Annotated in this window: 50 protein-coding genes and 4 pseudogenes (1 of these 54 running past the window's edge); 32 read left to right on the forward strand and 22 right to left on the reverse strand. The window is 69.1% G+C overall.

From position 1 onward, the window contains the following. Window positions 1-413 precede the first annotated feature (413 nt). Window positions 414-1,343, forward strand: coding sequence for a hypothetical protein (locus tag AB0B35_RS36145; protein WP_361054622.1), 930 nt, complete (start codon window positions 414-416; stop codon window positions 1,341-1,343). 1,195 nt (window positions 1,344-2,538) lie between these two features. Then, complete coding sequence (locus AB0B35_RS36150; RefSeq protein ID WP_361054625.1) at window positions 2,539-3,675, forward strand: site-specific integrase; 1,137 nt, start codon at window positions 2,539-2,541, stop codon at window positions 3,673-3,675. Window positions 3,676-3,716: 41 nt separating this feature from the next. On the opposite strand, the gene AB0B35_RS36155 is transcribed toward AB0B35_RS36150, so the two are convergent. Then, the gene (locus tag AB0B35_RS36155; RefSeq protein ID WP_361054627.1) at window positions 3,717-4,889 is read right to left on the reverse strand and encodes a Wadjet anti-phage system protein JetD domain-containing protein; all 1,173 of its coding nucleotides are present in this window, start codon (window positions 4,887-4,889) and stop codon (window positions 3,717-3,719) included. A gap of 14 nt (window positions 4,890-4,903) precedes the next feature. On the opposite strand from AB0B35_RS36155, the gene AB0B35_RS36160 reads away from it, so the two are divergent. The 5 genes from AB0B35_RS36160 to AB0B35_RS36180 all read left to right on the forward strand — a co-directional run bounded on the left by AB0B35_RS36160 (window position 4,904) and on the right by AB0B35_RS36180 (window position 8,957). Then, the gene (locus tag AB0B35_RS36160; protein WP_361054630.1) at window positions 4,904-5,269 is read left to right on the forward strand and encodes a hypothetical protein; all 366 of its coding nucleotides are present in this window, start codon (window positions 4,904-4,906) and stop codon (window positions 5,267-5,269) included. Between the two features lie 244 nt (window positions 5,270-5,513). After that, on the forward strand, window positions 5,514-5,732 hold the full coding sequence (locus AB0B35_RS36165; protein WP_361054633.1) for a ferredoxin: 219 nt from the start codon (window positions 5,514-5,516) through the stop codon (window positions 5,730-5,732). Window positions 5,733-5,788: 56 nt separating this feature from the next. Next, complete coding sequence (locus AB0B35_RS36170; protein WP_361054636.1) at window positions 5,789-7,129, forward strand: FAD-dependent oxidoreductase; 1,341 nt, start codon at window positions 5,789-5,791, stop codon at window positions 7,127-7,129. Between the two features lie 53 nt (window positions 7,130-7,182). Continuing rightward, window positions 7,183-8,457, forward strand: coding sequence for a cytochrome P450 (locus AB0B35_RS36175; RefSeq protein WP_361054639.1), 1,275 nt, complete (start codon window positions 7,183-7,185; stop codon window positions 8,455-8,457). A gap of 122 nt (window positions 8,458-8,579) precedes the next feature. Then, window positions 8,580-8,957 (forward strand): zinc-binding dehydrogenase, encoded by a 378-nt coding sequence (locus AB0B35_RS36180; RefSeq protein ID WP_361054643.1) that lies wholly within the window; start codon window positions 8,580-8,582, stop codon window positions 8,955-8,957. Window positions 8,958-9,012: 55 nt separating this feature from the next. Here AB0B35_RS36180 and AB0B35_RS36185 read toward each other — a convergent pair whose 3' ends face one another. From AB0B35_RS36185 to AB0B35_RS36210, 6 genes are read right to left on the reverse strand one after another with little or no spacing between them, the layout of a single operon-like run. Beyond that, window positions 9,013-9,552 carry a hypothetical protein gene (locus AB0B35_RS36185; RefSeq protein WP_361054645.1) on the reverse strand — a complete coding sequence of 180 codons (540 nt, stop codon included), beginning with the start codon at window positions 9,550-9,552 and terminating at the stop codon, window positions 9,013-9,015. A gap of 46 nt (window positions 9,553-9,598) precedes the next feature. Continuing rightward, on the reverse strand, window positions 9,599-11,146 hold the full coding sequence (locus AB0B35_RS36190) for a bifunctional 3-(3-hydroxy-phenyl)propionate/3-hydroxycinnamic acid hydroxylase (RefSeq protein WP_361054648.1): 1,548 nt from the start codon (window positions 11,144-11,146) through the stop codon (window positions 9,599-9,601). 5 nt (window positions 11,147-11,151) lie between these two features. Beyond that, complete coding sequence (locus AB0B35_RS36195; protein ID WP_361054651.1) at window positions 11,152-11,502, reverse strand: DoxX family protein; 351 nt, start codon at window positions 11,500-11,502, stop codon at window positions 11,152-11,154. Continuing rightward, a complete protein-coding gene (locus tag AB0B35_RS36200; RefSeq protein ID WP_361054654.1) occupies window positions 11,499-13,388 on the reverse strand; it encodes an acyl-CoA synthetase in 1,890 nt (629 codons plus the stop codon). The genes AB0B35_RS36195 and AB0B35_RS36200 overlap by 4 nt, the downstream gene beginning before the upstream one ends. Continuing rightward, entirely contained in the window at window positions 13,385-14,323 is a 939-nt protein-coding gene (locus AB0B35_RS36205) for a fumarylacetoacetate hydrolase family protein (protein ID WP_361054656.1), read from the reverse strand. Before AB0B35_RS36205 ends, AB0B35_RS36200 begins: the two co-directional genes overlap by 4 nt. Continuing rightward, window positions 14,320-15,357 (reverse strand): VOC family protein, encoded by a 1,038-nt coding sequence (locus AB0B35_RS36210; protein ID WP_361054658.1) that lies wholly within the window; start codon window positions 15,355-15,357, stop codon window positions 14,320-14,322. Before AB0B35_RS36210 ends, AB0B35_RS36205 begins: the two co-directional genes overlap by 4 nt. A gap of 222 nt (window positions 15,358-15,579) precedes the next feature. Here AB0B35_RS36210 and AB0B35_RS36215 point away from each other — a divergent pair, with 222 nt between their 5' ends. The 3 genes from AB0B35_RS36215 (at window position 15,580) to AB0B35_RS36225 (ending at window position 19,443) form a co-directional block, all read left to right on the forward strand. After that, on the forward strand, window positions 15,580-16,245 hold the full coding sequence (locus tag AB0B35_RS36215) for a TetR/AcrR family transcriptional regulator (protein ID WP_361054660.1): 666 nt from the start codon (window positions 15,580-15,582) through the stop codon (window positions 16,243-16,245). A gap of 1,034 nt (window positions 16,246-17,279) precedes the next feature. Continuing rightward, the gene (locus AB0B35_RS36220; RefSeq protein WP_361054662.1) at window positions 17,280-17,927 is read left to right on the forward strand and encodes an HD domain-containing phosphohydrolase; all 648 of its coding nucleotides are present in this window, start codon (window positions 17,280-17,282) and stop codon (window positions 17,925-17,927) included. A gap of 61 nt (window positions 17,928-17,988) precedes the next feature. After that, window positions 17,989-19,443 (forward strand): GGDEF domain-containing protein, encoded by a 1,455-nt coding sequence (locus tag AB0B35_RS36225; RefSeq protein ID WP_361054665.1) that lies wholly within the window; start codon window positions 17,989-17,991, stop codon window positions 19,441-19,443. Window positions 19,444-19,634: 191 nt separating this feature from the next. Here AB0B35_RS36225 and AB0B35_RS36230 read toward each other — a convergent pair whose 3' ends face one another. Then, complete coding sequence (locus AB0B35_RS36230; RefSeq protein WP_361054789.1) at window positions 19,635-20,306, reverse strand: TetR/AcrR family transcriptional regulator; 672 nt, start codon at window positions 20,304-20,306, stop codon at window positions 19,635-19,637. A gap of 299 nt (window positions 20,307-20,605) precedes the next feature. Here AB0B35_RS36230 and AB0B35_RS36235 point away from each other — a divergent pair, with 299 nt between their 5' ends. Together AB0B35_RS36235 and AB0B35_RS36240 are read left to right on the forward strand one after the other, a co-directional pair. Beyond that, entirely contained in the window at window positions 20,606-23,824 is a 3,219-nt protein-coding gene (locus AB0B35_RS36235; RefSeq protein ID WP_361054668.1) for a cytochrome P450, read from the forward strand. Between the two features lie 78 nt (window positions 23,825-23,902). Beyond that, a complete protein-coding gene (locus tag AB0B35_RS36240) occupies window positions 23,903-24,949 on the forward strand; it encodes a zinc-binding dehydrogenase (protein ID WP_361054671.1) in 1,047 nt (348 codons plus the stop codon). Between the two features lie 138 nt (window positions 24,950-25,087). On the opposite strand, the gene AB0B35_RS36245 is transcribed toward AB0B35_RS36240, so the two are convergent. The 7 genes and pseudogenes from AB0B35_RS36245 to AB0B35_RS36275 all read right to left on the reverse strand — a co-directional run bounded on the left by AB0B35_RS36245 (window position 25,088) and on the right by AB0B35_RS36275 (window position 29,491). Beyond that, window positions 25,088-25,336 carry a hypothetical protein gene (locus AB0B35_RS36245; RefSeq protein ID WP_361054674.1) on the reverse strand — a complete coding sequence of 83 codons (249 nt, stop codon included), beginning with the start codon at window positions 25,334-25,336 and terminating at the stop codon, window positions 25,088-25,090. A gap of 143 nt (window positions 25,337-25,479) precedes the next feature. After that, window positions 25,480-25,680, reverse strand: a pseudogene (locus AB0B35_RS36250) (flavodoxin family protein); the annotation flags it as partial. A 6-nt stretch (window positions 25,681-25,686) separates the two neighbouring features. Beyond that, on the reverse strand, window positions 25,687-25,839 hold the full coding sequence (locus tag AB0B35_RS36255) for a hypothetical protein (protein ID WP_361054677.1): 153 nt from the start codon (window positions 25,837-25,839) through the stop codon (window positions 25,687-25,689). A gap of 232 nt (window positions 25,840-26,071) precedes the next feature. Continuing rightward, window positions 26,072-27,100 (reverse strand): 4-hydroxy-2-oxovalerate aldolase, encoded by a 1,029-nt coding sequence (gene dmpG / locus AB0B35_RS36260; RefSeq protein WP_361054680.1) that lies wholly within the window; start codon window positions 27,098-27,100, stop codon window positions 26,072-26,074. After that, a complete protein-coding gene (locus tag AB0B35_RS36265; protein ID WP_361054683.1) occupies window positions 27,097-28,035 on the reverse strand; it encodes an acetaldehyde dehydrogenase (acetylating) in 939 nt (312 codons plus the stop codon). The genes dmpG and AB0B35_RS36265 overlap by 4 nt, the downstream gene beginning before the upstream one ends. Next, window positions 28,035-28,850, reverse strand: a complete 816-nt coding sequence (locus tag AB0B35_RS36270) for a fumarylacetoacetate hydrolase family protein (protein WP_361054686.1) — start codon at window positions 28,848-28,850, stop codon at window positions 28,035-28,037. The genes AB0B35_RS36265 and AB0B35_RS36270 overlap by 1 nt, the downstream gene beginning before the upstream one ends. Continuing rightward, the gene (locus AB0B35_RS36275; protein ID WP_361054689.1) at window positions 28,847-29,491 is read right to left on the reverse strand and encodes a TetR/AcrR family transcriptional regulator; all 645 of its coding nucleotides are present in this window, start codon (window positions 29,489-29,491) and stop codon (window positions 28,847-28,849) included. The genes AB0B35_RS36270 and AB0B35_RS36275 overlap by 4 nt, the downstream gene beginning before the upstream one ends. 117 nt (window positions 29,492-29,608) lie before the next feature. On the opposite strand from AB0B35_RS36275, the gene AB0B35_RS36280 reads away from it, so the two are divergent. The 5 genes from AB0B35_RS36280 to AB0B35_RS36300 all read left to right on the forward strand — a co-directional run bounded on the left by AB0B35_RS36280 (window position 29,609) and on the right by AB0B35_RS36300 (window position 36,636). Continuing rightward, window positions 29,609-30,466, forward strand: coding sequence for an alpha/beta fold hydrolase (locus AB0B35_RS36280; protein WP_361054692.1), 858 nt, complete (start codon window positions 29,609-29,611; stop codon window positions 30,464-30,466). Beyond that, window positions 30,463-31,449, forward strand: a complete 987-nt coding sequence (locus AB0B35_RS36285) for a VOC family protein (protein ID WP_361054695.1) — start codon at window positions 30,463-30,465, stop codon at window positions 31,447-31,449. The genes AB0B35_RS36280 and AB0B35_RS36285 overlap by 4 nt, the downstream gene beginning before the upstream one ends. Further along, window positions 31,446-33,053 carry a bifunctional 3-(3-hydroxy-phenyl)propionate/3-hydroxycinnamic acid hydroxylase gene (locus AB0B35_RS36290; RefSeq protein ID WP_361054698.1) on the forward strand — a complete coding sequence of 536 codons (1,608 nt, stop codon included), beginning with the start codon at window positions 31,446-31,448 and terminating at the stop codon, window positions 33,051-33,053. The genes AB0B35_RS36285 and AB0B35_RS36290 overlap by 4 nt, the downstream gene beginning before the upstream one ends. A 210-nt stretch (window positions 33,054-33,263) precedes the next feature. Then, window positions 33,264-34,814, forward strand: coding sequence for a long-chain fatty acid--CoA ligase (locus tag AB0B35_RS36295; protein WP_361054701.1), 1,551 nt, complete (start codon window positions 33,264-33,266; stop codon window positions 34,812-34,814). Between the two features lie 292 nt (window positions 34,815-35,106). Beyond that, a complete protein-coding gene (locus AB0B35_RS36300; RefSeq protein ID WP_361054704.1) occupies window positions 35,107-36,636 on the forward strand; it encodes a GGDEF domain-containing protein in 1,530 nt (509 codons plus the stop codon). An 860-nt stretch (window positions 36,637-37,496) separates the two neighbouring features. Here the strand turns inward: AB0B35_RS36300 and AB0B35_RS36305 are convergent. The 3 genes from AB0B35_RS36305 to AB0B35_RS36315 form a co-directional block, all read right to left on the reverse strand. Beyond that, window positions 37,497-37,808, reverse strand: a complete 312-nt coding sequence (locus AB0B35_RS36305) for a hypothetical protein (RefSeq protein WP_361054707.1) — start codon at window positions 37,806-37,808, stop codon at window positions 37,497-37,499. 153 nt (window positions 37,809-37,961) lie between these two features. Then, entirely contained in the window at window positions 37,962-38,240 is a 279-nt protein-coding gene (locus tag AB0B35_RS36310; protein WP_361054709.1) for a DUF202 domain-containing protein, read from the reverse strand. Further along, window positions 38,237-38,563 carry a DUF202 domain-containing protein gene (locus tag AB0B35_RS36315; protein WP_361054712.1) on the reverse strand — a complete coding sequence of 109 codons (327 nt, stop codon included), beginning with the start codon at window positions 38,561-38,563 and terminating at the stop codon, window positions 38,237-38,239. Before AB0B35_RS36315 ends, AB0B35_RS36310 begins: the two co-directional genes overlap by 4 nt. 176 nt (window positions 38,564-38,739) lie before the next feature. Here AB0B35_RS36315 and AB0B35_RS36320 point away from each other — a divergent pair, with 176 nt between their 5' ends. The 13 genes and pseudogenes from AB0B35_RS36320 to AB0B35_RS36380 form a co-directional block, all read left to right on the forward strand. After that, entirely contained in the window at window positions 38,740-40,287 is a 1,548-nt protein-coding gene (locus tag AB0B35_RS36320; protein WP_361054715.1) for an ABC transporter substrate-binding protein, read from the forward strand. A gap of 1 nt (window position 40,288) precedes the next feature. Continuing rightward, window positions 40,289-41,239: an ABC transporter permease gene (locus AB0B35_RS36325; RefSeq protein WP_361054718.1), complete on the forward strand. Its 951-nt coding sequence runs from the start codon at window positions 40,289-40,291 to the stop codon at window positions 41,237-41,239. Beyond that, window positions 41,236-42,072, forward strand: a complete 837-nt coding sequence (locus AB0B35_RS36330; RefSeq protein WP_361054721.1) for an ABC transporter permease — start codon at window positions 41,236-41,238, stop codon at window positions 42,070-42,072. Before AB0B35_RS36325 ends, AB0B35_RS36330 begins: the two co-directional genes overlap by 4 nt. Beyond that, complete coding sequence (locus AB0B35_RS36335) at window positions 42,069-44,036, forward strand: ABC transporter ATP-binding protein (RefSeq protein WP_361054724.1); 1,968 nt, start codon at window positions 42,069-42,071, stop codon at window positions 44,034-44,036. Before AB0B35_RS36330 ends, AB0B35_RS36335 begins: the two co-directional genes overlap by 4 nt. Continuing rightward, window positions 44,033-45,040, forward strand: a complete 1,008-nt coding sequence (locus tag AB0B35_RS36340) for a hypothetical protein (protein ID WP_361054727.1) — start codon at window positions 44,033-44,035, stop codon at window positions 45,038-45,040. The genes AB0B35_RS36335 and AB0B35_RS36340 overlap by 4 nt, the downstream gene beginning before the upstream one ends. Then, window positions 45,037-45,921 carry a MurR/RpiR family transcriptional regulator gene (locus tag AB0B35_RS36345; protein WP_361054730.1) on the forward strand — a complete coding sequence of 295 codons (885 nt, stop codon included), beginning with the start codon at window positions 45,037-45,039 and terminating at the stop codon, window positions 45,919-45,921. The genes AB0B35_RS36340 and AB0B35_RS36345 overlap by 4 nt, the downstream gene beginning before the upstream one ends. After that, window positions 45,918-46,829, forward strand: coding sequence for an N-acetylmuramic acid 6-phosphate etherase (gene murQ / locus AB0B35_RS36350; protein WP_361054733.1), 912 nt, complete (start codon window positions 45,918-45,920; stop codon window positions 46,827-46,829). The genes AB0B35_RS36345 and murQ overlap by 4 nt, the downstream gene beginning before the upstream one ends. Then, window positions 46,826-47,815, forward strand: coding sequence for a BadF/BadG/BcrA/BcrD ATPase family protein (locus AB0B35_RS36355; protein ID WP_361054736.1), 990 nt, complete (start codon window positions 46,826-46,828; stop codon window positions 47,813-47,815). The genes murQ and AB0B35_RS36355 overlap by 4 nt, the downstream gene beginning before the upstream one ends. A gap of 36 nt (window positions 47,816-47,851) precedes the next feature. Beyond that, window positions 47,852-48,280 (forward strand): annotated as a pseudogene (locus tag AB0B35_RS36360) (glycoside hydrolase family 20 zincin-like fold domain-containing protein); the annotation flags it as partial. 103 nt (window positions 48,281-48,383) lie between these two features. After that, window positions 48,384-49,409 carry a hypothetical protein gene (locus AB0B35_RS36365; protein WP_361054739.1) on the forward strand — a complete coding sequence of 342 codons (1,026 nt, stop codon included), beginning with the start codon at window positions 48,384-48,386 and terminating at the stop codon, window positions 49,407-49,409. A gap of 29 nt (window positions 49,410-49,438) precedes the next feature. Then, window positions 49,439-49,903 (forward strand): DUF1877 family protein, encoded by a 465-nt coding sequence (locus tag AB0B35_RS36370; RefSeq protein WP_361054741.1) that lies wholly within the window; start codon window positions 49,439-49,441, stop codon window positions 49,901-49,903. Between the two features lie 344 nt (window positions 49,904-50,247). Next, window positions 50,248-50,373 (forward strand): hypothetical protein, encoded by a 126-nt coding sequence (locus AB0B35_RS36375; RefSeq protein WP_361054744.1) that lies wholly within the window; start codon window positions 50,248-50,250, stop codon window positions 50,371-50,373. A 487-nt stretch (window positions 50,374-50,860) separates the two neighbouring features. After that, window positions 50,861-51,070 (forward strand): annotated as a pseudogene (locus tag AB0B35_RS36380) (ATP-binding protein); the annotation flags it as partial. A 9-nt stretch (window positions 51,071-51,079) separates the two neighbouring features. On the opposite strand, the gene AB0B35_RS36385 reads toward AB0B35_RS36380, so the two are convergent. Next, window positions 51,080-51,670 (reverse strand): hypothetical protein, encoded by a 591-nt coding sequence (locus AB0B35_RS36385; protein WP_361054747.1) that lies wholly within the window; start codon window positions 51,668-51,670, stop codon window positions 51,080-51,082. 136 nt (window positions 51,671-51,806) lie between these two features. Between AB0B35_RS36385 and AB0B35_RS36390 the strand changes: the two genes are divergently transcribed. Together AB0B35_RS36390 and AB0B35_RS36395 are read left to right on the forward strand one after the other, a co-directional pair. Further along, window positions 51,807-52,319, forward strand: coding sequence for a hypothetical protein (locus AB0B35_RS36390; protein WP_360496402.1), 513 nt, complete (start codon window positions 51,807-51,809; stop codon window positions 52,317-52,319). 816 nt (window positions 52,320-53,135) lie between these two features. Beyond that, on the forward strand, window positions 53,136-53,792 hold the full coding sequence (locus tag AB0B35_RS36395) for a hypothetical protein (RefSeq protein WP_361054750.1): 657 nt from the start codon (window positions 53,136-53,138) through the stop codon (window positions 53,790-53,792). 112 nt (window positions 53,793-53,904) lie between these two features. Here AB0B35_RS36395 and AB0B35_RS36400 read toward each other — a convergent pair. The 3 genes and pseudogenes from AB0B35_RS36400 to AB0B35_RS36410 all read right to left on the reverse strand — a co-directional run. Continuing rightward, window positions 53,905-54,774, reverse strand: a pseudogene (locus AB0B35_RS36400) (IS5 family transposase); the annotation flags it as partial. A 98-nt stretch (window positions 54,775-54,872) separates the two neighbouring features. Further along, window positions 54,873-56,900, reverse strand: coding sequence for a right-handed parallel beta-helix repeat-containing protein (locus tag AB0B35_RS36405; protein ID WP_361054753.1), 2,028 nt, complete (start codon window positions 56,898-56,900; stop codon window positions 54,873-54,875). Between the two features lie 175 nt (window positions 56,901-57,075). Continuing rightward, on the reverse strand, window positions 57,076-57,671 hold the 3' end of the coding sequence (locus tag AB0B35_RS36410; protein ID WP_361054756.1) for a glycoside hydrolase family 36 protein. 1,495 nt of this gene lie beyond the right edge of the window; 596 of the gene's 2,091 nt are visible here — the last part of the coding sequence; its start codon lies beyond the right edge, outside the window; the stop codon is at window positions 57,076-57,078.

Genomic DNA, 57,671 nt, shown 5'->3' on the forward strand with positions numbered 1-57,671 from the left:
CCATGCACGATGCATCACGTGCGTGACGTGCACAGACGTCTAGTCACCCGTCCTGGGGGTCAAGGGGTCGTCGGTTCGAATCCGGCCAGCCCGACAGGGTAAATATGCAGGTCAGAAGGCTGGTCCCGATCATGGGATCGGCCTTCTTTTGCTCCCGGGGACCAGTTGGTCAAGTGGGCTTGGCTGGAAGCGCATCTTGACCGTTGGTCAAGTAGTGCGGCACGCTTCACGGCTCAGTCAGAGCACCGGCAGTTCGACGACGCGTCGCGAAGTTGGACGGGTCTACGCCCGTCAGGTGACCGACTGCTAAATGGCAGCGTGATCTCCGCCTGTAACGGCACGCGACGCTGGCACGGTTCATGTTCCGTAGACTCCGTTGCCCAGGTGCGGTGATCGGAAACGAGGAGGTAGCGGTGTCGGCAACGTTCAAGATGCAGACTGAATTCGAGCCGGTCGCGGACGATCTGGCAGCGGGACGCCCGTTGTGGTGGACCGTTGGGCCCTCGGGGGAGCTAGCCGTTCTCTTTGTCGATCGACGCCACCTCGAGCATGTTCCCTACATCAAAGGTTGGGTTGGCTGGATTCCCGAGGTCCCGTTCGCCGGCGTACTCGTGATTCGTCATGCTGACGGGTCGGTGCAGCGCCGGACTATCGAAGCCGTGTCCATGCGAACGAGCCACATCGCGCTGCTGCCGGATACCAGCCTCCTGGTCGTGGGAGGTCGCGCCCGACGGGACGAAACGGGTGTGTGGACGCCGAACGCTTTGGTGCTCTCCCCGGAGGGAGAACGGCAGTCTGCTTTTTGCGTCGGCGATGCCATCGACGTGCTTGTGACCGATCGGGGCGGAGCGATCTGGACCGCCTACGGAGATGAGGGTATCTACGGGGATCATCCGCAGTCCGCTGCTGGTCTTGCTGGCTGGAGTGAGCAGGGCCAGGTCCTCTGGACGCCGAGCGGTCGACTGCCCGAGTGGCCGCTGGCAGGCTGCGCCGCTGCCACGGAGGACGATGGGGTGTGGTTGGCGTGGTACTCCAGCGCACGAAGCGAGGGCACCTTCTTGACGCGGATCGAGTCGACGACTGGTGAAGTGACCAGTTGGCGCAGTCCGGTGCCGTCTCCCGACGGTCTAGCGATACGAGGTAACCGGGCGATCTTGACCCGACGGAACCACAACGAGCCATCGACCGAAGTGTTCCGCGCCGAACTGGTCGACGATTCGTGGACCGTTACAGACAGCCAGAGGGTGGCCATGCCGGGTCGCGTCGTGGTGCGGTGTGGCCAAGGCCGTGACGGTCTCCTATGGCTTCGGGCTGGGGATGTGTGGCTTCGCATTGAGGCATAAGCGCCAATGCTCCGCGGCTTCACGGCCTGGTTGTCTAGGGCAGCTGTGGGGTCCAAGCAGCTGGCCAAGATGTACATCCGTGAGCCGATGGTCCTGCCTATGCTCCGACTGGGGACCAGGCGGGGACCACACGTCATGCGTCTCAGTCGAAGACCCGCGCTGAAGCCGCGTCGAATCACGGCATGTATCGCGAGTGACGTGCGTAGGCGGTTGGTCACCCGTCCCTGGGGGTCAAGGGGTCGTCGGTTCGAATCCGGCCAGCCCGACAGTGTGTAACGCCTGGTAGAGGCCCGTTTCCGAGGTTCCGGGAACGGGCTTCGATGTTCTTCGAGACACGGTTTTTTACACGTACGAGCGTACGGTTTTGACGAACCCCGCCCGCGAAACTTGGTGTGTCTCACCTGGCGAAGGCCTCTTTGATCTTGGTTATGGCGTGACGCGTCCTGGGCGGCATTCTCAGATGCGCTGACGGGCAGCGGGAATGCCACGGAAGTCTTCATGATCATGCCTTCGGGACGTGCCGGCGGCCCAGTCCGGGCGTGATCAGAATGAGGGTCGTCTGTAGACAGTGGGGACACGCTCGGGACACATGCCCACGCCGTAACCGCAGGTCTTCGGTGCCGCACAGGCTCGGATGAGATGTGTCGCCGGCCTGGACCGAGGTTCCTAGGATGCGTAGGCGGTGTGGTCTGGGCCTCTGGTGAGACAGCTCGGTCCCCGTGGCAGTCACGCCTCGGGAACCCGTGCTGTGCGCAGGACCGCCGGCCGCGGTCGAGCACACCGCTCATGGACAACTTGACCCATCGGCCCCAGGGCGCCGAAGACGCCGCGCGACTCAGACGGCGGCATAGCCGACCACAGTGACGATCTGCACGATCGGCCTGTAATGGTCTGGCCGGGGGACCGCGCACAGGAACCGAAGGCCGGTTACCCAGCGGTAGGGGGTCACCGGCAGTGCGCATGAGCGGAGTGATGACAGCCGCGCCTCAATAGGACAAGCCCAGCCTGAACGCGGTTCAGGCCAGTGCGCCAAGGACGTGGATGCGCGGGATGGCCAGATCACGCTGAAAGTGGGCGGACGCTACCGGCGGGCACGGCAGATCACTGCTCGGTGACCGACGCGTCATGGCCTGTGCTGTCCAGGGCTCTGGAACCGCCCTGGCCGAGCGCGAACAGCGGAGGTGGAGGTGTTCTGATGGGCAACGAAGTTGACGCGATCGTGCGGGATCCGAAGACGGGTATGTTCGGCTTCCGGCTGGAGATGGGCCGTGGCCGGGACGGGTCGCGGGTGCAGGCACGGCGGTCGGGGTTCGCGACCTTCCATGCCGCGCTGGCCGAGTACCGGCGACTGTGCGCCCAGCGCGACGCCGGCCAGCCGAAGACGCGCATGACTGGTACGGTTCGGGCGCTGTGCGACGCCTGGTTGCAGGCCCGGGAACAGGAACTGGAGCCGAACACGCTTCACAACTACCGGTGGCTGCTCGGGTTGACGTACCCGCACGTGGGCCGGTTGCGGGCATCGCGGCTGAGCGCGCCGACAGTCGAACGGATGTATCGGGCCCTGGAAGTCGAGGGCTACTCGCGGACGACCCTGCGCACTCTGGACCTGGTGTTGTCGAAGGCGTTCTACGAGGAGACCGGGCTCAGCTTGGGCACGCGCAAGCCGCGCCTGTCCGACAAGCTGCGGCCGGTCTGGACCCTCGATGAGGCCCGGACGTTCCTGCGGCATGTCCAGGGCGACCGGCTCTACCCGCTGTGGCGGCTGCTACTGGTGTCAGGGCTACGCCGCGGCGAGCTGTGCGGCCTGAAATGGACCGACCTCAACACCGACCTGGCAACGCTGAAGGTGCGACGGCAGCGAGTGGTCGAAGGCTCGGGCAGCGTGGTGCGGGAGAAGCGACCCAAGTCCGACAACGGCATCCGCACCGTCATGCTGGACAGCATCACGCTCAAGACGCTGACGCACGAGCACAAGAACGCCCGTAGCCCGTACATGTTCACCGGACGCACGAACCGGCCATTGCGGCCGGACAACGTCACCGACCGGTTCAACAAGCTCGCCGCGGCGGCAGGTGTCCGCGCGATCGGGCCGCACCAGATCCGGCACATGCTCGCCTCAAACTTGCTGGACTCCGGCTACGGCATCCATGAAGTGGCCGAACGGCTCGGGCATGATGCGGCCACGCTGATGCGGTATTACACACGGGTCAATGCCGCGCGCCGCGCGCAAGCTGCAGGGGACGCCGCCGCGCTGGTAACCGCAACGTCGTGGGAGAGCGATGCGCTTTGGCAGATCCCGCAGCAGGTTCGGCTGATGAGACAATGCCGCTGAGCCCACGCCGATGGCGGCGTCAACACGGACTGGCAACGACGTCAGGCACGGTCGACTGCAGCCCGCAGAGCCGAGATTCGCACCCGTTCCTGTTCCAGGCGTATGGACCTGCCGAGCGTGTCCTCGACGAGGTCGTCGTAAAGGCGTCGTTCGGCGGTGGTCAGCAGCGGTAGGGGTTGGGTGGTGGGGACGTCCTCCATGGCCCAGTGTTCCCGATGGTCGAGCAGGGTCTCGTGGTCCATGAGCATTGACCGGATGTGCGGGAGGCTTTCGCGGATGAGGCGGAGTATCCGCAGGCCGTGGGTGTCGATGTCGCCCCAGTAGAGCACCTCGCGGTCGCGGAGCCAGACGAGGTGACGCAGCAGGGACACCGCGTATCCGCCGCCGAGGATGACCACCGCCTCGTCGACGTGGGGAAAAGCGAGGTAGGTGGTCTCGTTCTCGACGACGAACACGCGGCGATAGGGCGGCGGTTGGGAGGCCAGTTCGTCGACTCGGACGGTGATCTCGGAGAACGGTCCACCGTGAGAGGGGTCCAGGTAGCGCAGCCGCGCGTAGCTGGGTTTGCGCCGGAGCCGGTAGCGGCCGACGAAGTCGCTCGGCGGCCGAGTGCGGTCGATGCGGTCGTCGGGCAGGTACGCATCCAGTAGATCGCACAACACCGTGCGGTTGGCTTCGAAGAACTTCGTGTCGACGCCGGGGACGTCGACCTGCCGCAGGTAGAGGTCCGGGGAGCCGTGGGCGGCCAGCCAGGTGACGGTGTTGATCAGCTGCGGCCACCGGTGTTCGTTGTCCAGCACCCGGTGCGGGTGCGCCGACATCCGTGCCACGAGCGGGGCAGCCGTCTGGACAGTGAAGTCGAGCAGTTCCCGGAAACGCTGCACCTGAGCTGCGACGCCGAGTAGCGCCCAGGCTTGTTCTGGGGTGTCGATCCAGGCCTTTTCGGGGAGCTGGTTGGTGCCGATGCTGCGTCCGCCGACGGTCTTGTACTGGATCCGGAGCCGGCGGGGGTCGGCCTTGGCCCACTTCGTCACCCAGTCCTGCGCTCTGCCGAAGTCCGAACCGATTTCACTCAGAGACGGTCCGCGTACCGGTATGCCGACCGGCTCCCAGACGGCGCCGTCGGCGACCTGGCGCAGCAGCTCGCCTCGGGTCCAGCGTCGGCGCAGCGCGGCGACGATGTCGGCTTCGGTCGTCCAGTCGCGGCTGCTCACGCGACCTGCTCGACGTGCTGGGCCCGCTGGTGGGCGACGCGTCGGGCGTGGTACTCCTCGATGGTCAGGCTCTGCAGGCGGGAGCTGGCGCCGTCGTGGTTGTCGACGAACCGGATCTTCTGCGGCGGTGTGACGATGAGCTGCTGCAGACCGAGTCGTGCGAACAGCTTGAGAGCGAATCGTGCGGATTCCTCCGAGCCGCGCCCGAATGCTTCGTCGATGACGACGAACCGGAAGGTGTCGTCACCTGCCGGGCCGGTGTCGAGGCGGTACTGGTCCTGGGCCCATTCGGCAGATCAAGGTACAGCTACGTCATCGTGATGGTCGGCCCGGTCGACAAAGCGGAGCGCTTCGCAGAGCTACCTTCACCGGTTGTCTGATGACGCAAACTGAGCTTCCCCGGCCCTGTCAGAGTCGGCTTGATCATCGCAAAGCTGCTTCTGCGACCGGATCTGGTGACACACTTTAAGGAGGCCAGCTGTATGCCGGCGGCCCCCTTCGTGTCGAGCGGTCGACACAGGCGCGTAGGCCGCCGCTTCGAGGTTCCTGCGTTCCCGGACCTGCGGAACCTGCCGCCGAGGTCGGTAGCCGGTTTCTCCGGTGGCGGGATGGAGGTGTGCCGTCATGCGGATCGTCGTGGATTTGAATCGATGCCAGGGATACGCCCAATGCGTTTTCCTGGCCCCCGAAGTCTTCCGATTGAACGGCGAGGAGGCGCTTGCCTACGAGCCGAACCCCGATGACGGGCGGCGTCTGCAGGTCGAGCGTGCCGCTGCCGCGTGCCCGGTCCAGGCGATCGTCGTCGAGCGACTGGCTGCTGCCGAGCGGAGTGTGGCCTCATGACCTTGACGGCAACGCTCGCAGAGCTGGTGCGGGATTTCAGAGCCAACGGTCGGATCGTGATCGTCGGTGCCTCCCTGGCGGGGCTGAGGGGCGCTGAAGCGCTGCGCGCCGAGGGCTTCACCGGGCCTCTGACCATCATCGGGGACGAGCCGTATGAGCCCTACGACCGCCCTCCGCTGTCCAAGCAGGTCCTCAAGGGCTGGGTGCCGGCCGACCACACCGCGCTGCCCCGCCTGCGGGCACTGGACGCGCAGTGGCGGCTTGGGGTGGCCGCCACCGGCCTGGACCGGGCCACCAAGCACGTGCTGCTGGCCGACGGCGAGCAGGTCCCGTACGACCGGTTGCTGATCGCTACGGGCACCCGCGCGCGACCGTGGCCCAACCCGGCCGAGGCTGCGTTGGAGGCCGTGTACACGCTGCGCTCGCGTGACGACGCCGCGGGGCTGCAGCAGGCGCTGGCGGCGCGGCCCTCGCGGGTCCTGGTCATCGGCGCCGGGTTCATCGGCTCGGAAGCGGCCTCCGTCTGCCGGGACCTCGACATCCCGGTGACCGTCGCCGAGCGGGGCTCCGCGCCCCTGGTCGGCGCGCTCGGCGGGGTGATCGGTGAGATCGCCGCGCAGATGCAGCGCGATCATGGCGTGGACCTGCGCTGCGGGGTGGGCGTGTCGTCGCTGGAGGGCGACGCGGGCGGCCACGTGCGCCGTGCTCACCTGTCGGACGGGACTACCGTCGAAGCTGACGTGGTACTGGCCTCGCTCGGGTCGATCCGCAACGTGGAATGGCTGGAGGGCTCCGGGCTGGCGGCTGGCTTCTGGGGCGTGGGCTGCGACGCCGGCGGTCGCGCCTTCGACATCAACGGCGTCGCGACCGACAGCGTCTACGTGGCAGGGGACGTGGCGAGAGCGCCTCACGTGCTGTACGAGTACCAGTTTCTCGCGATGGAGCACTGGGACAACGCCGTCCTCGGCGCGCAGGCGGCGGCACACAACATGGTGAACCTCGAGCCCCACTACCGCCCGAATCTGCTCCTGCCGGGCTTCTGGTCCGGCCAGTTCGGCGTCAACATCAAGTCCGTCGGCGTGCCGCCGTTCGGCGACGAGATCGTCTTCACGCAGGGGTCGGTCAAGGACCGCCGCTTCGCTGCCGCCTACGGCCGTCGGGGCCGCATCGTCGCCGCCGTCACCTTCAACCACGGCAGGTGGCTTGAGTATTACGGGAGGCTGATCCAGGAGTCGGCTCCGTTCCCGCCACCGCCTCCCGGTTGGGACCGGCCCGACGACATGCAGCCGATGCCGGCCGACTTTCCGGAACCGGGCGTCCCGACGGCGGTACCCGACGTCGTGCTGACCGGCCACGACCCCAACGAGCGCAGGGCCGAGTTCCGGCCCCGGCGCTGACTGCCTGCCGGGGCCGAGCGTGTAACCGGACAGGGCAAGGAAGAAGGAACATCATGGCCGAGGAAACGCCCTGGCAGCAGGCCCTGCGCCATGCCAACCGAGCCAATCCGTATCCGTTCTACGCCGAGCTGCGTAAGACGCCGGTGGCGCGGCAGCCGGACGGCACGTACGTCGTCAGCACCTACCGGGAGATCGTCCAGCTGCTTCACGACAACAGGGTCAGTTCTGATCCCAGGAACCTGCCTGTCCCGGTCGCGGCCCCGGCCGAGGGTCCGGTGGAGTCGGGGGCCGAGCCGATCACGGAGGCGGTCATCTCCTTGGAGCCGAACATCATCACCTGCGATCCCCCCGAGCATGATCGAGACCGCCGGATGATGACGCCGCACTTCTTCGGCCCGCCCCATGCGCCCCACCTGATCGTGGACCTGGAGCCCGAGATCCGTCGCATCGTCGACGGGCTTCTGGACAACATGAAGGGCAAGACCCGGATCGACGCCGTCGACGACTTCGCCTACCCCCTGCCGGTGACCGTTATCTGCAAGGTCCTCGGCGTGCCGTTGGAAGACGAGCCGCGCTTCCACGGCTGGATCGAGACGGCCCTGGACGCCTTGGACTTCGGCCCGGAGGCCGGCTCTGAGCAGATGGTCAGCCGGCTGGAAGGGGCTCGCCAGGCCGTGAAGGACTTCGAGCAGTTCGCAGCCGAGCTGCTTGACCGGTACGCCAAGCAGCCCGGCCCCGGGATGCTGTCGGCGATGGTGAACGACGACGGCGCCGAGGGGCGGATGTCCAAGGGCGTGCTGGCAAGCAATGCCCTGCTCCTGATCTTCGCCGGGCATGAGACCACGGTCAACCTCATCGCCCACAGCGTGCTGACCCTGCTGCGCCACCCCGACGCGCTGGAGAAGCTGCGCCGCCGGCCTGAGCTGATCGTGCCCGGTGTCGAGGAGCTGCTGCGCTTCGAGTCGTCGGTCCAGTTCTGGCACACCCGCTCCGCCCTCGAAGACATCGAGATCGCGGGCACCACCATCCCCAAGGGCGCGCCGATCTTCCTGGCGTACGGCTCGGCCAACCGCGACCCGCAGCGGTTCGCCAACCCCGACCAGCTCGACCTCGAACGCCCGGACAACGAGCACCTCGGCTTCAGCCAGGGCATCCACTACTGCTTCGGTGCTCCGCTGGCGCGGCTGGAGGTCCAGGTGGCGGTCAGCGAGTTCGTCCGCCGCGTGCAGAATCCGCGTCTGGTCGCCGACCCGCCGCCGTACCGCCACAACCAGATCTTCCGTGGACCTCGCCACCTCCTGGTCGACATCGACGGGATCCGGGACTGACCGCGCAAGCGGGTGAGAACCGTGCAGGCCTTCCGGCTGGTGGAACCGCAGAAACCGGCGCAGCTGCGCGAGGTGCCGCTGCCCGAGCCGGGGGCCGGGCAGGTCCTGATCAAGAGGCGCTGATGTCGGGCGACGAGGCGGTCACGCGTGTCAAGGACATGACCGGCGGGCAAGGCGCCCAGCTCGTGCTGGACATGGTCGGCGTGGATGCGACGCTGCGGATGGCTGCCGAGATGGCGCGGGTGCTCGGGCACCTGACGATCGTCGGTCTGGGCGGGGGAGCGCTGCCGGTCGGCTTCCTCAGCCCGCCACACGAGTGTTCGGTCTCCTCGCCCTACTGGGGCTACATCACCGAGCTGATGGAAGTGGTGAGCCTGGCAGGGGCAGGGAAGATCCGGACGCTGGTCGAGTACTTTCCCCTGGAGCGGGCCGACGAGGCGTACCGGCTCCTCCACGAGGGCAAGATCCAGGGACGTGCGGTCATCACGCCCCATACGTGAGCGCCGCAGCGCAGCGACCGGGAACTGCTCCGTGGTGTCGGCGGTGCGCTGTCGGCTACACCCGGCGTTGCCAGAGCGTGAGCCAGGCTGTGGCGTTGAGCGTGAGGAGCACCGTGCCCAGGCCCCACGCCGTCCAGTCGAGCGGCGTCTGCAGGTACGGCCACGCCACGTAGAGACAACCCAGCGAGATGCCGGGAAAGACCAGACCGGTGACCACACTGGGCAGCAGTCTGCGCAGCACTCCCCGGTCCTGCAGCAGATGGGCCTCGTACTGGAACAGGCGCCGGTCGCCGACGTACTGGGCCACGAGCGGGGCCAGTTGATCGCGGATGTAGCGCGCGATGGTGGTCACGTCACGTGCGGCGTCATATGCGAGCAGGCCCAGCGCGCCCGAGATCATCGGCAGCAACAGCAGCAGCCGTATGTCCGCTTTCTGGGCGATGACGATACCGGCGATACCGGCGATCGCGGTCAGGTTGAGATTGATGATGGTGCTCTGCGCCCCGAGTTTGTGCAACAGTTCGGCTCGTAGCGCTGAGTACTCCGCCAGGACCGAGTCCGCAGCCTTGCCGACGTTCATGTCGGGTGCGTCCACGCGTTCTCCCTCGGCGCCGCCCCCGGCGCGATAGCGGCAAACGACATCATTTTATGGCGAAGGTGCCCTTAACCCCGGGAGTTGCGTGCTTGCCCGCGTGCTTCGCTTTCACGAGCAGGCGCAGGTGCGCCACGAGCGCCGAAAGGCTGCGTCCTGCGCTCAGCACCGTGCCGTCGGGCCGTACCAGCACTGCCTGCGCCCGCCCGCGGACGAGCCAGCGGTGCAGCTGGCTGCCCGGTCGTGCGTGAACGATGACCGCTCCGGTGTCCGCGACGTCGGCCTGCTGGGCGGCGGACGGTTCGGCGGACGTGATGAGGGCGAACCGTCCTGCGGCCACGTCGTCGTAGCGCCTGCCGTCGTCGAGCAGTGCGTTGGGGCACAGCCGTCCCGGCAGTCCGCGGCGTAGCTGCGCACGCACGACCAGCGCCGAGCGCGACAGCGCAGGAGTCTGGCTGTCGGCGATCAGGCTTGTGACTACCGGCAGTATCCGCAGCCACGGCAGGGCGGCGCGGCGGACGAGCCGGTGCAGCGCGCCGCCGGTCATCAAGACACCGATCAGCTTCGCCAGCTTGATCATCGAACGGACATGCGGGGCGCGTTCGACCTGGTAGGTGTGGAGCACCACGTCGGGCAGGGATCCCTCGAGCACGCCGGCGAGTTTCCAGGCGAGGTTCATCGCGTCGCGCAGTCCTGCCGCCATGCCCTGGCCGACGAACGGCGGGGTGAGGTGGGCCGCGTCGCCGAGCAGGAAGATGCGCCCGTCACGCCACCTGTCGGCGACCTGCGCACGGAACGTGTACTCGGCGGCGCGGAGAATCTGCAGCCGCTCGACCGGCAGTTCGCCGGTCCATCGGGCTATCAGCGGGTGCAGGGCGGTGATGTGCCGGTAGTCGTCGGCGGTCTCGCCGGGTGCCAGCTGGAACTCCCAGCGGTGGCGGTTGGTCGCGACGCGCATGTAGGTCGCGGCCCGCTTCGGGTCGCAGACCTGGTGGACTCCGTCCCAGTCGCCGAGGTCGGCGTCGGTGGCCACGTCGACGACGAGCCACCGTTGCGTGAACTTGAGGTCGGTCATGGTGGCGCCGATGGCGGTGCGCGTCTGGCTGTTGGCACCGTCGCAGCCCAGGACGTATCGGGCGCGCACCGTGTGGTGTTGGCCGGTGGCCAGGTCGGTGAAGTCGACCAGCACGCCGTCCCGGTCCGGTGTGATTCCGGTGACTTCGGCGTCGCCGCGAACGGTGACGGTGCGGTGCCGCGAGAGGTTGTCGCGCAGTAGGGCCTCCAGTTCCGGCTGGTCGAACATGCTGCCCTCGGGGAAGCCGTGCCTGCCCTGGGGATGGCGCCGGAACTCGGCCAGAACCCGCAGGTTGCGGTCGAGCAGCCGCAGCCCGCGGTGTGGGCGGGAGGCGGCTGCGAACTGCTCGCGCAGCCCGAGGCGGGCGATGATGCGGTGGACCTCGTCGTCGACGGCGACGGCGCGCGGCTGCGGATAGACGCAGTTCCATCGTTCGAGAAGCAGGCACTCCACGCCGTACTGGGCGAGCAGTGTGGCGGCGGTCAGCCCGGTGGGGCCGGCCCCGACTATCACTACGGGCACGGTCGTCATGCTGATCCCAGAAGTACGAGGTAGACGGCGACGAGGGCGGCGCAGACCAGGGCCGGGGCGTACTTGCGGGGCCCGTCGCCTTTGCGCACGTGCACGACGACGGCTCCGCCGAGCAGGAGCAGCAGACCGACGCCGGCGGACGCGCCGATCAGCGGCTGGAGCAGGCCGAGCAGCAGCCCGAGGGCTGCGGCGACCTCGAGCAGCCCGATGCGGCGGTAGGCGGCGGTGGAGAAACCGGCCTCGGCGGCCAGTTCACGCATTGCCGGCACGGCCTTGATCTTCGCGCCGCCCAGTGCGGCGAAGATCAAGGCGAGCAGTACCGCGAGGACGATGGTGGCCAGTGTCATGGGTTTACCTCCGTGCGCCAGGCGATGGCGTAGCGGTCCAGGACCGCTTTGACGGCCGCCTGGTGAGCCGTCGTCTGGACGGTGATGGTCGCGACGAGGCCGCTGCCCTCGACCGCGATGTCGATGTGCTGTACGCCGGCGATGTCGCGCAGCGCGGCGTCGAGTTCGGCGCGGGCGGCGTCCACGCGCAGCGCGGGCCGGTAGAGCTTGCCCACCGCCGTGACGGGCAGCTCGTCGAGGACGGTGACCGTCTTCGGCGCGGCGGCAGGGTCGGGCACGCGATCGCGGGCCCAGTCGCGCAGCTGCTGGCCGGTCACCGTGGCACCGGCAGCAAGGGTGACGTAGGCGACGGGCACCTCACCGGCATGCAGATCCGGGCGCCCCACCGCGCTCGCGGCGGTGACCTGTGGATGGGCCAGCAGCGTGGCCTCGATGATCGCCGGGTCGATGTTGTGCCCGCCGCGGATGATGAGGTCTTTGGCCCGCCCGGCGAGGTGGACGTGGCCGTCGGCGTCGACGTGCCCGAGGTCGCCGGTGTCCAGCCAGCCGTCGACGAGCTTGCCGAGCCCGTCGAGGACGTGGCCGTCGGGGCCGCGGCCGGTGACGTAGCCCGCGAAGACGGTCGGGCCGCTGATCGCAAGCACGCCGGTGGTCCCGGCCGGCAGGTCCCGCCACGTCCCGTCGGCGGCCACGGCGATCGCCTTGATCTGCTGGTAGGGCAGGCGCTGCCCGACCGAGCCGGGACGTGGCGTCTCGGGGAAGGTCCGCGCGCTGGCGCAGGTCGCCTCGGTCAGCCCGTAGCCCTCGACCAGCGCGCTGCCGGTGTGCCTCTTGAATTCTTCGCGGATGGCTGTAGGCAGCGGCGACGCGCCGACCAGGGGGTGGCGCAGGCTGGTGATGACGGCGTCGACCGGGTACTTGGTCAACGTCGCGTACACCGTGGGGACCGCGCTCATGGCGGCGATGCGGTAATGCTCGACCATCCTCCAGAACACCTGGTAGAGGTCGGGGTCGCGGTAGCCCAGCGGGCCGGCCCACACCACATGCTGTCCCTTGAACAGCGGCGTCAGCAGCGTGACCACGAGTGCGTTGACGTGGAACAGCGGAAGGCCGGCGAAGACCACGGTCTGCTCGTCGAACATGGAGCCGGCGGCCAGCATCCACGCGTCGGCGACCTCGTTGGTGTGGGTGTGCGCGGCCAACTTCGGCGCGCCCGTCGTGCCGCCGGTGTGGAAGATAGCGGCCAGATCACCGGGGGAGGGCAGGTCGCCGACGAAAACCGACGGGTCGGCGGCGGCGGCCAGTTCGGCGAGGTACCCGACGCGCACGCCGTCGAGCTGCGGCAGCGGCTGCAACTCGCCCGCCGGGGCGGTCGGCGCCAGCACGAGCACGGTGTCGACCAGGCCGTCGCGGGCCAGGGCCTGCGCGGTTTCCCAGGTCCCCGGCGCGAGGTCAGGCCCCGCCGTGACGAGCACCCGCGCGCCGCAGCGCCGCAGCAGCTCGCCGAGATGCTGCCGCGACAGGCCGGCACCCAGCGGCGTGGCGATCCCCGCGAGCTGCGCGGCCAGCGTCACGGTGATCAGCTCGGCGCAGTTGGGTGACATCAGCGCCACCGCGTCACCGCGCCGTACCCCGAGCTCGTGCAGCAGGTTGGCGTACTGGTGGACGTCGGCCAGCAGCTGGGCGAAGGTCCGCTGCCGCGGCTCGCGCCACCGCGCACCGGAGGGCAGCACGCTGAGCGCGGTACGGTCGGGCCAGCGCTGGGCCGCTCGTGACAGCAGCGCGTAGGTCGACTCCGGCAGGCCGCGACTCTCCAGGGGCACGGCCTCGATCGCGGCGAGGTCGGCAGGGGTGGCGTAGCGCGGCCACAGCGCCTGTTCGGTCATGACGCGTCCCGCACGATGGTGCGCTGGGCCCCGAGGTCGATCGTGCCGTCGTCGGTGGCGATCGCGGCCTCGACGACGTCGCCGTCCTTGAGGTACCTGGGGTTGCGGGCCTGCCCCTGGAAGAACAGCTTCCATCGCGTCGCCGGGGGCAGCAGCGAGGCGATGAACTGGACGGGCTTGGGCGGGGCGCTCAGCGCCGTGCCGACGGGTGTGCCGGTCAGCACCAGGTCGCCGGGCTCGAGCCGCTGGAACCGGGTCAGCGCCTGCAGTGCCCGGACCGGCTGGTAGATCATGTCGGCGGCGGTCATGTCCTGCCGGAGCTCGCCGTTGACCCGCAGCCGGAGCCGCAGGTCGGTGAAGCGCTTGAGCTCGTCGGCGTCGAGCAGCACTAGGGCCGGGCCGACCGGGGTGAAGGTGGGGTAGGACTTGGCCTCGTAGAACTGGGTCTGCGGCAGCTGGACGTCACGCGCGGAGACGTCGTTGGTGACGACCAGCCCGGCGACATAGTCGGCGAGGTTGTCGTCGGTGATGCTCGTGCCGACCGGCATCGGACGGCCGATGACCAGGCCGATCTCGACCTCGTAGTCCAGCAGCCGCACGTGGGCGGGCCGGACCACGTCGTCGTACGGGCCGCTGATCGACCCGGACGCCTTGCGGAAGAACGTCAGCGGGACGGTGCCGGGGTCGCCCCCGGTGTCGGTCACGTGCGAGGCGTAGTTGGTCATCTGCGCCACGACCCGGCACGGCGCCGTCACCGGCGACACGAGGGTGAGCGTGTCGACCGGGACGGTGTCGGTGCTGGCGGACGCCGCGGCGATGGCCAGGCCGTCGGCCAGCAGCTCGCCGGTGGTGGTCGCGTCGGTGGCGACCTTGGCCGCACCGGTGGGCGTGACGGCCCACCAGGCGTCGGCGGTACGCAGGATGCTGATGCTCATGTGTTTGCCACTTTCAAGAGGCCGCGAAGGCGTTGCAGGTCGAACTCGTTGTCCTCGGCCAGTGCGGCGGCGACCGCGCGCAGCTCCCGAAGTGCTTGCCAGCCTGGTGTGATGCCGAGGAAATCGCTGGTGGCGGGCGGACCCCACTGGGCCAGACCGGAGGCGGTCATCGGCGCCCACCCGGGCTCCAGGGTGCAGTCGAACAGGTCGCCGTCGCTGAAGTGCTCGACCAGGAAGCCGTCAGGGTCGCGCCAGTAGTCGAACAGCTGGCTGCCCTGGATATGCCGGCCGATCCCCCAGGAGCGCCGGTAGCCGCGCTCGCGCAGGTACTCACCACCCGCGGCCAGCGCGTCGAGGTCGGCGACCTGGTAGGCCGAGTGCACGTATCTGTCGGCCGGGCCCAGGGCCAGCGCGAGAGTGTGGTGGTCGGTGGGCATGGCGCCGCGGTCGCAGCGGATGAAGCTCATCACCGGCCCGCGCTGGCGCTGCCCGTGGTAGTAGAGGAAGTCGCTGACGATCAGGCCGAGGTGCTCCAGGTACCAGTCGAGCGTCTGCACGTATTTCGTCGACTGCAGCACGACGTGGCCGAGCCGCTGCACCCTGGCCGGTTCCCGCGGTGGCCGCTGCGTGGCATTGAGCCGCACCGGGTCGTGCCCGACGTTCATTGGAAGCGGCCGCTGAGCGGGCAGCGCCGGCAGCTCGTGTGTGTCCGTTACGACCTGGACCCGTATACCGTTCGGGTCGGCCAGGTCCACGCTCACGCCGCCAAGGCTTTCCGGCAGCGCGGCGACGGTGGCGCCGGTGGCGTCGGCAAGGCGCAGCACGTCGCGAGGGTCGGCCGCCTGGAAGGCCGGGCCGATGAACCGGGAGCGGGCGCCGCGGCGGATCAGCACGCATGGCGCGCCCGGATCCGTGCCGCGCAGATGCAGCTCCTGCTGCGTGCGCAGCGACGTCGTGAAGCCGAACGCATGGGCGAAGAGCTCAGCCCGCTCCAGATCCGGCTTGTGGAACTCGAGCCATGCCAGGTCGTGCACCTTGACGATCGGCTGACGCGCCCGGCCCGGGTGCTCGTCGGGCAGTGCGCCGTGCTCGCTGTGCACACCCGCATGCGGTTCATGCATTGTCGACGCCCTCCTCGATTCTCTTGATGAAATCATCATCCACGAGGATACTGTCAGTCAAGAGGAACTGAGGGTTTCATCATCGCTGACTTGTGCCGCTAACATTGATGACCTACGACCGTGAGGTGAGTAGTCATGGCTCAACGCAGCACGGACGCCCCGAGCCGGCAGGAAAGGCGCAAGGCCCGCACGCGGGCGGCGCTGATGCAGGCCGCCCAGTCCGTCATCGCAGCCGGCCGGTTGAACGCGCCCATTCTCGAGATCACGCAGGCGGCCGATGTGGGGATGGGGTCCTTCTACAACCACTTCGACAGCAGAGAGCAGCTTTTCCAGGCAGCGCTTGAGGATGCCCTGGAGCGCCACGCAATCAGGTTCGACGAGCTGAGTGCCGGCCTGGACGACCCGGCCCACGCCTTCGCGCAGAGCTTCCGGCTGACCGGGCGCATCCACCGCCGAGAACCCGCGCTTAGCCAGCTCATGCTCACCTACGGGCTGGCCATGGCCGCCGTGGACAAAGGCCTTGCACGCCGTGCCCGCCGCGACATCGATCACGCCGTGCGTGCCGGCCGCTTCAGCGTGCGTGACACTGATCTGGCCATGGTCATGGTCGTCGGCGCGGGTCTGTGCCTCGGCCGCCTGCTACGCGACCAGCCCGAACGCGACAGCGATGCATCAACCGACCACGTCGCACAGGTTGTGCTGCGCATGTTGGGAATGCCAGACAACGACGCGAGTGAAATATGCCAGTATCCGCTACCTTGTCTCGTTGATCGCACACCGCACCCTGAAGGCCATTCATGACGCCGCCGGGCGTCCCGGACCAGGCTCGACTGAGGTAGTGGCCGCCTGGGCTGCCCTAGCGACATGGCCGTCCTGATCTTCACGTGCTCAGCCGGGGCGCCATCGTCACGGCAGTGGATGCCGACGCCGAAACTGGTGACGCCCCTGCGCTCACGACCCCACCGGGCCCCTTCTTCACGCAAGACTAGGCGGTCGCACGCATCAAGGACTGACGCCGCACATGGGCGCGGCTGGTGCTCGATATGTGTCGCGGCTGTCGCCTGAGTGATCCGCCTCATGCGGGAGTCGCTGCCGCCCAGGGCCCGGGTGGGTTTGTCGTCGGGGAGATCTCAGCCCACGCCGCCTGGGGACTCTGTCTGACGTGTGCCTGCGAGTGCGTCGGCCGCGAAGTTCAAGGAACTTTCAGTACAAAGATCGTCGGGTGGCCCCGGACGTCGACTCGCGGCCGGAACCAGGCGGGTCACGCCGCCATGCGATGGGACCCCTCGTCGGTCGTCGCTGCGTCCGGGCGAGACGGGCTCCACGGCAGGTTGGCCTCGCCCAGCTCGCCGGCCGTCTCGTGGATGCGGTCACGTACCGGATCGCGTCCAGGCACTCGGTGAGCTACCGAATCCGTCCTCCTGGGTGTCTTCTCGTGCGCACACAGCTGTTCAGTTGTTCCTTCTCGTGCCCGCGCCCTGCCAGGCCGGTTCCACCTACTCCGGTTCGCCGCGGCACCCGCCTGGTGCACGCGCAGGGGTCCGTGGCGGCTCACGTCGGAATTCATCTCACTTTTGGCATTTTTTGCAAAAGCAGTTGGCCGTTAACACCCAAATCTGATAATTTCGTCAGTAGAGATAGAAACATCAGGACGGTCGCGGATCCGCTGGAGAGGCGAGTACGTCTCGCGTGAGGCTTCGTCGCTGGAGAAGACCGGCGTGTACGTCTCACTTGTCCGGCTTGGGAAAATCATCCGTTTTCCAAACCGGCCCGCGAACTGTTGTCCGGCACTCTTTGCGTCTTCGCAGGAGATAACCAACATGGGGGAAGTTGCAATGATCGCGCTGGCTGGACCGCTCGACACGATGCCGGTCGTCGACGTCGAAAGCGAGCTGCCGCCGCAGCTCTTGTGGCTGGCCGACAAGATCGATACCGTGCTGGGTGAGCGGGAGCACGCTGTTGCAGTCGCCCGGTGGGCGGCGCGGACCGCCGCACGCATGGGCCTTGGTCGTCAGGCGCAGTTGCGCACTGCAGCGGCGGCACGCCTGCACGACATCGGCAAGATCTGCATTGACGGGTCGCTGCTGGCGAAGCCCGGTCGGCTCACCGCGGCGGAGTGGGCGGAGATGCGCCGCCACCCGGAGGAAGGGGCGCGCCTGCTCGCCCAGTTGGCGGACCGGCCGGATCTGGCGCCGCTGGTCGCCGCCCATCATGAGCGGTACGACGGGGGCGGCTACCCGTGCGGCCTTGCCGGCGCAGAAATCCCGATCGAGGCGCGGATCATCTCGGTGTGCGACGCCTGGGCCACCATGCGCGTTGATCGGCCCTATGCCCGGGCGCTGGGGGTCACCCAGGCGCGTGAAGAGCTCGAGTCCGGACGGGGCACCCAGTTCGATCCGGCGGTGGTCGACGCCTTCCTCCACCTGGCCGAAGAGGGCGTCATCGACGGGCCTGCGCTGCTGCCTGTGCACGAGGCCCGATAGCAGGCGAACTGCAGCCGCTGGCAGCGCCATGCTGCCCGACAGACGGAGGGGGACCGGTGACATGGCCGGAACGGCAGGACTCGTCGACGAGGTGGCGCAGGCTATGCGTGTCTGCGACTCCGTGATTCGTGCGTGCAATGCGGTGGCGGCTGCGGTGAGCGCCCGTTCGGGCGTGTCAGTGGATGTGCTGCTGACCAACGCCAATCATCTGTACCTGGTCGCATGCAGTGGTGTCTGGCGGGCGCCGCGAGCGGTGCAGGTGAACTATGGCATCGCCGGACGTGTGCTGAGCACGGGTCATACGGCCGCGCTTGCCGATGCGTTGATTGAATACGCCAGTCTGTATGGGGGCCGGGGGATCGGTTCGGTGATCTCCGCTCCGGTGCAGGCCGGGTGCCAGCCCACGATCGGTGTGGTCAACGTCGAGTTCGACGGCGTGCTTGCGGATCTTGAGGACTGGAAGGCGGTGCTGGCGAAGATCGGTGTGCTGCTCGGCAGGCGTATCCATCAGCTCGGCGGGCCGTCCGACGAGAGCGCGCCGCAATGGCTGCTGCGTCACACGCTGAGCCTCGCCGCCGCGGACGATCCGGCCGAGCTGGCAGCACGATACTGCCGCGCAGCGGTGGATCTGTCCGGGCTGCGGTGCGCGGCCCTGGTCGTCCGCAGGGCCGACGAGTTCGCCGAGTGGATCGGTCCGCCGCTCGTCGTCATGGGGGACTACTGTGCGTCGGGGTCGCGGCGCCTTGTCGATGCCGTCAGCGCATTACCACCGCAGAGCCTGTCCAGGCTGGTGGACGCGGCATGTCAACACCAGGCGTCGCACTCGAGGGGCGATCGGAGCGTTCTCGACACTCGCGGATTCGAACCGCTCATGGATGCCGGTGTGCGTACCCTGATCGCGGCCTCCGTGCATACAGGGAGGGAGCGCCTCGATTTCGACGCGGCGATTCTGGTCATGGACGAGCTTGCCTTTCAGCCGCCCTCGGATACGGCGGTTGTGCTTGAGCTGCTGATGACCAATGCCGCCGTGGTGTACGAGCGCATGTCCACACAGCAGAAACTGCAGACCCTGGCCGAGTTGGACCCGCTCACCGGCCTTCGGAACCGTCGGCCCTTAGCCGGCCGACTGGCTTCGGGTGCTCCGTCGCGCACCGCCATTGTCGCCATGGATATTGATAACTTCAAGGACATCAACGACCTGTGGGGGCATGTCGCCGGAGACCGTGCCCTCACCGAGGTGGCCGACGCCATCCGCCGGGCGCTGCGCGAGGGCGATGAGGTGTTCCGTGTCGGCGGTGATGAGTTCGTCGCCGTGCTGGACGTGCCAGACCAGAACGAGGCCGAACGGGTCGCGCAGCGGATGGCCGCTGCGGTGGCCGATCGCGGGAAGGCGATCAGCGTCGGTGTCGCCCTGCGGCGCCCGGACGAGCCTGTGGAGGTGACCCTGCGCCGCGCCGACGAGGCCTTGTACGCGGCGAAACGGGACAAAAGCGTCTCGGCGATGGTCGCGTCCTGAGGCTTAGTATGCACGCCTCCGGCCAGGTTCGGTGATCCTCGCGGGCTGCTCGGTGGCCTGGCCCGCGAGGATCGTCATGCCGGTAGACGAGCCTGGACGGCCCGCCTACCGTGTGCCGAGGCATGTGCTCGATGGAATCGCGCCTGCTTTCTGCCCCGTTCAGCGGGCGAAGTCGGCGCAATAGATGGCGGTCAGCCATGTACTGGTGGATCGGCGGCTGGCAGCGGCGTATTGGCCAGGGCGTGGGCCTCCTCCGGCGGTACGCCGAGCATGCGCAGCAACTGCTCGGCAAGTTGATCGCACGCGGTGTCGTCGACCAGGCCGGGGTCGGTCAGCGACAGATGCAGGGTGGCCAGCACCGCTCCGGCGACGGCGGAGCGGGCCAGTCGCGGTTCGGTGATAGTGAAGCGGCCCGACGCCACCCCAGCCTGGATGTCGCGTAGCGCACGGGGGGACAGGCCCCGCGTCGAGTCCACGTAGCTCATGCCGTGCCGGACCAGCACCGCCGAGATCTGCGGGCGGCTGCGGCACACGCGAAGGGTCAGCCGGACCGACTGGGCGAAAGCGAGCGCGGGGTCCTCGACGTCGACGCTGAGCTGATCCAGCAGTTCCCCGAGTTCCTCGAGCACGTCGTCGACCGCGGCAGTGAACAGCTCGTTCTTGCTGGAGAAATGGTTGTAGAAGGATCCGAAGCCCACGTCGGCGGCGTCGGTGATCTCCTGGATGCTCGCCTGCGCAGCGGTGTCGGTGGCCAGCATGACTCGGGCGGCGTCGACCAGTTTCTTGCGCGTATGCGCCTTGCGTCGCTCGATCCGGCTCGGCACGAGCGTGCGGCTGTCAGGCGCTTGTGCAACGGGCTTCATCACAAGCCCCAACTTATCCCAGCTCTCACTGTTGCGCCTCATACATCTCAGCGCTGATACCTACATCACTTCTGAGTCATTTCTGGAGATGGTCGTGGGAGTTGCGAGGCGCAATCTGATAATTTTGTCAGTGCTGATCAAGTCATCGCCGGTAGAGAGCTGCGAAGACGCCTTCTCAACCGCGCTGAGACCAGGGGCGGCGCGAATGCCGTCGATGACCCCGCCTGACACGGGTGGTCCTGTGCCGCGACGGTCGTCGACAGCTACCCCGGACCTTCTCTCCAAAGGAGGCAGAACCCATGGCCGTTCAACCCACCGACCTACGCTCCATCCGCTCACCGCGCGGAATCCCGATCCTCGGCCACACGCCGCAGATCCCCAGAACCAACCCCGTGGAGTACTTCGGCGAGCTGTCCAAGCAGTTCCCTGAGGGCATCTACAGCATGGACATCGCCGGCATCGAGCAGGTCTTCGTCTACGACCCGGACCTGGTGGCCGAGGTCTGCGACGAGACGCGGTTCTTCAAGCAGATCGACAAGACTCCGCTGCAACACGTCCGGGACTTCGCGGGGGCAGGCCTGTTCACGGCCCACCAGCATGAAGAGGAATGGGGCATGGCGCACCGTGTCCTCATGCCGGCGTTCAGTCAGCGGGCGATGAAGGCCTACTTCGGGCAGATGCTGGAGATCGCGCAGAACCTGGTGGGCAAGTGGGAGCACAGGGAAGGTCTGCCGGTCAACATCACCGACGACTACACCCGCCTGACGCTGGACACGATCGCCCTGTCGGGGTTCGGTTACCGGTTCCAGTCCTTCGACAAGGAGGAACTGCACCCCTTCCTCAACGCGCTGCTGGGCACGCTGGTGGAGTCGCTGCGGCGCTCGCAGGAACTGCCGATGATGACCAAGCTCCGCAAGGCAGACGACAAGAGGTACCGCGAGAACATCCAGCTGATGCAGGAACTGGTGGAGAGTGTGATCAAGGATCGCCGCGAGGGGAGGGGCAGCGGTGAGGAGGACCTGCTGGGGCTGATGCTGGAGGCCACCGACACGGAGACCGGCAGGCTGCTGGCCGACGACAACGTCCGCGACCAGGTGCTGACGTTCCTTATTGCCGGTCACGAGACCACCAGCGGTCTGCTGTCGTTTGCCACCTACTCGCTGATGCGCAACCCGCACGTGCTGGCCCAGGCCTACACCGAGGTGGACCGCCTGCTGCCCGGTGACACCGTACCGGACTACGACACGATCATGAAGCTGGACGTCATTCCGCGCATCCTCGACGAGACCCTGCGCATCTGGGCTCCGATCCCAGCCTTCGGCAAGGCCCCGCTGGAGGACGCCGTCATCGGCGGTCGCTATCTGCTGAAGAAGGGAACGCGGGTCAATATCCTCGAAGGTCCGCTGCACACCCACCCCAAGGCCTGGGAGCGGCCAGAGGAGTTCGATATCGACCGGTGGCTGCCGGAAAACCGCGCCAAGCACCACCCGCACGCCTACAAGCCGTTCGGCAACGGCGTGCGTGCGTGCATCGGCCGTCAGTTCGCGCTCACCGAGGCCCGTCTGGCCCTCGCGCTGGTGCTGCAGAAGTTCAAGTTCTCCGACACCGGCGACTACAGGATGGACGTGCGCGAGGCGCTGACGCGCAAGCCCGGCGACTTCGAGCTGGTCGTCCGTACTCGTCAGGAGCACGAGCGGACCGTTTTCGGCGCCGCGGATCTGCAGACTGACGACACGCAGGCGCAGGCCGCGGTCAGCGGTGTCGGGGTGAACCTCACCGTCGCGTATGGCTCCAGCCTAGGATCGTGTGAGGACCTGGCCCGCACGATCGCCGACCGCGGCGAGCGCTCCGGGTTCGGCACCACGCTGACGAGCCTGGACGAGCTGGGCGACAACCTGCCCACCGAGGGCCTGCTCGTCGTCGTGGCCGCCAGCTACAACGGCAAGGCGCCGGACAACGCCCAGCGCTTCGACGACCTCATCGGCGCCGGGCTGGCTGAAGGCTCCCTTGCCGACGTGCGGTTCGCGCTGCTGGGCGCTGGCAACACCCAGTGGGTGGCGACCTACCAGGCCTTTCCCAAGCGGATCGAGCAAGCCCTACTGGCCGCCGGCGCCACCCCGGTCATCGAGCGGGGCGGGGCCGACGCCGCCGGCGACTTCGACGGCATGGCCACCCGCTGGATGAACACCCTGTGGACCACCCTGGCCGAGCAGTACGCCGCCGACACCTCCGACCACGGCGCGCCGCGCTACCAGATCCAGCTGCTCACCGAGGCCGACGTGCGCCCCACGATCGTCTCCGCCCAGGCCTACCCGCTGACCGTGGTCGCCAACGAGGAACTGGTCAGCGACCCGACCGGGCTGTGGGACTTCCAGATCGAGCCGCCGCGCCCGTCGGCGAAGTCCCTGACCGTCGAACTGCCCGAAGGGGTCACCTACGCCACCGGCAACCACCTGGCCGTCTTCGCCAAGAACGAACCGGCCCTGGTCAAGCGTGCGCTGGCACGGCTGGGTGTCGAGCACGACCAGGTGCTGCGACTCGACCAGCCCGGCGGCGGCAGGACACACCTGCCGGTCGGCACACCCGTGACCGCCGGTCTGCTGGCCACCGAGTTCCTGGAACTGCAGGACGTGGCCACCCGCTCCCAGATCCAGACCCTGGCCCAGCACACCGCATGCCCCTGGACCCGACCGCAGCTGGAGGCATACACAGCCGACACGGCCGAAGCAGAGCAGCGCTACCAGGAGGAGATCCTCGGCAAGCGCGTCTCGGTGCTGGGCCTGCTGGAGCGCTTCGCCGCCATCGACCTGCCGCTGGCCGCGTTCCTGGCGATGATGGGGCCGATCCGTCCCCGCTTCTACTCCATCTCCTCCTCCCCGCTGGCCGACCCTCGCCACGTTCGGCTCACGGTCGGCCTGGTGGAAGGACCCGCCATGTCCGGCGACGGCCAGTACCGCGGGCTCTGCTCCTCCTACGTCGCACGCCTGCAACCCGGAGACGTCTTCTACGGCTACGTGCGCGTGCCCTCGCCGACGTTCGCCCCGCCGGCTGACCCCGCCACGCCGCTCATCCTCATCGGCCCCGGCACCGGCGTCGCACCGCTGCGCGGATTCCTGGAAGAGCGCGCACGGCAGCACGCCAACGGCACCCAGGTCGGCCTGTCACAGGTGTTCGTCGGCTGCCGCCACCCGGAGCACGACTACTTCTACCGGCAGGAGATGCAGGCCTGGGAGAACGCCGGAATCGCCCAGATCCACACCGCCTACTCCGCGGTCGGCGACCACCCGGCCCGCTACGTCCAGGACGCCATCACCATCGCCGCCGACACCGTATGGCAGGCGCTCGAAGCCGGCGCGTACGTCTACGTCTGCGGCGACGGCCGCCGCATGGCCCCGGCTGTCCGCGACGCACTCGCCGCCCTCTACCGCGACCGCACCGGCGGCGACGACGAGGCCGCCCACAAGTGGCTCGCCCAGCTCGACGCAGACGGCCGCTATCAGCAGGACGTCTTCGCCTGATCCACGCCCGCCACCCCAACAGACCCGCCGCACCATGCACCTCGAAGCATCGAGGGACGCCCACAGAAAAGGATCACCATGGACACCATGCTCGCCGGACGCTTCCACCTGGACTCCAAGAAGTTCGTCGTGGAGGAGGTGCCCGTGCCCGTACCCGGCCCGGGCGAAGTGCTCGTCGAGGTGAAGGCAGCCGGCGTCTGCCTCTCCGACGTCCACCTGATCGACGGCTCCCTGGTCCCGCTGTTCGCCACCTCCAACGTGGTCACCGTCGGCCACGAGGTCTCCGGCGTGATCCACACCCTCGGGCCCGGCCTCCGGCGCGGACTGACCGCCGGCACCCGTGTCACCCTGGAAGCCGGCCAGAGCTGTGACCAGTGCACCGACTGCGCGCGGCGCCGCCCCTGCACCCAGATCCGCACCCGCGGCATCGACTACGACGGCGGCTGGGCCCAGTACACCCTCGCCCGCGAGGACACACTCATTCCCATCCCCGACCAACTTCCCTTCGACCAGGCCGCGATCATCCCCGACGCGGTCTCCACCCCGTACGCCGCCATCGTGGCCACCGCAGGAGTACGCCCCGCCCAATCCATCGGCGTCTGGGGAGCGGGCGGAGTGGGCGCGCACAACATCCGCGTCGCCCGCCTGGTCGGTGCCGCGCCCATCATCGCCATCGACCCGCTGCCCGGCGCCCGGCAGCGCGCCCTGGCCTTCGGCGCGGACCTCGCACTCGACCCGACAACCGGCGACCTCACCGATCAGATACTCCAGGCGACGGGAGGGCGCGGCCTGGACTTCGCCTTCGACTGCGCCGGCTTCCCGGCGGTCCGCGAACAGGCCGCCGCAGTGCTCGGCCAGCACGGCGCACTCATCCTGGTCGGCATCACGCCCGAGCCGCTCACCATCAGCGAAGGCCTGACCTTCAACTACCTGTCCAAGCAAGTGCGCGGGCACTACGGCGGCTTCCCCGAGTCCGTCTCCGAACTGGTGCAGCTGGCCTCCAACGGCCGCCTCGATCTGGCGCCCTCCATCACCGACCACATCCCGCTGGCCGACGCCGCCGACGCAATCCACCGGCTGGAGAACAAGATCGGCGATCCGATCCGCCTTGTCCTCATTCCCTGACAGGCTCTATGAAGCCAGCCGGGCGCCGGTGCTGCCAGCACCGGCTCCCGGCACCGAATGCCGCGACGCACACGCAGGCAGACTGGGCGGAGGCGTACAACACCGCTCGCACCACAGGCGCACTCCTGGTCCCCCGCTTCAACAGATCGCCTCTCGAGGCGGGCAAGAAGCGCGCCCTCGTCGCGGCCGGGCACACATGTGAGTCGCGGGGTAGACCATCCATCCGTCGGCGGTGATGGCGTCCTGGACGAACCGGTACGGGTGAGCGGGCACGGTGGAGAACGCCAGGTGCACCTCGGCGATGCCTGCCTGCTGCCAGGACTGCACCTCGTCGCGGTAGAACCAGTCGTGCTCGGGGTGTCGGCAGCCGTAGAAGACCTTCGACACGCCGATTCGGCGCCAGCGGCCTGCCGGGCGGCCCGTTCTTCGAGGAAGCCGCGCAGTGGGGCGAAGCCGGTGCCGGGACCGACGAGGATCATCGGCGCGGTCGGGTCGGCTGGCGGGTGGAACGGCGGGGCCAGGACGCGTACGTAACCGGCCGCCAGCAGTGCCGCCTCCACCCGCTTGGGGAAGGCCTGGTAGGTGATCCAATGCGTGTTGCCATTGCCCAACACAGCGAACCGCACTTGAGACATCGATCCCGCCGTCAGCCCGCCGGCGGCGGCCAGGGCATCGCGCTGTGCGTTGTCCGGGGCCTTGCCGTTGTAACTCGGCGTGACGACGACCAGAATCCCGTCCTACGGTGGGTTGTCGGCCAGCTCGTCCAGCGTGAGCAGAGCGGTGTCGAAGCCGGACTGCTCAGCCCGGCCCACCAGCTGGCGCGCGAGGTCCTCCGAAGCGCCCAGATTGGATCCGTACGCGACGCGCAGCGCGACCCCTACAGCGTTCACCGCGACCGCCGCCGCCTGCGGCTCCTGCACCGCCTGCGCCTCGACGCACCAAGCAGGGCCTAGCCAAGATCGAGATCATGCGCTGCCTCATTGGGCTATATCGTCCGCGAGATCCACACCGCGCTCATGGCCGACTTCGCCGCCCTGAACACCCCTTGACTTCCACAGGAGCATCAGTTCTGGGGGACCGGGACACTCTGTTCAGGCTCGGCGACCTTGGCGGCGCTTCGCCTTACCGGACGTTCCGGGTGAGGTCGAGAGCGACGTCCATGATCATGTCTTCCTGGCCCCCGACGAGTTTGCGCCGACCGACTTCGAGCAGGATGTCCCGGGCATCGAGACCGTAGTGCCGCGCGGCGGCTTCGGCGTGTCGCAGGAAGCTGGAGTAGACGCCGGCGTAGCCGAGGGTGAGGGTCTCCCGGTCGACGCGGACGGGGCGGTCCTGCAGCGGGCGGACGAGGTCGTCGGCGGCGTCCTGGAGGGCGAACAGGTCGCAGTTGTGTCGCCAGCCTTGGACGGTGGCCGCCGCGATGAACGGTTCGATCGGACAGTTGCCGGCACCGGCGCCGTGGCCGGCGAGTGACGCGTCGACTCGGGTGGCGCCCTCCTCGACGGCGACGAGGCTGTTGGCCACGGAGAGGGACAGGTTCTCATGGGCGTGGATGCCGATGTCGGTGCCGGGGTCGAGGGCGTCCCGGTAGGCGCGGACCCGGTCGCGGACGCCATCCAGGGTGAGCCGCCCGCCGGAGTCGGTGACGTAGACGCAGTGCGCGCCGTAGGACTGCATCAACCTGGCCTGGGCGGCGAGCTGCCCGGGCTCGGCGAGGTGGCTCATCATGAGGAATCCCGACACGTCCATGCCCAGCTCTCGGGCGGTGGCGATGTGCTGGGCGGCGATGTCGGCCTCGGTGCAGTGGGTGGCCACGCGGACGGACCGTACGCCGAGGTCGTAGGCGTTCCTGAGGTCGGTGATGGTGCCGATGCCGGGCAGGAGGAGGGTGGTGAGGCGGGCGCGGGTGACGGCAGCCGCCGCGGCTTCGATCCACTGCCGGTCGGTGTGGCTGCCGGGGCCGTAGGTGAGGCTGCCGCCGGAGAGCCCGTCGCCGTGGGCGACTTCGATGCCGTCGACACCGGCGGCGTCGAGGGCGATGACGATCCGGGTGACGTCGGCCGGGGTGATGCGGTGCCGAGTGGCGTGCATGCCGTCGCGCAGGGTGACGTCCTGAATGAACAGGCGGCGGGCGGGCGCGGTGGTGTTCATCGGATCGCTCCTTGTGCTGCGGCGAGACGTTCGGCGACCCGGAGTGCTGCGGAGGTCATGATGTCGAGGTTGCCGGCGTAGGCAGGCAGGTAGTGGGCGGCGCCTTCGACCTCGAGCAGGACGCTCACCTTGGCGGTGACCGGCGTCGCGTCGTCGAGCAGCAGGGTGCGGACCGATTCGTCTGGTGCCACCGGGGTGAACTGCACAGGCTGCTTGAGCCGGTAGCCGGGGACGTACGCGGCAACCTCTTCGATCATCTGCTCGATGCTGGCGCGTACGGCGTGGTGGTCGGCGGGCCCGATGAGGCACTGCACGGTGTCCCGCATGATCATCGGTGGCTCGGCGGGGTTGAGGATGATGATGGCCTTGCCGCGCCCGGCGCCGCCGACCTGTTCGATGGCGGCGGCTGTGGTCTCGGTGAACTCGTCGATGTTGGCTCGGGTGCCCGGACCGGCGGACCGGGAGGCGATGGAGGCGACGATCTCGGCGTACGGCACGGGGGTCACTCGGGACACGGCCGCGACGACGGGGATGGTGGCCTGTCCGCCGCAGGTGACCATGTTGAGGTTGGGGGCGCCCAGGTGGGCGTCGAGGTTGACCGCGGGCACGACGTACGGGCCGATCGCGGCCGGGGTGAGATCCACCAGCGTCGTGCCGTACGGGGCGAGGGCGGCGGCGTTGGCCCGGTGCGCCTGGGCCGAGGTGGCGTCGAAGACCACCGCGATGTCGGCGAAGTCGGGCATCGCGATGAGGCCGGTGACGCCGTCGGCGGTGGTCGGCACGCCGAGGCGGCGGGCGCGCGCGAGGCCGTCGGAGGCCGGGTCGATGCCGACCATGGCGGCCATCTCCAGCGTGTCGGACAGGCGCAGAACTTTGATCATCAGGTCGGTGCCGATGTTGCCCGATCCGATGACGGCGACCTTCGTACGCGACATCAACTGCCGCCTTTCGTGACGGGGGTGGTGAAGGTGGCCTCGACGCCGCCGAGGCCGGTGAGGTGCGCGCGGACGTGCATACCGTCGGTGACCGCGACCATCGGTCCCAGCGCGCCGGACAGGACGACGTCACCGGCGCGGAGCGGGTCGCCGTGGGCCAGGGCGGTACGGGCGAGCCAGGCGAGGGCTCGCAGCGGGTCGCCGAGGCACGCCTCGCCGGAGCCGGTCGAGGCGGTCACACCATCGACGGACATGGTCATCTGAACCGCCGCCGGTTCGACGGCGTCGAGGGGAACCCGGTCGGCGCCGAGGACGAACAGACCGCTGGAGCCGTTGTCGGCGACCGTGTCGGCGAAGCTGATGTCCCACCCGGCGATGCGGCTGTCCACGATCTCCAGGGCGGCCACCGCGTACGCGACCCGGGGGCGCACGGTGACGGCGGTTACCTGCGGGTCGGTGACATCCTCGCGGAGGACGAAGGCGACCTCGGCCTCGATGCGAGGTTGCAGGAGCCGGTCGAGGCCGATCGCCTGGGACTGCGGGCAGGCCATGTCCTCGAAGAGCATGCCGAAGTCGGGCCGGTCGACGCCGAGCTGACGCTGCACGGCCGGGGAGGTGAGTCCCACCTTGCGCCCGACCGGCCGCCCGCCGTCCTGGGTCCGCGCCTCGGTCAGCCGGCGCTGGACGGCGTAGGCGAGTGCCTCGTCGTCGGGGCCGATGAGGTCGCGGACTGGCGGGCACGGCGTGCGGGTCTGCGCGGCGGTGCGCAACCGCCGGTAGGCGGAGGTGACGGGATCGGCAGTGCGGAGGGTCATCGTGTCTCCGCGGCCGGATTGCCGCCGCTCACGCGGACGAGGTTGTCGTAGAGGGCGCGGGCGTGCAGTTCGAACAGCCGCAAGAACTCGACGTTGTCGCCGCTGATCTCCCTGGCGATGAAGATTCCGTCGGCGGCGGCGACGGCGTACGTGGTGAGCAGCTCGATCGTGTCCTGATCGGCGTCCGGGGCGAGCGAGGCGAACAGGGCGGAGAGCCGGGTGCGGGCGATGCCGCGGACCTGCAGGAAGATGCGGCGGGCGCTGGGCTCCTCGGGGCGGCGCTCCAGGGTGAGCATGAGCCCGAGGCGGAGGAAGTCGGGGGAGTCCAGCAGCGTCTTGGCGATCTGGCGCGCCATCGCCGTGACGCGTTCCAGTGCCGGGCCGGTCTCGTCGCCGGGGAGAGTGAGCGAGTCGGCCCAGATGTCGAAGCTGCGCTGGATGACGGCGGCGATGAGGTCGTCCTTGTTCTTGAAGTGCCAATAGATGGAACTGGCGGGCAGGCCGCACTTCTCGCTGACCAGGGCGATGCTGGTGCCTTCGTAGCCGCGCTCACCGGCCACCTCGGCGGCGGCGTCGAGGATGCGCTGGCGAGACTCCTCGCCGTTGGCCCGACGCCTGCGTTCACTGCGAGATTCCGTCATCGCGCGCTCCCTTGTTTCCGGCCGATGTCTTGACGACTCCGAATGTGAACCTTACCGTAGCGTTCACTACAACTGGAACGATCACTACATTAACAGCACGGGGTCGTGGGAGGTCAAGTGAGCGGGGAGAACACCGCGCAGCAGCAGCTGGTGCGAGTCGGGGTGCGCGACATCGCCGTCACCGAGCGGGGAGCCGGTGAGGCGGTGGTGTTGCTGCACGGCGGCGGGCCCGGGGCGTCCGGGATGTCGAACTACGCCCGTAACGTCGACGCCCTCGCGCAGCGGTTCCGCGTCATCGTGCCGGACCTGCCTGGCTACGGCCGGTCCAGCAAGAAACTGGACCAGTCCGACCCGTTCGGTGACCTCGCCGCCGCCGTCCGTGGACTGCTCGACGCGCTCGACATCGACCGGGCCCACCTGGTCGGCAACTCCTACGGTGGTGCCGCCGCGCTGCGGCTGGCGCTGGACCAGCCCGACCGAGTCGCACGCATGGTCCTCATGGGTCCGGGCGGGATCGGCACGACCCGACGTCCGCCGACGCCGGGCTTGAAGCACCTGCTCGGCTACTACGGCGGCGAAGGCCCGACCCGGGCGAAACTCGAACGGTTCATCCGCGACTATCTGGTCTACGACGGGGCCAGCGTCCCCGCGGACATGATCGAGGAGCGGTACCAGGCAAGCCTGGACGCCGAGGTGATCGCCAACCCGCCACTGCGGCGCCCCGCGGGGCTACGGACCCTGCTCCGCATGGACCTGAGCCGTGACGGACGGCTGACCCGGGCCGCAACGCCGACGCTGGTGCTGTGGGGCGCCGAGGACCGGGTCAACCGGCCCTCGGGCGGACGGCTGCTCGCCGAGCGGATGCCCCGCTGCGACCTGTGCCTGGTCGCCAGGACCGGCCACTGGGTGCAGTGGGAACGCCCGGAACTGTTCAACGCCCTCACCATTGCTTTCCTCTCCGAGGAGTCCGAATGAACGTCTTCGGCAAGGTCCATCTGGGCTACCTGTGTATCGAGACGACACGGTTCGGTGACTGGCGCCGCTTCGGCACCGACGGCATCGGTCTGCACGTCGACGAACTCGACCGCGACCGGATGCGATTCCGGCTGGACGACCACGAGTGCCGGTTCCTGCTGCAACGGGGCCCCGCCGAGGACGTGACCACGGTCGGCTGGCATGTCGACGACCACGAGACACTCGACGACATCGTCGCCCGCATCACCGACCGCGGTCTCACCGTCGAGCACGGCAACGACGAGGAGGCGGCCCTGCGCGGCGTGCAGCGACTGGTGCGCTTCCCCGGCCCGAAGGGCCTGGTCCAGGAGCTGTACACCACCCCGGTCACCACCACCGCACCGCTGCGCATGCAGGGCGGCGGCTTCGTCACCGGCGACGCCGGCATGGGTCACATCGCCATCACCTCGCGGCACCCGGACACCATCCACCGCTACTACCACAACGTATTCGACGCCCGGCTCAGTGACTTCATCGTCGAGACGATCAGCGCGGTGCGCTTGCGGATCCGGTTCCTGCGGGTCAACGGCCGCCACCACACCGTCGCCGTGGCCAACACCGAGGGCCTGCGCATCGACCCGATCCGCACGGCGATCCAGCACCTCAACACCCAGGTAGCCACGTTGGACGACATGACCGTTTCCTACCAGCGCCTCAGGCAGCTCGGCTTCACCATGGCCCTGGGCATCGGGCAGCACACCAACGACAAGGAGCTCTCCTACTACGTCCGCACGCCGTCCGGATTCGAGTGGGAGGTCGGCTGGAACCCGATCGTCGTGGACGAGGCCACCTGGGAGCCCACCACCCACCAGGGGATCAGCATCTGGGGCCACACCCCCGAGGGTCAAACGGTCATCGACAAGCTCAACCAGTTCCGTCTCGCCGTGGCCTCGCTGCGCCGCGCGGAGATCACCGTCCCGGCACTCAGCGGAGAGGCAGCATGAACACCGGCACGCATGACTTCGACGTGATCATCGTCGGATACGGGCCGGTCGGCGTCACCGCCGCCAACCTGCTCGGCGGCATGGGCGTACGGGTCGCCGTGATCGAACGCGACGCCTCGATCTACCCCCGCGCACGGGCGATCTCCACCGACGAGGAGGTGATCCGGATCTGGCAGGGGATCGGCCTCGCGGACCGGCTCACGGACGACATGCTCGCCGGCCGGCCGATCGACTTCGTCGACGCGCGCGGCCGGTCGTTCCTGAGCCTCGCGCCGGCTCCTCGGGGCAACGGGCACCCGCCGCAGCTGTTCATCTACCAGCCGGCCATGGAGCAGGTCCTCCGCGACGGTGTCCGCCGCTACCCGAACGTCGAGGTCCTCCTCGGTCACGACTGCGAGGCCGTCGAGCAGGACGCCGACGCTGTCACCGTCGCCGCACGCAACCTGACCGACGACACGGTGCGTACCCTGCGGGGGGCGTACCTGATCGCCGCCGATGGCGGGTCCAGCCCGATCCGGACCCGGCTGGGCATCGGCTTCGACGGCCGCACCTACCACGACCGGTGGGTCGTCATCGATACCAAGGTCAAGCGGGGCTGGGACACCGTCGACCGCCTGCGCTTCCACTGCGACCCCGCCCGGCCCGCCGTGGACTGCCCGACCCCGCTGGGCCACCACCGGTGGGAGTTCCCCATCCTGCCTGGCGAGGACGAGCAGGATCTGGTCAGCCACGACCACATCTGGCGGCTGCTGCGCCGCTACGGCCGGACATCCGACGACGTCGAGATCCTCCGCGCGGTCGTCTACAACCACCACGTGCGCTTCGCCGAACGCTGGCGCATCGACCGCATCTTCCTCGCCGGCGACGCCGCACACGCGATGCCGCCGTGGATCGGCGAGGGCATGTCCTCCGGCGTACGCGACGCGGGCAACCTTTGCTGGAAACTGGCCGCGGTCCTGCGCGGCGAGCTCCCCGCCGACGTACTGGACAGCTACGAGGCCGAGCGCAAACCACACGTGCGGGAGATGACCGCACAGGCCGTGCGCTTCGGGCGCATCATCACCGAGCGGCGCCCCGGCCTGACGGCCCTGCGCAACCTCGCATTCCGGGTCGTCATGCGCGTCCCAGCCATCCGCGCCTACATGCAGGAGGCCAAATGGTTCCCGGACACCACCTACCGCAAGGGCCTGCTGAACCACAGCGGAGGCAACCCGGCGGTCGGCAAGCAGCTCCCGCAGCCCTGGGTCCGTACCGACGGCGGTGACCGCGCCCGCCTCGACGACGTGCTCGCCGGTCGGTGGACACTGCTGCACACCGGTCCGGCGCGGCACTGGCCAGGCTGGGCGGGCAACGCCACCGCGCGCCTGCAGGTCACGTCGGCGGGCTCGGCCCCCGCGCCCGGCACGGTCGTGGACACCGACGACGTGCTCATCCCGTGGCTGCGCCGACACCGCGCCGCCGTGGTCGCACTGCGCCCCGACGTCGTCGTCTACGCCGCCGCCACCGGTGACGTCGACCTGCCCGGCCCACCGTTCCTCCACCCGCCACAGAGCCCTGTCGACGAGCAGACACCGCGCGACACCGCGTCGTCAGGCATCAACTGAAGTAGTCCAGCACTTCCGGCACTGCGGACTCCCGCCTTTCGAGCCGCTCCCGTGATGGCTGTGAGTGCTGCCTGCCAGGACCCGTCGTGACGTCGGGTTCGACCCTGCTTCCGGCACGCGACCTGGGCTTCCCACCCGTCTGGAACGTCCCTCCCGGCTCGCACGAGGAAAGGGCTCGCCCGGACTTCAACCATGAAGGAGAGAGCTGCCATGCTAAACCTCGCGCTCATGCTCGAAGGCAGTGCCGAACGACTGCCGAGCAGGCAGGCCGTCGTGCTCGGTGACACGCGCTTGTCGTACGCCGAGCTCAACGGCGCGGCGAACCAGGTCGCGAACCTTCTCGTCGAGAGCGGTGTCCAGCCGGGCGACCGCGTCGCGCTGTCGTGCCCGAACCTCCCGTACTTCCCGATCGTCTACTACGGCATCCTCAAGGCCGGCGCCGTCGTCGTGCCGCTGAACGTGCTCCTCAAGGCCGGCGAGATCGCCTACCACCTGCAGGACTCGGGCGCCAAGGCGTACTTCTGCTTCGAGGGCACCTCCGATCTGCCCCTTGGCGCCGAGGGCTGGCAGGGTTACGGCAGGGCCGCCGGGTGCGACCGCTTCTTCCTCATCACCGCAGACCCCCAGGTGCCGAGCCCGATCAAGGGTGCCATCACACTGGGATCCGCACTCGCCGGCAAGGCTCCTCGATTCCAGACGGTGGTCACTGAGGCGACTGACACTGCGGTGCTCCTTTACACGAGCGGAACGACGGGACAGCCCAAGGGCGCCGAACTCACCCACGCCAACATGGTCATGAACGCCGTCACCTGCTGGCGTCTCTTCGGCTCCGCCGACCATGACGTCCACCTGGTGACGCTGCCGCTCTTCCACTCGTTCGGACAGACAGTGCAGATGAACGCGGGCCTGGGCGGTGGCGCCACGTTGGTCCTCCTGCCCCGGTTCGACGCAGGCACGGCACTGACGCTGATGGAGCGAGAGCGGGTCACCTTCTTCGCCGGAGTACCGACGATGTACTGGGGCCTGCTCTCCGTGGGCCGGGAGAAAGGCGACGCTTCGGCGATCGCGGCCAACCTGCGCATGGCGGTCTCCGGCGGCGCCGCCCTTCCGGTGGAGATCCTCGAGCAGGTCGAGAAGGTCTACGGCGTCCGGATCCGGGAGGGCTATGGCCTCTCAGAGACCAGCCCTGTCGCATCGTTCAACCACCCCGGCCGCGAGGCGAAGCCCGGTTCGATCGGGCAGCCGATCTGGGGCGTGCAGATGAGGCTCATCGACCCGAACTGGAACGAGGTCCCGCAGGGCGAATCGGGCGAGATCGCGATCCGGGGTCACAACGTCATGAAGGGCTACCACTGCCGCCCCGACGCAACCGCGGAGGTGCTCCGGGCCGGGTGGTTCCGCACGGGTGACGTCGCCCGCCGCGACGAGGACGGCTACTACTTCATCGTCGACCGGGCCAAGGACATGATCGTCCGCGGTGGCTTCAACGTGTACCCCCGCGAGATCGAAGAGATCATCATGACGCATCCGGACGTGAGCCTGGTGGCCGTGGTCGGCGTGCCGCACGAGTCGCATGGCGAAGAGGTGAAGGCCTTCGTGATCCGCAACCCGGAATCCCAGCTGACCGAGGACGAGCTGGTGGACTGGTGCAGGGAGCGGATGGCGAGCTACAAGTACCCCCGTCTCGTCGACCTCCGAGAAAAGCTGCCGACGACCTCCACCGGCAAGATCTTGAAGCGCGAGCTTCGCGATGGAGCGTGACGAGGTCGCGCACGCGGCTCGAGAGGTAGCAGCCGACGCGGTCAACTCTCGCCATATGACGATCGCCGCAATAAGGCTGTATCCTCACAAAGCGCCGTCAACTCGAACTCGGCGGCATCCTCGTTTCGAGCCTGAGCCTGCCAGCCGTCCCCGGCTTTGCGTCCTTGGCACGATCAATGTTCTCGCAACCGGCACGGGCGCTATCCCAGTCCAACCCGGCATCAGCACATGGCTGCCCGCGTAGCGTTGACGTCGGACACCGAGCTACCGGGGGTTTGCTATGAGCGGGCACGTGATCAAGCCGCTTGCGGGCCTCACCGCTGACCCGGGTCTGATCGTGCTGGGCATATTGGCTGCGGCGGCCGCCGTGGCGGCAGCGGTCACGCCCGCCGCTGCCACCACAGGCCAGATCGTCGAGATCGGACTCTGGGTCGCCTTCGTCGCGATGTGCCGACGGATCACCACCAGGACCGGTATAGACCCCGCCGTAGTCCGCTTCTGGCACGACCTCGCGATCAGCGGAACCGTATTCGGACTCGGTGCACTGGTCATCCTCGCCAGCAGAGCCGCCCCACCACAGCTCGTCAGCGGCCTGCTAGCCGCCTCCTCGCTCCTGCTCGTGGCCGCCATCGCCTTCCTCGGGCGCGCCATGCTCAGCTACCGTCTGCTGGTTGCGGGCCACGAACAGGCCCGGCTCTGGCTCGACGTCGGCACCGTCATGTGCGCGCTCGCGATGCTCGCCTGGCACTTCTGCCTGCCCGGCGGCTCACTGCCTGGCAACACGGCCCAGTTCGCCGTATGGTTGCTCGGCTGCACGATGGCCCTGCTGGCGGCATACGCCGTGGTGATGCTCGTACTGAGCGGTTCGGCGCCGTTCACGCCGGCCGCCGGCGTCACCCTGAGTGCCGCGATCCTTATCGGGGCATGGACGGTATTCAATGATTTGAGCGTCAGCGTCGTCGAAACCGAGTTCCTGCTTCCCGCTCAGCTGGTCGCCACCTACCTGTTCTTCGTCGCCGCCCGGATGCAGCACCTGCAGATGGGCACCTGGCCCAGCGGCCTGACCAACCTGCGCCGTCCCGCGTACAGCAGGCTGCCGTTCCTCGCCGTCGGCAGTGCTCTGCTTCTACTTGTCTACGAGCTGTGGCGGGAGGGAGTCACGATCCGCAGCTGGGGCATGGTCGCAGGCGTCGTCACCGTGGCACTACTGGTCATGGTGCGCCAGAATCTGGCGTTCGTGGACAACGCCCGACTACTGCACCAATTGCACCACGAAGCCACTCACGACCACCTGACCGGCCTGCCCAACCGCGCCCTGCTCGAGGACCGAGCACATCGAATGCAGGACGACCCCGGTCGCCCGACGCGCACCGAAGCGGTGCTACTACTCGACCTCGACGAATTCAAGGCCGTCAACGACGAACTCGGCCACCACTATGGCGACCAATTGCTCGTCGAGGTGGCGAACCGGCTGCGCGCCTGCGTGAGACCTACCGACACCGTCGTCCGCCTCGGTGGCGACGAGTTCGTCGTCCTGCTGAACGACACCACAACCGCAGGGTCCGTCACTACCGCCCAGCGCATCCTCGGCGCCCTGGCCGCGCCCGTCGTCCTTGCGGGCCGCACGCTGACGCCCCGCGCCAGCATCGGCATCGCGGTCGGGCCCGGCGACCAGTTCGATGCGCTCCTACGCGATGCCGACATCGCCATGTACCAGGCAAAAAACGAGGGCTCCGGCCTCAGTCTGCATCCCGGCACCCGCCCGCCGACAGCCCATGGCGGATCCGACAGCCCTCCCGGTCGCCGACTCACGGATGGATAGGTTGCGGGCACAGCCGAAGAAGATCTGTCGCGGCGAGACCAGACACGGCACGGCGACCGCCTGTATGGGTTGTGGCGCTGCTGGTGGTCACCGGGATGCGCTGTGGCGAGCGCGTCGGCTTGAAGTGGGACGACCTCGATCCGATTGTCGGGGCGATAGGCGTCGCACGTCAGCGTGTGGTCGAAGGGGGTTGCGAACTGCTGGTGGTTTTGTCGACGTATTTAGTCAGGCGTCGTCACGTGTGTTGGCTGTCTGATGTTGGGGTGGTGTTGGCGGCCGCTGCGGGTTCGGCCGTTTATGGCGGTGATGTAGCGGCCGGCACCGTAGTGGCCGGAGGGTGTGAACGCTGGACGAATGCGCTGCAGTACAGCGCTTCAAATTCGATCGTGGCGCGTTTCGTGGATGCAGGGGCGCACCAGGATTGGCTACCCGCCAGTTCGGCAACCGCCACTATTCAAGTTGTCTATTTTGTCATGCGGCAATCGGCTATCATGAATGCGGTATGCGCCGTGAGCTGGGTCAACGTGGTGCTGGAATGGTGCAATCACAGACCCCTTGATCAAAGCCCGTTTCCGGGATCCCGGAAACGGGCTTTGGTGTTCTTCGAGACACGCGCTCGGCACCCGGCTGGGCGCCGGCGACCGCCGCGCCGAGCTGGCCGCGCTGCGCGTCATTGGCCATGGGCCCGGGCCCCTTGGCCCCCTCCTTGCGACACTCGGTCAGATGCCCTGGGGCTGCCGGACTGGCTCACGGGGAGTCGTCGCGACTTTGCGGGTTCGACGTGTGGTGGGCGCGGTCCAGCTGCGGTTGCTGCAAGCGAAACATATGTCGCTTGTGGGCAGTCGCGACACTCTGGCGTTTCACCGGTCCTGGCGGTAGAGGCTTTCACCGGCGTGGTCGGGATCGGTGTAGACCTTCACCGTTCCGTCTGGGTACGCCGCGAAGGGCAGTGTCGCGCCGTCCGGGCACCGGTGAAGGAACATCAGCGTTGAGCCCACGACCACGAACGAGTGCGCCCCAGCCGTCGCCGCTTCGTGACCGTGCTCGGCCCGCCACTGAGCGACGTTTTCGGCGGCGCCCGGTTGTGCCGCCGCGTCGTGCACCTTGCCCAGCATGTCGTCGACTGCGGGCTGGTCGAGTATCTCGATCTGCAGATCCCGGGACTGCCCCACGTCGGGCTCCTCTCCGGCGCGTCCGCGCCAGGTGACGCAGACCTGTCAGCCCGCCTTAGGGCGGTGAGCCAGGAAAGCGGCGGAGAATACGCGAAACGGTCCGAGCCTGTCCGAAAGTACGTCGACCCGGTCCAGCGATCGAGGAGTCGACCGTCAGCGCGCGTCGAGCAGCAGGCAGATGCCCGCGACGGCGACGGCGGCTGCCGCGACGAAAACGAGACCGGGATGGGCCTCGGTGGGCTGCAAGCTGCGCAACTGTGCCTGCCGGATCTCGGCCGCGGCCAGCATCATCAAGGCGGCTGCTGCCAGGCCGGCGCGGGCCGTGGCGCTCAACGCGGTGTCGAGCCGGAGCAGCACCCCGGCGGCAGCGACGCAGGACAGGCCGGTGCGTCGCCACGACAGCGCAGTGCGTTCGGCGGCGAGCCCGCTCATGCCCGAGTTGCCAGCAGTGCAACTGTGGCGCAGATCATTGTCGCGATGACCAGCAATGGCAGGGCGGTGTGCGGTAGCGGTTCGTTGCGGCGAAGCGCCCGCTGAACGGTGCGCCAGCGGGGGTAGCTGAGCGCGGCGAGCGCGGCGCCGCAGGCCAGCAGTGCCGTGCCGACGGCGGCTTCAACATGGCCGGTGAGCTGCCACAGCGCGACTCCGCCCGCCATCAGCGCCAGCGCCGATCTCAGGTATGCCAGGAGTGTTCGTTCGTTGGCGAGCGTGAACCGGTAGTCGGGTTCCTCGCCGATCTTTTCGGGTCGGGGCACGCGTAGACGGTAGGCGACCGTGCGGGGCCGCCTGACAGCGGGGTTAATGATTCACGTAAAGAACTTTGCAAAAGAAAATTAATCACGGCACCCTCTAGTCAACCGGCTGGTCATGTTGCTACGGTCCCTCCGCGGCACCCGCCAGACGCCGCCCACCCGAAGGGAAACCGCCCCGTATGCCTTCTTCGCCCGTCTCCGTTTCCCGCCGCGCCCTGCTGGCCGGCGGCGTTTCCACCGCCTTCCTCGCCCTGACCGGCTGCCGGTCGGCCGTCGACGAGCCCACCACCGTCGGCGCGGGCGCCCCGGTCCGCGGCGGCACCCTGCACCTGGCCGCCAGCGCCGACGCCCAGCCGGGCGCGGTCATGGCCAATCGGGCAGGCAACTGGATGTGGCGTCGGCTGGTGTTCGAGCCCCTCGCGGAGCTCGACGACCAGCGCCGCCCTCAGCCCGTGCTGGCCAAGAACTGGACCTACAACGCCGAGCGCACCCAGCTCGTCGTCGACCTGCGCGACGACGTCGTCTTCCACAGCGGCCGCCCGATGACCGCCAAGGACGTCGTCTACTCCCTGGAACAGGTCAAGGACGCCAAGAACGCCTCCCAGCTGCGCGCTGTCGCGCTCAAGCTGACCGTGAAGGCCACCGGCGCGCACCAGGTCACCATCACCATGGACAAGCCCAGCGACAGCCTGTTCGACCTGTTCCACCTCACTGCGATCGTCGACAAGGACACCTTCGGCAAGATCGCCGACGGCAGCGCCGTCATCGGCACCGGCCCGTTCGTGTGGAAGCAGTGGCGGCCAAAGGCCGGCATCAGCCTGGAGCGCAACCCGAAGTACCGCGTCGCCGACCGTCCCTACTTCGACAAGGTCGAGGTCGCCGTCATCAGCGACGCCACCGCCCTGCAGTCGGCCCTTCGCGGCGGGCGGGCCCACCTCGCCAACGGCCTCACCAGCACCGACATCGCCTCCCTCAAGGTCGACTCCGCCTACGCGCTGGAGAACGCCGGCGGCGTGTTCTACCCGCTCGGCCTGAACGTCACCGCCGCGCCCTTCGACAACAAGGAGGTCCGCCAGGCCGTCGGCTACGCGCTGGACCGCGAGCGGATCAAGGCACAGGTGTTCGGCGGCGACGCCACCATCTCCGACCTGTGGTGGACCCCGACCGAGAACGGCTACCCGAAGGACCTTACGGCCCACTACAGCCTCCAGCTGGACAAGGCCAAGACCCTGATCGAGCAGGCCGGGGCCAAGGGCGCGAAGGTGCCGATCGCGTTCGCGAACCTGCCCACCATGAAGAGCCTGTTCGAGATCGTCCGGTTCAACCTGGAGCAGATCGGCCTGGCCCCCGAGGCCGTCGCGCTGGACACCGCCGAGTTCGACGCCCGCCAGGTCGCCGGCACCCTCGGTCCGGCGTTCCTGCTGCTGCACGGCATGGTCGGCTTCTCCGCCGCGACCATCGTCGACGCCATGCCGTCACTGCGCACCGGCAACCCGTCCAAGTTCGCCGAACCTCAGTACGACACCCTCAAGGCCGCCCTGCGGCAGGCCGACGACAACGCCCGCCCGAAGGCCCTGACCGACCTGTCGACGTACATGCTCGACAGCGCCTTCAGTCACGTCACCGCCGTCGCCCCGCAGTACCACGTGCGCAGCGCCAAGCTCACCGGCCTGTCCACCGTGCCGCTGGGCTGCGTCGTGGCCACGGACGCGTACCTGGCGGCCTGACATGCTGACGTTCCTGCTGCGGCGGCTGCCGTCACTGGCCGCGGTGCTGCTGGCCAGCTCCGTGATCGCGTTCTCGCTGCCCCGGCTCGCGCCGGGTGACCCCGCGGTCACCATCGCCGGTCCGGACGCCGCACCGGAGGCCGTCGCCGCGGTACGGGACGCCCTCGGCCTCGACCAGTCCCTGCCCAGCCAGTACCTGCACTGGCTGGGTGGGCTCCTCACCGGCGACCTCGGCACCTCCTTCACCACCGGCCGCCCCGTCACCGAACTGCTCGCCGACCGCGCCGCCAGCACCGTCGAGCTGGCCGTGGTCGCCGCGCTGCTGATGAGTCTGCTCGGCATCGGGCTCGGCGTGCTCGGCGGCAACCGCCGCAGCCCCGCCGTGCGCGCCGTCGTCGACGGCGTCAGCAGCGCCCTGCTGGCCGCCCCGCCGTTCCTCACCGGACTGCTGCTGGTGCTGGCGCTGGGCATCGCATTCCCGGTGCTGCCCGCGGGCGGCGAGGTGTCCCTGCTCGACGACCCGGTCATCGGCATCCAGTACCTGATCATGCCCGCGGTCGCGCTGGCCCTGCCGCAGGCCGCCGCCATCGGCCGGCTCGTGCAGACCGAGATGCGCCGCAACCGTGGCGAGGAGTTCGTCGACCTCGCCATGGCCAAGGGCCTGTCCCCGGCGCAGGTCACCCGCCGGCACGTGCTGCGCACCAGCCTCGGCACCGGTGCCGTCGCGATCGGGCTGCGCCTGGGCGAGCTGCTGGCCGGCGCGATCGTCGTCGAAGCCGTGTTCGCCCGCAACGGCCTGGGCACCCTCGCCGTGACCAGCATGGCCAGCCGCGACTACCTCGTCGTGCAGGTCCTGGTGCTGCTCGCCGTGGCGGTCGCCGCCCTCATCCAGATCCTCACCGAGCTGGTCCTGGCCTGGCTCGACCCCCGCGTCCGGCTCGGAGCGTCATGAGCACCCTCACCACTGACCGCCCGCGCAGCCGCTACCTCGCGGCCCTGCGCACCCCGCGCGGCCTGACCGGCACCGCCCTGGTCGGCGTCCTGTGCCTGGCCGCGCTGCTCGCCCCGGTGCTGGCCCCGCAGGGCTACGACGCCCAGGGCAGCGGCTCGCTGCAGCCCGGCGCATGGCCGGCCCTGTTCGGCACCGACGAACTCGGCCGCGACATCCTCGCCCGCGCCCTGTACGGCCTGCGCACCGACCTGGCCCTGGTCGGCCTGGCCGTGCCGGTCAGCGCCGTCGTCGGCACCCTGCTCGGTCTGGCCGGGTTCCTGCACCGGGGCCTGGGCACGTTCCTGCAGCGCTGCCTGGACGTGGTGCTCGGCTTCCCCAGTCTCATCCTCGGCATCAGCATCGCGCTGGTGCTCGGTGCGGGCTGGTGGGCGCTGTTCGTCGCGATCGTCGTCTACGGCCTGCCCGCGTTCGGCCGCCTGGCCCGCGCCGGGCTGCTCACCCAGGCCCAGCGCGAATACGTGCACGCCGCCCAGGTCATGGGCGTGCCCCGGACCACGGTCATGCTGCGGCACATCCTGCCGCACGCCCTGGACCCGGTGATCGTGCAGGTCGCCGTGGGCATGGTCGGCGGCATCTTCCTCGAATCGTCGCTGAGCATCGTCGGCCTGGGCATCCAGCCGCCCGAGCCGTCGCTGGGCGCGCTGCTCAACACCGGCATGCGCTACATGACCACCCAGCACCTGTACGTCCTCGGCCCGGCACTGCTACTGCTGCTGCTGGCCTGGGGCCTGACCCTCATCTCCGACGCGTTCAACGAGGCGGTGCACCGGTGACCACCCCACTGCTGCAGGTCCAAGGCCTGCGTACCAGGTTCGGCGACACCACCGCCGTCGACGGCGTCGACCTGACCGTGCGCCGCGGCACCGTCCTCGGCATCGTCGGGGAGTCCGGCTCCGGCAAGTCCGTCACCGCCCGCTCGGTCATGCGCCTGCTGCGCAATCCCGGCCGCGTCACCGGCGGCACCGTCCACTTCGACGGCGAGGACCTGCTCGCCATACCCGAGCGGCGCATGCGGCGGCTGCGGGGCGGCCGGATCGCGATGGTGTTCCAGGACCCGCAGTCGGCGCTCAACCCGGTGCGCACCGTCGGCGACCAGATCGCCGAGGCACTCACCGCCCACGGCGCCACCCGCGCCGCCGCCCGCACTCGCGCCGCCGAGCTGCTCACCCTGGTCGGCATCCCCGACGGCGCCAACCGGCTCGACGACTACCCGCACCAGTTCTCCGGCGGCATGCGCCAGCGCGTCGTCATCGCCATAGCCCTGGCCAACGACCCCGACCTGCTCATCGCCGACGAGCCCACCACCGCTCTCGACGTCACCATCCAGGCGCAGTTCCTGCGGCTGCTGGCCCGGCTGCGCGACGAACTGGGCGTCGCGATCGTCATCATCACCCATGACATGGGCGTGGTCGCCGAGCTGTGCGACGAGGTCGTCGTCATGTACGCCGGGCGCGTCGCCGAGCACGGCACGGTCGAGCAGGTGCTGGCCGCGCCCCGGCACCCGTACACCGCGAACCTGCTGCGGGCCATGCCCCGCCTGGACGCCGTGCCGACCGCGCGGCTGACCGCGATTCCAGGCGCGCCCCCGGATCCGGCCGACCTGCCCGCCGGATGCGCGTTCGCGCCCCGCTGCGCCCAGGCCACCGATGTCTGCACGCAGCAGCGCCCAGTGCTGCGCGCCGCCGACGGCCGCCAGGTCGCCTGCTGGCACGCCGCCGAAACGGCCGTCGTCGCCGCGCCAGCCCCGGCCGCGCCCCGGCCACCGGCCGGCGCGACCGTGCTGGCCGTCGAAGACCTGCGCGTCGACCTGGCCGGACGGCGTCGCCTGTGGCGTCCGGCCGCGCCGGTCTACGCCGTCGACGGCGTGAGCCTGCACGTCGCCGCGGGCGAGACGCTCGGCCTGGTGGGGGAGTCCGGCTGCGGCAAGTCCTCCCTGGCCAAGGCCGTCGTCGGTCTCCACCCCATCACCTCCGGAACGGTTCGGATCGACGGCACGCCCGTCGACCCGGCCCGCGGCGGTGTTCGCGGCACGGCGCAGTACGTGTTCCAGGACCCGTACGCCTCACTGAACCCGCGCCGCACCGTCGGCCAGTCCATGGCCGAGGCGCTGCGCGCCGGCGGCGTCCCCGCCGACCAGGCCCGCGAGCGGGCGGCGCAGCTGCTGACCACCGTCGGTCTGAGCGCCACCCACCTGGACCGCTACCCGCACGCGTTCTCCGGCGGCCAGCGCCAGCGCATCGGCATCGCCCGCGCACTGGCCACCAACCCGCGCGTGCTGCTGTGCGACGAACCCGTGTCGGCACTCGACGTGTCGGTGCAGGCACAGGTCATCAACCTGCTCGCCGACCTGCGCGACGAACTCGGCCTGGGCTACCTGTTCATCGCCCACGACCTGGCCGTCGTGCGGCACCTGGCCGACCGGGTCGCGGTCATGTACCTCGGCCGCATCGTCGAGACCGGACCCGCCGACCAGGTGTACGCCGACCCGCGACACCCCTACACCGCCGCGCTGCTGTCGTCGTCACCCGAACCCACGCCCGGCCTGCGCCGCGAACGGATCGTCCTGAGCGGCGACCTGCCCAGCCCGAAGGACCCGCCGACCGGCTGCCGGTTCCGCACCCGCTGCCCGATCGGCCCGCTGCACCGCCCCGACCGGCAGGTCTGCGTCGACGTCGACCCGCGGCTGAGCGCCGACGCGCACACCGCCGCCTGCCACTTCCCCGGAGAGCTGCGGTGACCGCCCTTGCCCGGCTGCGGGCGATGTACGCCTTCGACCGGTCACTGACCGACGCCGAAGCGACGGCCCGGCTGCTCGACCGGGCCGCCGCGTCCGGGATCACCAGCCTGATCACCAAGGCCGCCGCGGTCACGCCGGCTCTCGCCGACGCCTGCCACCGCGCCGGGCTGACCGTGCTCGGCAGCGTCGCCTGCTTCAGCGACCACGCCGACCCGCGTCGGCGTGACTACCTGCGCCCAGTCGACGAGCGCGGCGGCTGGGCGCCGATGGAGTGGTACACCGGGCTGATCCCCACCGACGCCGACTACGTACGGGATCTCGTCGACCGGTGCGCCCGGCTGGCGACCGGGCCGGTGGACGGGCTGGTGCTGGACTTCCTGCGCTGGCCGCTGCACTGGGAGCTGGAACTGCGGCCCGGCGCGACACCGCGCCGCACCTCCTTCGACCCTGCGACGCTGGCCGCGTTCACCGGCGACACCGGCCACGACGTGCCCGCCGCACCGTGCGATGCGGCGCGGCTGCTGCTCGGGCCGCTGTACGAGCCGTGGCACAGCTGGCGCCAACAGGTCGTCACCGAGGTAGCGGCTGGTGTCGCCGCCGCGGTCCGGGCCGCCCGGCCGGGTCTGCCACTCGGCATGTTCCTGGTCCCCGGCGACGCGTGGCAGCGCTGCCTGGTCGGGCAGGACGTCACCGCGCTCGGGCAGCACGTCGACGCCTTCGTCGTCATGACATACCACGCGATCATGCGGCAGCCGCCGTCGTGGATCGGCCGCACCGTCGCCGACCTCGCGGCCCGCACCACCCGGCCGGTCGTGCCCATGGTGCAGACCACCGCCGACCCGGCCCTTTCCCGCGGCGCCGACTGGGGCGACCCCCTCGACGCGGCCGCGTTCGCGCAGGCACTGGCACAGGTGGACGGTCCAGTGTGCCTGTTCCCCGCCGAGGGCATGGATGATCCCCGGTGGCGCGCGTTCGCCGCCACCGACCGAAGGAGCCTGTCATGACCGTAGACGTTCTGGTCCGCCTGCGCGGGATGCTGTCCGGGCTGCCCCGTGCCGAGCAGGCCATCGCCCGCGTCGTGCTCGACGACCCCGGCACCGCCGCCGAGCTGACCATCTCCGAGCTGGCCCAGACCGCCGGGACGTCGGAGACCACCGTCACCCGGTTCTGCCGCAACATCGGCCTGCGCGGATACGCCCAGCTACGCCTGCACCTGGCCGCAGAAGCCGAGCGCCAGCGCGCCGACGCCCGGCCCGACGTCAACCTCGCCGGCGACATCACCCCCGCCGACACCACCGCCGACATCATCCGCAAGGTCGGCTTCGCTGATGCCCGCGCCGTCGAGGACACCGTCGCCCGCCTGGACATCGACGCCCTCGACCGGCTCGTCGCCGCGATCGACACCGCTGGGCGCACCGACGTCTACGGCGTCGGCTCCAGCGCCACCGTCGCCGCCGACGCGGCGCAGAAGCTGCTGCGCATCGGTCACTACGCCGCCGCCTGGTCCGACCCGCACGCCGCCCTGATGAGCGCGTCGAGCCTGCGGCCCGGCGACGTCGCGGTCGCGCTGACCCACTCCGGACGCACCCGCGACATCCTCGACGTGCTCGCCGAAGCCAAGCGGCGCGGCGCGACCGTCGCCGTCATCACCAGCAACCCCGAGTCGCCCGCCGCGTCCCAGGCCGACGTCGTGCTGGTCACAGCCGCCCGCGAGACCACCTTCCGCAGCGGCGGCACCGTCTCGCGCACCGCGCAGCTCACCGTCGTCGACTGCCTGTTCGTCCTGCTGGCCAAGCAGCGCTACGAGGAATCACTGGAGGCCATGGAGCGCGCGCACGACGCGGTGCGCGGCCGCGCCCTGCCCATGGAAAGGGATCCACGATGAGCACCACCGCCGGCGCCGTACGCGTCGCGTCGCCCACCGAAGGCCGCAACCCCCGCACCACCGACCTGGACCGGCTCGACACCCTCGAACTCGTCCGCGCCCTGCACGCCGAGGACGCCCGCGTGCCCGCCGCCGTGGCCGCCGCCCTGCCGCAGCTGGCCGAAGCAGTCGACCTCGTCGTCGCGGCGCTGCGCAGCGGCGGCCGGATCCACTACTTCGGCGCCGGATCCTCCGGCCGCTTCGGCGTCCTCGACGCCGCCGAGGTCCCCCCGACCTACGGCCTGCCCGCCGACCGGTTCGTCGCCCACCTCGCCGGAGGCCAGCAGGCGATGACCTCCGCCGTGGAGAGCGTCGAGGACCACGAGGACGCCGGCCGTGCCGCCGCCGACCAGCTCGGCCCGGTGGACGTGGCGGTCGGGCTCACCGCCAGCGGCCGGACGCCGTACGTCGCCGGGGCGCTGGCCGCCGCCCGTGCCGCCGGCACCCGCACCGTCCTGGTCAGCGGCAACCCGCATGCACCGCTCGCGCCACTCGCCGACGTGCACATCGCCGCCGACACCGGACCCGAGGCGGTCATGGGCTCGACCCGGATGAAGGCGGGCACCGCGCAGAAGCTCGTCCTGCACACCCTGTCCACCGCCGCCATGGTCCGGCTCGGACGCACCTACTCCAACCTCATGGTCGACGTCGTGGCCACCAACGCCAAGCTGCGCGGCCGAGTGCTGACCATCCTCGTTGCCGCCACCGGAGTCGACGAGCAGACCGGCCGCCGGGTGCTGGCCGACTCCGGCGGCGACCTGAAGACCGCGATCGTCGCCGTGCTCGGCAGCCTCGACCCGGTCACCGCACGGATCCGGCTCGACGAGGCCGGCGGCCACGTCCGCCAGGCCATCGCCGCACGGCCGTGACCGGCCACGTCCTCGGCTTCGACATCGGGGGAACGGGGGTGCGGGGCGCACTGGCGCGCATCACCGCCGACGGAGCCGAACCCCTCGCCACCCGCGCCGACCCCACCCCGGTCCGAATGGGGCCCGACGGCGTCGACCCGGACGAGGTCGGCCGCGCTGTCGCGGGCGTCGCCGCCGCGTTGCTGCCGCCGGGCCGGACCGCCGAGGCCGTCGTGCTCGGCTGCACGGGCGCGGCCCTGCTCGGCGCCGGGCTACGCCACCGGCTCGCGGCCACGATCACCCTCGGCCGTCCCATCCCGACGGTGCTGCTCTGCTCCGACGTGCTCACCTCCCACATCGGCGCGCTCGGCACCGGCGGAGGAGTCGTGGTCGCGGCGGGGACCGGCGCGATCGCGCTGGGCAGTGACAGCAGGGGAACGTGGCGACGGTCCGACGGCTGGGGCACCCTGCTCGGAGACAGCGGCGGCGGCGCGTGGATCGGCCGCACCGGCATCGACGCCGCGCTGCGCAGCCACGACGGCCGCCCCGGCGGCTCACCGGCGCTGCTCGACGCGCTGAACGCCCGCTACGGCAGCCCGGCCGCGCTGGTCCACGCCGTGGCCAGCCGCCCGGACCGTGGCGCCCTGCTGGCCGGGTTCGCCCGCGACGTCGCCGTGGCGGCGGTCGCCGATCCGGTCGCGTACCGCATCCTGCGCACCGCCGGACGGCACCTGGCCGACACGCTGCTGGCCGCGCTGCCACCTGGCGCACCCCCACACGCCGCGGCCGTCGGCAACCTCCTGCACGCCGGGCCACCGCTGACCACGGCGCTGACCGACCGGCTGACCGCCCGAGCCCCCCACATCCGCCTGCTCACCCCGGCAGGAACCTCACTCGACGGCGCGGTCACCCTCGCCGCCGCCGCCGTGCACCAGGCGTTGCCCCCCGGCGCCGACCTCGAACGGCTCACCCCCGCCGCCCACCCCACCACCGCACAGGCGGCCTGACCGCCGCCCACCCCAGGAAGGGAGTGATCCTCCGACATGGCCGTTGGCAGGATCCACACCACCCGGCACGCCGCACGCGTCGCCGCAATCAGCGCACTCGCGCTCACCGCCACCCTGCTCAGCGCGATCCCGGCGCAGGCCGCCAACCCCGAACCGGCGCTGGTCCCCAGCCTGCGCCAGTGGACCGGCGGCACCGGCACGCTCACCCTCACCACTGCCACCCGCATCGTCGTCGACCCCGCCGACGCCAGCGCCGCCACCTCCGGTGCCACCGGCCCGCTGCTGTCCACCCGCACCCTCAGCCAGGTCGCCGCCGAGGTGCGCGACGACCTCGCCGCCGTCACCGGCCTCAGCCCGACCGTGGTCACCTCCGCCACCGCCAACCCCGGTGACATCGTGCTGCGCCTGGACCCCGACGCGGCGCTGGGCACCAAGGGCTACCAGCTCACCGTCGGGACCACCGCGACACTCACCGCCCCCCTATGCCTATGCGGACAACGCGCCGACCCGCTTCGCGGACCCTGCGGGGCTCTACCCCGTGTCCGGTGCGCCCGGCGGGGGTGCCTGGGTGGACGGCAGTACCTACCAGCACGACTTCGCACTGCACATGGCATGGGAGCAGCAGGTCGCCAAGTACGGCGTCGAGAACGTCTACGCCGACTACGACGGCCTGCGAGGACCGGTGGGAGGCCTGCTCAAGTACGTGACGCACTGGTCGGACATCGCCAACCCCGACCTGGTCGCCTTCGGCGCGACCACGCACCGCGGAGTCGGGTTCGAGATCTGGGACGTCAAACCCGCCAGCGCATACGGCCGCAGCATCGAGCGCTCCGTGAACTATCTCGGCGGCTACGTCACCGGCCTGATGAACCTGCTCGACTACCCCGTCATGCGGGGCGGTCCCATCATTCCCGAATCCCGGCCCTACGCCGGCCCGGACGCCCAGGGCCTCATGCTGATCTTCAACGGGTCCGACTGGGAGCGCCTGAAGATCCCCGTGGCCACACCCACCCACCGGTATCCCGCGGAGGACATCGCATCGCTCGACCAGACCCCCGGGCTTATCTACTACCGGCTCATCAGCCGGGATGACAAGAAGAAGCGCGAGCTCAACAAGACCGAGGCCGCGAAGGAGATGTTCGCTCACGAAGTGAAGATCACGATCTGCCAGCCGCCGGTCATCGACCTGCACGCACCCGGCTCGCCCCGGGCCGTCGGCGAACTCGGCGCACCGGGCCTTGAAGCACAGCGTCTTATCCAGCAGACCGCCCTACCGCCGTCGCGCAGCGGCCCGCTGCGGGTCTTCAACCCCAACCCCTACCCGGCGCCGGTGATCTACCGGTTCCCGCAAGGCGGCGGCGGTTGGTCCGGCGATCTGGGACACTTCGACGGTCTCGGCTTCAATCTGAAGGACATCTTCATCGACATGGCGATCATGACAGGTGGCGCGCTGTTGCTGTCGAGAATCCCCGGCGGGTTGTTCATCACCAGGGGCGGTGCGTCGGTCGCCACCAGAGTAGGCGCGCCGGCTGCTGCCGAAGCCGCCCCATGGTATGCCGGGATGGTCAAGGGCATGTTCGGGCTGGCGGCTTGACATGCGGCAAGCCGACACGAAGGCGGAAGATGAGCATCAACATAATCCTGCGCCGGATAACGAGGCCAGACTTCGAGCGCTCGCATCGCGAAGGGCTGCTCTGCGCGGAGCACACCGAGGAGATCGAGGAGATCAGCAAAGCCTGGGACGAGCTCCAACGCATCCTCGCCGACGGGGACATGGACCACCCCCCGCTGGAAGCGCAAGCCCTCTGCGGCGGCGAGGTCCTGCCCAACGACGACATGGACTACGGCGGCGTTCGCCTGATCGCGCCGGGGCAAGTCGCGGAGATCAGCCGCGCCCTCATCGAACTAACCGACGAAGAGTTCCAACGCCGCTACGAAACCGCCGATCTCACCGGTGCCTACAGCTCAGGAGAGGGCGGCAGACCAGGCAGACCACTGGCTGACCTGCAGAAGCTCGTCGACGAACTCCGCCGCTTCTACGCCGACGCAGCCAGCAGCAACGAAGCCGTGGGGTACTGGTACGGCTGAGGGATCGCTGCTGGCGGCCGAGGCCAAGTCGCACGGGGGCGGCGGCCACTTGAGCGCCGCTGGAGGTGGATGTGCCGCTTCCTATCAGAGCCACATCGCCGTCCGGTCACTATCGGTGCGCACGAGCCAATGTCGCCCTCCGCAGCTTCTCATTGGTGTTTCCGCTGATCCGGCCCTGGTCCTACCCTGGTCCACACCCTGCTTCCGCGTGCGGAATGGTGATCAAAGATGCCGTTTGTAATGCGCGCGGCGAGACTGCGAGCTGCCGGTGACGAGAAGATGACGGCCAACATCTTGATGAATATCGAGGCTGACAGGCGGCAGAGCAGATCGCGGTCACGGCGGTGGAGTTGATCCGTCTGGCTTACGTGCTCGACGTGCCGCCGGCGCATCTGCTCCGGGCGCTTGACGGCGAATTGGTCGAGATCGTGCCCGATGTCGAGGCGAAGGGGCAGTCTTTCGTGAGGTGAGTGCAAGGGAGCGAACCGTTGCCGCAGTCGGATGAGGTCAGGTACCGGGAGGCGGCGACGGGGCTGGTGGGCGGCTTGGGGCCTGCGGTAGGCCGTGATTTCCTACGTGAGGCCATTGCGTGGCCAGGAGAGAGGCGAGAATCCCTCGGTTGCTGCGCCTGCGCCGCGACCGCGGCTGACTGCAGGACGTTGCCGAGACGCGGCGCGTGCGGCGGCGGACGGCGGTACATGCCTGGCTCGTGGCAGCCGCACAGCAACATCTGTTGGCTACGCTTGAGTAGCTACGGACAGCTACGGCATCAGTGCGATCTTCCAGACTACCGCGGGCACCGCGGCCACACAGGATCCTGTGGAGTGGCACCTTGTGCTCACCGAGGACTACGCCGTCGAGTGACGGATGACCGCACGCGCCGTACCTGGTCCTGGTAGGCGGACCATGCGCCTGGTCCTGATAGGTGGACGACATCGGCAATCGAAGATCACTTAGGTCCTCACCGAACGCGAGGAGAAGGCCAGTGTCGCGATCGCGTCCAAGGAATCCTTCTCCGGCTGGACCAAGACCTTCACCGACCCGCGGCTATGCGCCGCGATCGTCGACCGGCTCACCTTCGGCGGCAGCATCATCGAGAACGGCACCGACTCCCACCGCCTCGCCCAGACTCGCGCCCGCGCCGAACGCGGCCTGACCAGCAAATGAGCGGGCAGTTCAACCATGCCGTGCGCGCCACTCGTCATACGCCGCCTTCTGTTGCGCGTCGAAGGTCCCGACCGGGCGCCTGCGAAGGTCGCGCAAGCCGAAACTGACCGTGCTCCACAGCGGGGTGGTCCGCCACAGAGCCTGCAACGCCGGAACGTGCTCCACCTCCCACAAGACCTCACGCAAGGCGTCGGCCATCGCAGGGCCCGTCCGCCCGTAGTAGACGCCGCTGCCCTGGGTGTTCAACTCCCCGATGTCGGCGAACGCGGCTTGATCTCGGAACACCATGTCAAGGCTGAGCTTCCAGTGCTCAGGTGCATATCCTGTCGGCGCGGGCCAGGCAGCTGAAGCATCCACGGCCAGATGCCTACAGAACGACAGGCTCGGCAGCCTGTCACTCCAGCTCGGGCGGCCCCACGACACCTCGAACCCGTCGTCGAACCCTGCCTGGTCCGGTTCCAGTCCGTCGATGTCGATCGCCAGGAACGCCCAGAAGACCGGCCAGGCCGACCCGGGACTTTCCACACGATTCGGGTCCAACCCCTGATCGCGGATCATGTCCCGCAGGACCTCTGCGGCATCTGGCCACAACACGAGCACGCCACAACCTAGCAGCCACCTGTGATGCTTCAGGGCAGTGCGTGCGGCCGAAACTCACCGACATTGATCATCGGTGGCTTATGTTGGCCCGCCCCGCAGTGGCCGGCTTTGGCGGGACGTCGCTAAGGTGCCTCGCATGCCCCGCAAGAGCTTCTACGATCTCAACTTCCGGGTGTCTCCAGGCGGCGCCCGCAAGGACGCCCACTACATCCGGGGCGACCTCGCCGAGATCAAAGCTGATCTGGCGACCGAGCTCGCCGAGGGCGTCAACCTGTACCTGCTCTGCTGGTACGGCGCCGAGCTGACACTCGACGTCCACCAGGATGGTGCGCGGGTCCAGTCGATCGACCTGCACCCGTACCTGACCATCTCCGTCGACGGCCACCCGGACGTCACCTTCACCGGGCCGGGTGAGCCTGTCGGCTGGGACTTCGAGGCCGACGAGGAGACCGACGAGGGCAGCCTTTCCGATCAACTGTTTGTCGGGGACCTCGAAGAACGGACCACGGTGACCGTGGAGTGGGACCGCGTCGAGGTGCCGCCGCTGCGCGGCGACGTGGTCGGGCCCGGCGACCTGGTGACCCTCGACGACCGCCGGCCTCATGAAGAGGACGCCATCCCGTACGGTTTCACAGACCTCGAGTCGTAGGCGCCGGTACGGCGTGCGCTTCGACGGTTGGGCGGTTCGGGCAGGCGTGCAGGTTTCCGGTCGGGAGTTGGGCGAGTGACGGACCACGACGGGCAACGCGTCCCGGTGGTGGCACCGATGAGCATTGCGCCAACAACGACGGACCGCAGGGCACCGCGACGTGCCACCGTTCGGTGAGTCAGACCCTCATGGCAACTACGAGCGCCAGCAGTTCGGCTGGTGTGGCAGCTGCGAGTGTTGCGGTCGGCGGTGTGTCTGCCTTACGAGGGCTTACGAGCCGATTTGCGAAGTGTGTAAGGCCTTCGCCAGATGGGCGAAAGGCGCCCGGCCTGCCGTCACGGCCGTTCTAGACGCCGTGCTGGAGACCGGTCGGATCGTCTTGATGGGACGACAGTTCCACCGGCCTCAGTGCCCACAGGTTCAGCAGAAGGTCGACGCCGTTCGAGCCTATGTTGACGAGGGCGGCTGCCGTCATGATCCCAATCCGGCGCGCACCTGGCCGATCACGTGGCAGGTGACGATGCCGAGCCTGATAGGCGGACGTAAACCATGCGGTGTCTGTCGACCGCCGATGCCCGAACCTCCGCCCGCCGCAGCACATGAGCGTGCTTCAACGAATTGACACCGACAGGTTGTCGGCAGCCGACACCTACAAGGCAGTACAAAAGGCAATGGCGACGTGGGCACACCAACGGCTGAGACTTAGAGGCTGTCTCGAAGTCCTTGATCTTCGAGCTGGTGCGTATGGAGCGGGGTGTACGGCAGGCGGGTTGTGTGGGGCAGAGCGGTGACCCGTAGGCCGGTACCGTGCCCGCCATGTGGAACGCACACGCGTACGACCTGCTAGACGTTCCGGTTCAGGTCGACCCGATCGCTGAGGCGCAAGCAGCCGCCTTCGAGTCGCGATGGGGATTCGCCATGCCGGCCGCAGTCAGAGAATGGGTCGTAGGCGACTGGCGAGACTGGGCCAGGGGGCCATCCGTCGACCTTCCGCCGATGTACCACCAACTCGAAATGCTCAGCGAGGAAGAGCCAGGCTCGCGCCTCATGGTCGTGGACCGCGACAGTCAGGGCTGCTGCGCTTTCGTGGTGTCTGTAGACGACCATGACGACCCGCCCGTGCTGGTGCTGGAGCGCGACGACACCACAGGTGAGAGCCGTTCGACCTACACCCATCAGTTCACCGCCTTTACACATGCCATGGCGTGGGACCTTAAACTGTGGAGGGCGAACTTTGAGTCCAGGCACTACCTGCCGCTGCCGGCGAATGCGCTCTCGTGGCTGCAAGCGCGGCTGGAGCCGAGGCCCACTACCTACCATTGGGCGGGCAACCAGTGGTGCGATGCAGTGCACCGATTCGGCGGTCCAGCTGCGGTCATGGTCGCAGTCGAAGCTGACAGGATTCAGTACAGCCTTGTGGTCTGCGACGACGTGCGATTGAGGGACGAGATCCACAGCGTGCTCTGGCCGTAGCGATCCTCGCTCACCGCCAGTGCGGCGCACTGGGCATCGGCGCGGGCACGGATGGGTCGACACCTGCGCTAACTGGCTGGGCAGTGACACGAAGTGCGTAGAGCCACTCGTTGATGGCGGTGATGTGGATCGTTGCCAGGTAGCGGACGGCGAGCTTGTCGAACCTCGTGGCCACGGCCCGGTTGCGTTTGAGCCGGTTGATGCCACGCTCGACAGCGTGGCGCTGCCGGTAGACGACCGGGTCGAACGCTGGTGGGCGGCCACCTTTGGAGCCTCTGGCGCGCCGGTGGGCGTCCTGGTCGATCTTGCTCGGGATGCACGCCCTGATTCCGCGGTGTCGTAGCAGCGCGCGGTTGGCGCGCGAGGTGTAGGCGCGGTCGGCGATGACCAGGTCTGGCCGGACACGAGGCCGGCCCGGCCCGACGCGGGGCACGCGGATGCCGGCAAGCACCGCGGCGAACTGCGGGCTGTCGCCGCGGTGCCCGGCGGTCAACACGATCGACAGCGGCCTCTGGCCCTGTTCACAGGCAAGGTGGATCTTCGTGGTCAGGCCGCCGCGAGACCGGCCCAGCGCGTGGTCGGCCGGCTCGGAACTGGGCGGTTCTACCTGCAGGTCGCTTCGCCTGCGGGCGCCTGCGGCATGTTGGTGGGCTCGGGCGCTGGTCGAGTCGATGCTGACGTCCCAGGTGATGAGCCCGGCGGCGTCGGCACGGGCCTGCAGCGCGGTGACGATCTGTTGCCAGACTCCGGCGCGCTGCCACCTGCGGAACAGCGCGTACACCGCCTGCCAGGACCCGTAGCAGGCCGGGACGTCACGCCAGGGCGCGCCCACCCGGACCCGCCACCATATGCCGTCGATGAGCTGCCGCCTGGTCCATGCCGACGGTCGACCCGGCCGAATGCCTGCAGGCAGCAGGGGCTGCAACAACGCCCACTGTGCGTCGGTCAGGTCGAACCGCCTCGTCACCGCTATCGTGGGCACGAGGTCTCCGGTATTCAGGTTCTTCTTGGTCGTTGAACCCTTTACCGGAGACCTCGCCGTTTATCGATCACCGACACGCCGCGACTTCGAGACACGGCCTAGCGCCGGCCCGCCGGTTCTGGCGCGGCGAGTATCCGGGTGATGGGCGCCGATGCGGCGAAGGGCCCGGGCACAACCTCACCTCGGAGGATCCCACAGAGGTCGGCGCTCAGGTCCAGGTCAGACCCGTCGGGGTTGGTGTAGCCCATCTCGGCTTGGTAGCTGGTCCCGAGGCGGTCGGTGGTCACCGGGGCGACCACGTGGGTGCCCGGGTGGGTCACCTCGACGCGAAGGGTGCCGGCTGCGGTGTCGAGCACCTCGACTCGCACGGGTGATGCGCCTGTGATGATGGCCGCGGGTTCCGCGCGGAACGGCTCGGCGCCCTCCGCGTAGAGGTTGCCCTCGATCCAGACCGAGAGGCGTGGCCCGGCCATCGCGCTGCCGTGCTCGTTCGGGTACTCCTGCGCCGTCGGGTAGGCGTCGTACTGCGAGGTGCCCACCGGGGTGGGCATGAAGGTGGCCTGCCCGGGCACGCCGTCCATGTCGATCGCGCCGGACCAGAAGCTCGCGAGCGTCGATTCCGACTGCGGTTCGGTGTGCTCGGCGCGCGCGCCGTCGCCGACGAAGACGTTGTTGTAGAACCGGTTGTCTCCACCGAGGATGTTCGAGACTCCGTAGACGGCCGTGGAGTGCGGGAGGTGGTACGGGGTGTACCGCTGGTGCTCGGTGCAGTTCGCGATGCGACCGGCGATGTAGTTGTGCACGTAGGCGCCGCCGCTGGACATGTCCTTGACCGCCCACGGTGACAGGAACAGGTTCGAGTCCACGAGGTACGGGCCGTGGCAGACCTCGACCATGAAGTCTTCGGCGGTGGAGGCGTAGAAGACGTTGCGCCGCACCAGGGTGCCCTGAGCCTGCCAGTCGAGCCACAGGGCACGGTGCGTGTGATGGATGGTGTTCCCGCTGATCACGGTGTCGATCGCGGCGTGCAGCTTGATGCCGGCCACCTCGGCGCCGTGCCACTGACGCTTCACGTGGATTCGGGAGATGTGGTTGTCGCTGATGGTCGAGAACACCGCCCCCAGGTGCCCGACGATGCCGGCCTGCTCGCAGTCCCGGATCGTGTTGCGGCGCACCGTGTGGGAGCCGACGTGATCCCGGTCCCACGGGTGCGGCTCGCCCGCGGCGGGCCCGCGCAGGGCGAGCGCCCGCTGGATCACCTCGCGCTCGCGCTGTGTGCCGCCCTTGGCGCCCTTCGGCCCTGCGGCGGCCTCGTTCTGCCCGGTGCTGGCCTCTTTGCCCAGCGAGACGCCGACGTTCTTCGAGTCGGTGATCGTGTTGTCCTCGATCACCCAGCCCTTCGACCAGTGCGGGCCGATCAGGCCCTCTTGCAGCGCCGTGGGCGGGGCCCACTGCGTGGCGGCCTTCGTCAGGGTGAAGCCGCGCACCGTGATGTAGTCAATGCCCGTAGCGGCGGGCCAGAAGACGAACTTGCGCGCGTTGATCTCGATCTGGTGCTCCGCCGGGTCGGCGCCCCCGAAGTTCGCCCAGATCGTGGTGATGTCGTCGCCCACCTCGCAGTACCAGGTCAGCAGCGAGCCCGCCTGGTCGAACGAGTCCACGGTGACCTCGGGGTGCTCGACGCCGGCCATGGTCAGCGACTCGTACAACGACTTGCCGTCGAGATACACCTCGCCCGTGTGCCAGGTGTTGACCTGGTCGAAGAACCAGTCCCCACCGATGCGCTCGAGGTAGGGGTTGCGCGACCCGAACAGGGAGTTCGGCACGGTCGCCACCCAGACCCGGCCCGCCGAGCCGGCGTGCGGATGCCAGTCGCCGATCACCTCAGCACCCGAGATCGTCACCTTCTCGAACAGGCCATCCGCGCCCAGCGCAGGCTGGTAGGTGATCGGTGCAGCAGCCGTACCGCGGCGCGGCGGGTTCACCCACTCGCGGTACACGCCTTCGTGCACGACGACGGTGTCCCCCGGCTGAGCCAGCGCCGCGGCAGCACCGATCGTGAGCAGGGGGGCCTGCGCGGTTCCGGCGGCGGTGTCGGAACCAGACTTCGCGACGTGCAGCTCCACGCCGGTAACCTCAGCCTCAGGGACGGGGAAAGCAAGAGCGCTGCTGGCCATTGATGATCTCGATTTCTAGAGTTTCTATCGGTACCTGGAGGTCTGCGTCTGAGTGCGATTACCTTGCGAGACGGTGGCGAGTCCAATTACGGCAGCCGGCGCGGGTCGGGATTCCCGGCGTATCTCACTCGATCTGCGTGAGCAGCAATGCCGCGGCAGAGAACGGCTCATTCAGCTCCACGGCTACCAGTTCCTCGGTCAGCTTGACCACGATCTCGCGGTGGGAGTAGAGGTCGCTTACCTCGTACCTGCCCGGTGGCAAAGCAACCTCGACCGGAGTTCGCTCAGCGGCTCCGAACCGGTGGACGACGACCAGGATCTGGGCGCCGTCGTTGGACACTCGCCGGACTGCCTGCCACCCTTCGGGGTGCCGATAGCTGCTCACCTTCGGTCCGAACCGGTGACTGACACCGTTCTTGATCACCGGGACCGCCGCCCTGTAGAAGGTGATTGCCCGGCAGACCACAGCCCACTGCTCGTCACTCAGTTCGTGGATGTCGCCCGATAGGCACATCCGGCCGAGCATGGTCGCGGTGAGCGAGTACGCAAGCCGCTGTGGGGAGTCCTGCGCGCGCAGCACTGCCCAGATCTGGCTCTGCCGCGGGAGCAGTGCGCGTTGCACGTTGGCGGCGATGATGGGGATCTCCGCGCACTCGTGGGCGTCCGAGAATGACGACATGCTGGTGAGGGCCAGCATCGAGGGCTCCAGCCGGTGGCCGC

Origin of the sequence: Catellatospora sp. NPDC049133 (genome assembly GCF_040648455.1) — a bacterium.
Taxonomy (GTDB): Bacteria; Actinomycetota; Actinomycetes; order Mycobacteriales; family Micromonosporaceae; genus Catellatospora; species Catellatospora aurea.

Bases quoted from the DNA above. Each gene is read 5' to 3' on its own strand.
- AB0B35_RS36150 (WP_361054625.1), top strand. From the start codon at position 2,539: ATGGGCAACGAAGTTGACGCGATCGTGCGGGATCCGAAGACGGGTATG.
- AB0B35_RS36165 (WP_361054633.1), top strand. From the start codon at position 5,514: ATGCGGATCGTCGTGGATTTGAATCGATGCCAGGGATACGCCCAATGC.
- AB0B35_RS36175 (WP_361054639.1), top strand. From the start codon at position 7,183: ATGGCCGAGGAAACGCCCTGGCAGCAGGCCCTGCGCCATGCCAACCGA.
- AB0B35_RS36180 (WP_361054643.1), top strand. From the start codon at position 8,580: ATGTCGGGCGACGAGGCGGTCACGCGTGTCAAGGACATGACCGGCGGG.
- AB0B35_RS36195 (WP_361054651.1), bottom strand. From the start codon at position 11,502: ATGACACTGGCCACCATCGTCCTCGCGGTACTGCTCGCCTTGATCTTC.
- AB0B35_RS36200 (WP_361054654.1), bottom strand. From the start codon at position 13,388: ATGACCGAACAGGCGCTGTGGCCGCGCTACGCCACCCCTGCCGACCTC.
- AB0B35_RS36205 (WP_361054656.1), bottom strand. From the start codon at position 14,323: ATGAGCATCAGCATCCTGCGTACCGCCGACGCCTGGTGGGCCGTCACG.
- AB0B35_RS36215 (WP_361054660.1), top strand. From the start codon at position 15,580: ATGGCTCAACGCAGCACGGACGCCCCGAGCCGGCAGGAAAGGCGCAAG.
- AB0B35_RS36220 (WP_361054662.1), top strand. From the start codon at position 17,280: ATGATCGCGCTGGCTGGACCGCTCGACACGATGCCGGTCGTCGACGTC.
- AB0B35_RS36225 (WP_361054665.1), top strand. From the start codon at position 17,989: ATGGCCGGAACGGCAGGACTCGTCGACGAGGTGGCGCAGGCTATGCGT.
- AB0B35_RS36230 (WP_361054789.1), bottom strand. From the start codon at position 20,306: ATGAAGCCCGTTGCACAAGCGCCTGACAGCCGCACGCTCGTGCCGAGC.
- AB0B35_RS36235 (WP_361054668.1), top strand. From the start codon at position 20,606: ATGGCCGTTCAACCCACCGACCTACGCTCCATCCGCTCACCGCGCGGA.
- AB0B35_RS36240 (WP_361054671.1), top strand. From the start codon at position 23,903: ATGGACACCATGCTCGCCGGACGCTTCCACCTGGACTCCAAGAAGTTC.
- dmpG (WP_361054680.1), bottom strand. From the start codon at position 27,100: ATGAACACCACCGCGCCCGCCCGCCGCCTGTTCATTCAGGACGTCACC.
- AB0B35_RS36265 (WP_361054683.1), bottom strand. From the start codon at position 28,035: ATGTCGCGTACGAAGGTCGCCGTCATCGGATCGGGCAACATCGGCACC.
- AB0B35_RS36270 (WP_361054686.1), bottom strand. From the start codon at position 28,850: ATGACCCTCCGCACTGCCGATCCCGTCACCTCCGCCTACCGGCGGTTG.
- AB0B35_RS36275 (WP_361054689.1), bottom strand. From the start codon at position 29,491: ATGACGGAATCTCGCAGTGAACGCAGGCGTCGGGCCAACGGCGAGGAG.
- AB0B35_RS36285 (WP_361054695.1), top strand. From the start codon at position 30,463: ATGAACGTCTTCGGCAAGGTCCATCTGGGCTACCTGTGTATCGAGACG.
- AB0B35_RS36290 (WP_361054698.1), top strand. From the start codon at position 31,446: ATGAACACCGGCACGCATGACTTCGACGTGATCATCGTCGGATACGGG.
- AB0B35_RS36295 (WP_361054701.1), top strand. From the start codon at position 33,264: ATGCTAAACCTCGCGCTCATGCTCGAAGGCAGTGCCGAACGACTGCCG.
- AB0B35_RS36310 (WP_361054709.1), bottom strand. From the start codon at position 38,240: ATGAGCGGGCTCGCCGCCGAACGCACTGCGCTGTCGTGGCGACGCACC.
- AB0B35_RS36320 (WP_361054715.1), top strand. From the start codon at position 38,740: ATGCCTTCTTCGCCCGTCTCCGTTTCCCGCCGCGCCCTGCTGGCCGGC.
- AB0B35_RS36325 (WP_361054718.1), top strand. From the start codon at position 40,289: ATGCTGACGTTCCTGCTGCGGCGGCTGCCGTCACTGGCCGCGGTGCTG.
- AB0B35_RS36330 (WP_361054721.1), top strand. From the start codon at position 41,236: ATGAGCACCCTCACCACTGACCGCCCGCGCAGCCGCTACCTCGCGGCC.
- AB0B35_RS36345 (WP_361054730.1), top strand. From the start codon at position 45,037: ATGACCGTAGACGTTCTGGTCCGCCTGCGCGGGATGCTGTCCGGGCTG.
- murQ (WP_361054733.1), top strand. From the start codon at position 45,918: ATGAGCACCACCGCCGGCGCCGTACGCGTCGCGTCGCCCACCGAAGGC.
- AB0B35_RS36370 (WP_361054741.1), top strand. From the start codon at position 49,439: ATGAGCATCAACATAATCCTGCGCCGGATAACGAGGCCAGACTTCGAG.
- AB0B35_RS36390 (WP_360496402.1), top strand. From the start codon at position 51,807: ATGCCCCGCAAGAGCTTCTACGATCTCAACTTCCGGGTGTCTCCAGGC.
- AB0B35_RS36395 (WP_361054750.1), top strand. From the start codon at position 53,136: ATGTGGAACGCACACGCGTACGACCTGCTAGACGTTCCGGTTCAGGTC.